The 57,027-nt window shown below is 69.4% G+C and carries 49 protein-coding genes, 1 tRNA gene and 3 pseudogenes (1 of these 53 cut by a window edge); 27 read left to right on the plus strand and 26 right to left on the minus strand.

Annotated features, from left to right (window positions below):
- Together ABZX79_RS19205 and pyk are read left to right on the plus strand one after the other, a co-directional pair.
- On the plus strand, window positions 1-220 hold the 3' portion of the coding sequence (locus ABZX79_RS19205) for an SIMPL domain-containing protein (protein WP_355258571.1). The gene continues 560 nt to the left of window position 1, outside the view; only the last 220 of its 780 coding nucleotides appear in the window; its start codon lies off the left edge, out of view; the stop codon is at window positions 218-220.
- Window positions 221-340: 120 nt separating this feature from the next.
- On the plus strand, window positions 341-1,777 hold the full coding sequence (gene pyk / locus ABZX79_RS19210) for a pyruvate kinase (RefSeq protein ID WP_355258574.1): 1,437 nt from the start codon (window positions 341-343) through the stop codon (window positions 1,775-1,777).
- A gap of 57 nt (window positions 1,778-1,834) precedes the next feature.
- On the opposite strand, the gene ABZX79_RS19215 is transcribed toward pyk, so the two are convergent.
- Window positions 1,835-2,623 carry a helix-turn-helix domain-containing protein gene (locus ABZX79_RS19215; protein WP_355258577.1) on the minus strand — a complete coding sequence of 263 codons (789 nt, stop codon included), beginning with the start codon at window positions 2,621-2,623 and terminating at the stop codon, window positions 1,835-1,837.
- An 86-nt stretch (window positions 2,624-2,709) separates the two neighbouring features.
- Window positions 2,710-2,792, minus strand: a tRNA-Leu gene (locus tag ABZX79_RS19220).
- A 91-nt stretch (window positions 2,793-2,883) separates the two neighbouring features.
- On the opposite strand from ABZX79_RS19220, the gene ABZX79_RS19225 reads away from it, so the two are divergent.
- Window positions 2,884-3,540, plus strand: a complete 657-nt coding sequence (locus ABZX79_RS19225; protein ID WP_355258580.1) for a response regulator — start codon at window positions 2,884-2,886, stop codon at window positions 3,538-3,540.
- 69 nt (window positions 3,541-3,609) lie between these two features.
- On the opposite strand, the gene ABZX79_RS19230 is transcribed toward ABZX79_RS19225, so the two are convergent.
- The 8 genes from ABZX79_RS19230 to ABZX79_RS19265 form a co-directional block, all read right to left on the minus strand.
- Complete coding sequence (locus tag ABZX79_RS19230; protein WP_355258583.1) at window positions 3,610-4,326, minus strand: ABC transporter ATP-binding protein; 717 nt, start codon at window positions 4,324-4,326, stop codon at window positions 3,610-3,612.
- Window positions 4,323-5,288: an ABC transporter ATP-binding protein gene (locus ABZX79_RS19235; protein WP_355258585.1), complete on the minus strand. Its 966-nt coding sequence runs from the start codon at window positions 5,286-5,288 to the stop codon at window positions 4,323-4,325. The genes ABZX79_RS19230 and ABZX79_RS19235 overlap by 4 nt, the downstream gene beginning before the upstream one ends.
- Window positions 5,289-5,293: 5 nt before the next feature.
- Window positions 5,294-7,108: a branched-chain amino acid ABC transporter permease gene (locus ABZX79_RS19240; RefSeq protein WP_355258588.1), complete on the minus strand. Its 1,815-nt coding sequence runs from the start codon at window positions 7,106-7,108 to the stop codon at window positions 5,294-5,296.
- A 5-nt stretch (window positions 7,109-7,113) separates the two neighbouring features.
- Complete coding sequence (locus ABZX79_RS19245) at window positions 7,114-8,043, minus strand: branched-chain amino acid ABC transporter permease (RefSeq protein ID WP_355258591.1); 930 nt, start codon at window positions 8,041-8,043, stop codon at window positions 7,114-7,116.
- Between the two features lie 103 nt (window positions 8,044-8,146).
- Complete coding sequence (locus ABZX79_RS19250; protein WP_355258854.1) at window positions 8,147-9,355, minus strand: branched-chain amino acid ABC transporter substrate-binding protein; 1,209 nt, start codon at window positions 9,353-9,355, stop codon at window positions 8,147-8,149.
- A 495-nt stretch (window positions 9,356-9,850) separates the two neighbouring features.
- The gene (locus ABZX79_RS19255; RefSeq protein WP_355258594.1) at window positions 9,851-10,729 is read right to left on the minus strand and encodes a trypsin-like serine protease; all 879 of its coding nucleotides are present in this window, start codon (window positions 10,727-10,729) and stop codon (window positions 9,851-9,853) included.
- A 725-nt stretch (window positions 10,730-11,454) separates the two neighbouring features.
- The gene (locus ABZX79_RS19260) at window positions 11,455-11,925 is read right to left on the minus strand and encodes a hotdog fold thioesterase (protein ID WP_355258597.1); all 471 of its coding nucleotides are present in this window, start codon (window positions 11,923-11,925) and stop codon (window positions 11,455-11,457) included.
- 50 nt (window positions 11,926-11,975) lie between these two features.
- The gene (locus tag ABZX79_RS19265) at window positions 11,976-14,255 is read right to left on the minus strand and encodes an FdhF/YdeP family oxidoreductase (protein ID WP_355258600.1); all 2,280 of its coding nucleotides are present in this window, start codon (window positions 14,253-14,255) and stop codon (window positions 11,976-11,978) included.
- A gap of 178 nt (window positions 14,256-14,433) precedes the next feature.
- Here ABZX79_RS19265 and polA point away from each other — a divergent pair, with 178 nt between their 5' ends.
- Window positions 14,434-17,094, plus strand: a complete 2,661-nt coding sequence (gene polA, locus ABZX79_RS19270) for a DNA polymerase I (protein ID WP_355258856.1) — start codon at window positions 14,434-14,436, stop codon at window positions 17,092-17,094.
- Between the two features lie 20 nt (window positions 17,095-17,114).
- Here polA and ABZX79_RS19275 read toward each other — a convergent pair whose 3' ends face one another.
- Complete coding sequence (locus ABZX79_RS19275; protein WP_355258603.1) at window positions 17,115-18,020, minus strand: DUF4184 family protein; 906 nt, start codon at window positions 18,018-18,020, stop codon at window positions 17,115-17,117.
- Window positions 18,021-18,208: 188 nt separating this feature from the next.
- On the opposite strand from ABZX79_RS19275, the gene ABZX79_RS19280 reads away from it, so the two are divergent.
- From ABZX79_RS19280 to ABZX79_RS19290, 3 genes are all read left to right on the plus strand, one after another.
- Entirely contained in the window at window positions 18,209-20,029 is a 1,821-nt protein-coding gene (locus ABZX79_RS19280) for a lytic transglycosylase domain-containing protein (RefSeq protein WP_355258606.1), read from the plus strand.
- A gap of 169 nt (window positions 20,030-20,198) precedes the next feature.
- A complete protein-coding gene (locus ABZX79_RS19285) occupies window positions 20,199-20,336 on the plus strand; it encodes an SPW_0924 family protein (RefSeq protein WP_355258609.1) in 138 nt (45 codons plus the stop codon).
- 14 nt (window positions 20,337-20,350) lie between these two features.
- Entirely contained in the window at window positions 20,351-21,355 is a 1,005-nt protein-coding gene (locus tag ABZX79_RS19290; protein WP_355258612.1) for a DUF3068 domain-containing protein, read from the plus strand.
- A 35-nt stretch (window positions 21,356-21,390) separates the two neighbouring features.
- Here ABZX79_RS19290 and hrpB read toward each other — a convergent pair whose 3' ends face one another.
- Both hrpB and ABZX79_RS19300 read right to left on the minus strand, forming a co-directional pair.
- Window positions 21,391-23,904, minus strand: a complete 2,514-nt coding sequence (gene hrpB / locus ABZX79_RS19295; protein ID WP_355258615.1) for an ATP-dependent helicase HrpB — start codon at window positions 23,902-23,904, stop codon at window positions 21,391-21,393.
- 4 nt (window positions 23,905-23,908) lie between these two features.
- The gene (locus ABZX79_RS19300) at window positions 23,909-24,766 is read right to left on the minus strand and encodes a class I SAM-dependent methyltransferase (protein WP_355258618.1); all 858 of its coding nucleotides are present in this window, start codon (window positions 24,764-24,766) and stop codon (window positions 23,909-23,911) included.
- A 361-nt stretch (window positions 24,767-25,127) separates the two neighbouring features.
- Here ABZX79_RS19300 and rpsA point away from each other — a divergent pair, with 361 nt between their 5' ends.
- The 5 genes and pseudogenes from rpsA (at window position 25,128) to ABZX79_RS19325 (ending at window position 29,556) form a co-directional block, all read left to right on the plus strand.
- The gene (gene rpsA / locus ABZX79_RS19305) at window positions 25,128-26,645 is read left to right on the plus strand and encodes a 30S ribosomal protein S1 (RefSeq protein WP_214974538.1); all 1,518 of its coding nucleotides are present in this window, start codon (window positions 25,128-25,130) and stop codon (window positions 26,643-26,645) included.
- Between the two features lie 120 nt (window positions 26,646-26,765).
- Window positions 26,766-27,397, plus strand: a pseudogene (locus tag ABZX79_RS19310) (amino acid oxidase); the annotation flags it as partial.
- Between the two features lie 108 nt (window positions 27,398-27,505).
- A complete protein-coding gene (locus tag ABZX79_RS19315; RefSeq protein WP_355258622.1) occupies window positions 27,506-28,444 on the plus strand; it encodes a PAC2 family protein in 939 nt (312 codons plus the stop codon).
- A gap of 33 nt (window positions 28,445-28,477) precedes the next feature.
- Window positions 28,478-29,086 (plus strand): dephospho-CoA kinase, encoded by a 609-nt coding sequence (gene coaE / locus ABZX79_RS19320; protein WP_355258625.1) that lies wholly within the window; start codon window positions 28,478-28,480, stop codon window positions 29,084-29,086.
- 101 nt (window positions 29,087-29,187) lie between these two features.
- On the plus strand, window positions 29,188-29,556 hold the full coding sequence (locus ABZX79_RS19325) for a tetratricopeptide repeat protein (RefSeq protein WP_355258628.1): 369 nt from the start codon (window positions 29,188-29,190) through the stop codon (window positions 29,554-29,556).
- Window positions 29,557-29,578: 22 nt separating this feature from the next.
- Here ABZX79_RS19325 and ABZX79_RS19330 read toward each other — a convergent pair whose 3' ends face one another.
- Window positions 29,579-29,860 carry a DUF6343 family protein gene (locus tag ABZX79_RS19330; RefSeq protein ID WP_355258859.1) on the minus strand — a complete coding sequence of 94 codons (282 nt, stop codon included), beginning with the start codon at window positions 29,858-29,860 and terminating at the stop codon, window positions 29,579-29,581.
- Between the two features lie 223 nt (window positions 29,861-30,083).
- On the opposite strand from ABZX79_RS19330, the gene ABZX79_RS19335 reads away from it, so the two are divergent.
- A complete protein-coding gene (locus ABZX79_RS19335) occupies window positions 30,084-30,566 on the plus strand; it encodes a DoxX family protein (RefSeq protein WP_355258631.1) in 483 nt (160 codons plus the stop codon).
- 8 nt (window positions 30,567-30,574) lie between these two features.
- On the opposite strand, the gene ABZX79_RS19340 is transcribed toward ABZX79_RS19335, so the two are convergent.
- Entirely contained in the window at window positions 30,575-30,766 is a 192-nt protein-coding gene (locus ABZX79_RS19340) for a hypothetical protein (protein ID WP_355258634.1), read from the minus strand.
- 217 nt (window positions 30,767-30,983) lie between these two features.
- Here ABZX79_RS19340 and ABZX79_RS19345 point away from each other — a divergent pair, with 217 nt between their 5' ends.
- The 3 genes from ABZX79_RS19345 to ABZX79_RS19355 all read left to right on the plus strand — a co-directional run bounded on the left by ABZX79_RS19345 (window position 30,984) and on the right by ABZX79_RS19355 (window position 35,628).
- Window positions 30,984-33,866 carry an SNF2-related protein gene (locus ABZX79_RS19345; protein WP_355258637.1) on the plus strand — a complete coding sequence of 961 codons (2,883 nt, stop codon included), beginning with the start codon at window positions 30,984-30,986 and terminating at the stop codon, window positions 33,864-33,866.
- Entirely contained in the window at window positions 33,863-35,068 is a 1,206-nt protein-coding gene (locus tag ABZX79_RS19350) for an SWIM zinc finger family protein (protein ID WP_355258640.1), read from the plus strand. Before ABZX79_RS19345 ends, ABZX79_RS19350 begins: the two co-directional genes overlap by 4 nt.
- Before the next feature lie 182 nt (window positions 35,069-35,250).
- Entirely contained in the window at window positions 35,251-35,628 is a 378-nt protein-coding gene (locus tag ABZX79_RS19355) for a hypothetical protein (RefSeq protein WP_355258643.1), read from the plus strand.
- A 26-nt stretch (window positions 35,629-35,654) separates the two neighbouring features.
- Here the strand turns inward: ABZX79_RS19355 and ABZX79_RS19360 are convergent.
- The 4 genes and pseudogenes from ABZX79_RS19360 to ABZX79_RS19375 form a co-directional block, all read right to left on the minus strand.
- Window positions 35,655-37,714, minus strand: a pseudogene (locus ABZX79_RS19360) (TerD family protein).
- A 227-nt stretch (window positions 37,715-37,941) separates the two neighbouring features.
- A pseudogene (locus tag ABZX79_RS19365) lies at window positions 37,942-38,058 on the minus strand (DNA/RNA helicase domain-containing protein); the annotation flags it as partial.
- Between the two features lie 115 nt (window positions 38,059-38,173).
- The gene (locus ABZX79_RS19370) at window positions 38,174-38,833 is read right to left on the minus strand and encodes a DUF2293 domain-containing protein (RefSeq protein WP_355258646.1); all 660 of its coding nucleotides are present in this window, start codon (window positions 38,831-38,833) and stop codon (window positions 38,174-38,176) included.
- A 36-nt stretch (window positions 38,834-38,869) separates the two neighbouring features.
- Window positions 38,870-39,328, minus strand: coding sequence for a hypothetical protein (locus tag ABZX79_RS19375; protein WP_355258649.1), 459 nt, complete (start codon window positions 39,326-39,328; stop codon window positions 38,870-38,872).
- A gap of 69 nt (window positions 39,329-39,397) precedes the next feature.
- Here ABZX79_RS19375 and ABZX79_RS19380 point away from each other — a divergent pair, with 69 nt between their 5' ends.
- Both ABZX79_RS19380 and ABZX79_RS19385 read left to right on the plus strand, forming a co-directional pair.
- Entirely contained in the window at window positions 39,398-40,129 is a 732-nt protein-coding gene (locus tag ABZX79_RS19380) for a hypothetical protein (protein ID WP_214974557.1), read from the plus strand.
- A 1,135-nt stretch (window positions 40,130-41,264) separates the two neighbouring features.
- Window positions 41,265-41,756, plus strand: a complete 492-nt coding sequence (locus ABZX79_RS19385; RefSeq protein ID WP_355258652.1) for a cupin domain-containing protein — start codon at window positions 41,265-41,267, stop codon at window positions 41,754-41,756.
- On the opposite strand, the gene ABZX79_RS19390 is transcribed toward ABZX79_RS19385, so the two are convergent.
- Window positions 41,687-42,163 (minus strand): MerR family transcriptional regulator, encoded by a 477-nt coding sequence (locus ABZX79_RS19390; protein WP_355258862.1) that lies wholly within the window; start codon window positions 42,161-42,163, stop codon window positions 41,687-41,689. The two genes, ABZX79_RS19385 and ABZX79_RS19390, sit on opposite strands and share 70 nt — an antisense overlap.
- 48 nt (window positions 42,164-42,211) lie before the next feature.
- Window positions 42,212-42,979, minus strand: coding sequence for an SDR family oxidoreductase (locus ABZX79_RS19395; protein WP_355258655.1), 768 nt, complete (start codon window positions 42,977-42,979; stop codon window positions 42,212-42,214).
- Window positions 42,980-43,066: 87 nt separating this feature from the next.
- On the opposite strand from ABZX79_RS19395, the gene ABZX79_RS19400 reads away from it, so the two are divergent.
- Entirely contained in the window at window positions 43,067-43,279 is a 213-nt protein-coding gene (locus tag ABZX79_RS19400) for a hypothetical protein (protein ID WP_355258658.1), read from the plus strand.
- A 45-nt stretch (window positions 43,280-43,324) separates the two neighbouring features.
- Window positions 43,325-43,969, plus strand: a complete 645-nt coding sequence (locus tag ABZX79_RS19405) for a uridine kinase (RefSeq protein ID WP_355258661.1) — start codon at window positions 43,325-43,327, stop codon at window positions 43,967-43,969.
- A 16-nt stretch (window positions 43,970-43,985) separates the two neighbouring features.
- Here ABZX79_RS19405 and ABZX79_RS19410 read toward each other — a convergent pair whose 3' ends face one another.
- Window positions 43,986-44,879 carry a PfkB family carbohydrate kinase gene (locus ABZX79_RS19410; protein WP_355258865.1) on the minus strand — a complete coding sequence of 298 codons (894 nt, stop codon included), beginning with the start codon at window positions 44,877-44,879 and terminating at the stop codon, window positions 43,986-43,988.
- Window positions 44,880-44,944: 65 nt separating this feature from the next.
- Complete coding sequence (locus tag ABZX79_RS19415; RefSeq protein ID WP_355258664.1) at window positions 44,945-45,862, minus strand: pseudouridine-5'-phosphate glycosidase; 918 nt, start codon at window positions 45,860-45,862, stop codon at window positions 44,945-44,947.
- Between the two features lie 88 nt (window positions 45,863-45,950).
- Between ABZX79_RS19415 and ABZX79_RS19420 the strand changes: the two genes are divergently transcribed.
- Both ABZX79_RS19420 and ABZX79_RS19425 read left to right on the plus strand, forming a co-directional pair.
- A complete protein-coding gene (locus tag ABZX79_RS19420) occupies window positions 45,951-46,376 on the plus strand; it encodes a VOC family protein (protein ID WP_355258667.1) in 426 nt (141 codons plus the stop codon).
- A gap of 91 nt (window positions 46,377-46,467) precedes the next feature.
- Window positions 46,468-46,830, plus strand: a complete 363-nt coding sequence (locus ABZX79_RS19425) for a cupin domain-containing protein (RefSeq protein ID WP_355258670.1) — start codon at window positions 46,468-46,470, stop codon at window positions 46,828-46,830.
- Here ABZX79_RS19425 and ABZX79_RS19430 read toward each other — a convergent pair.
- The 3 genes from ABZX79_RS19430 to ABZX79_RS19440 form a co-directional block, all read right to left on the minus strand.
- On the minus strand, window positions 46,820-48,142 hold the full coding sequence (locus ABZX79_RS19430) for an MFS transporter (RefSeq protein WP_355258868.1): 1,323 nt from the start codon (window positions 48,140-48,142) through the stop codon (window positions 46,820-46,822). The two genes, ABZX79_RS19425 and ABZX79_RS19430, sit on opposite strands and share 11 nt — an antisense overlap.
- 125 nt (window positions 48,143-48,267) lie before the next feature.
- On the minus strand, window positions 48,268-48,822 hold the full coding sequence (locus ABZX79_RS19435; protein ID WP_355258673.1) for a methylated-DNA--[protein]-cysteine S-methyltransferase: 555 nt from the start codon (window positions 48,820-48,822) through the stop codon (window positions 48,268-48,270).
- A gap of 41 nt (window positions 48,823-48,863) precedes the next feature.
- A complete protein-coding gene (locus tag ABZX79_RS19440; RefSeq protein WP_355258676.1) occupies window positions 48,864-49,745 on the minus strand; it encodes a glycerophosphodiester phosphodiesterase family protein in 882 nt (293 codons plus the stop codon).
- 252 nt (window positions 49,746-49,997) lie between these two features.
- Here ABZX79_RS19440 and ABZX79_RS19445 point away from each other — a divergent pair, with 252 nt between their 5' ends.
- From ABZX79_RS19445 to ABZX79_RS19465, 5 genes are all read left to right on the plus strand, one after another.
- The gene (locus tag ABZX79_RS19445) at window positions 49,998-50,798 is read left to right on the plus strand and encodes an MHYT domain-containing protein (protein ID WP_355258679.1); all 801 of its coding nucleotides are present in this window, start codon (window positions 49,998-50,000) and stop codon (window positions 50,796-50,798) included.
- Window positions 50,799-50,848: 50 nt separating this feature from the next.
- Complete coding sequence (gene uvrB, locus ABZX79_RS19450) at window positions 50,849-52,978, plus strand: excinuclease ABC subunit UvrB (protein WP_355258682.1); 2,130 nt, start codon at window positions 50,849-50,851, stop codon at window positions 52,976-52,978.
- Between the two features lie 197 nt (window positions 52,979-53,175).
- Entirely contained in the window at window positions 53,176-53,742 is a 567-nt protein-coding gene (locus ABZX79_RS19455) for a TerD family protein (RefSeq protein WP_355258871.1), read from the plus strand.
- Window positions 53,743-53,834: 92 nt separating this feature from the next.
- Window positions 53,835-55,781 carry a TerD family protein gene (locus ABZX79_RS19460; protein ID WP_355258685.1) on the plus strand — a complete coding sequence of 649 codons (1,947 nt, stop codon included), beginning with the start codon at window positions 53,835-53,837 and terminating at the stop codon, window positions 55,779-55,781.
- Between the two features lie 224 nt (window positions 55,782-56,005).
- The gene (locus ABZX79_RS19465) at window positions 56,006-57,013 is read left to right on the plus strand and encodes a TerC family protein (protein ID WP_355258688.1); all 1,008 of its coding nucleotides are present in this window, start codon (window positions 56,006-56,008) and stop codon (window positions 57,011-57,013) included.
- Window positions 57,014-57,027 lie beyond the last annotated feature (14 nt).

The raw sequence follows: 57,027 nt of genomic DNA on the forward strand, positions 1-57,027 counted from the left end.
CCTCGGCGCCGACCTCGCGGCCCTCGTCGAACTGGCCGACCCCGGAGCGGAAGACGCCCACCCCGTACGCGTCGGCTTCGCAGGCGGCTTCGCCGGCCGCACCCGGGCAGCAACAGCCGAAATGGCGGAAGACGCCCCCGCCCTCGACCTCGAACCCCAACGCCAAACAATCCACGCCCTCGTGAACGCCCGCTTCATCATGACCCCACCCCAACTCTGACTGCTCATCAGAGCGCCCCCGCGCACAATTCAACACTTGTCAATAAGCCTTCATGCAAAGGTTGTTGGACAGTCATGCGGAGCCAATTGTCTACTGGCTGGTAAGGCCTAGGCTCGACGTATGCGCCGAGCAAAAATCGTTTGTACCCTAGGCCCCGCCACCGACACATACGACCAGATCAAGGCACTGGTCGAAGCCGGAATGGACATCGCCCGCTTCAACCTCAGCCACGGCACCTACGCCGAACACGAGGAGCGCTACCAGCGCGTACGCAAAGCCTCCGACGAGACCGGCCGCAGCGTCGGCGTACTCGCCGACCTTCAAGGCCCGAAGATCCGCCTCGGACGCTTCCGCGAAGGACCCGTACTCCTTGAACGAGGCGACGACTTCACCATCACCGTCGAACCCGTCGAAGGCGACCGCCACACCTGCGGCACCACTTACGAAGGCCTCGCCGCCGACGTCACCACAGGTGAACGCATCCTCGTCGACGACGGCAAGGTCACCCTGGAAGTCACCGGCGTCGACGGACCCCGCGTCCAAACCCTCGTCATCGAAGGAGGCATGGTCTCCGACCACAAGGGCCTCAACCTCCCCGGCGTCGCCGTCTCCGTACCCGCACTCTCCGAAAAAGACATCGAAGACCTCCGCTGGGCCCTGCGCACCGGAGCCGACATCATCGCCCTCTCCTTCGTACGCAGCGGACACGACATCGCAGACGTCCACCGCGTCATGAAGGAAGAAGGCCGCCACCTCCCCGTAATCGCAAAGATCGAAAAGCCGCAGGCCGTCGAAAACATCGACGACATCGTCGCCGCCTTCGACGGCATCATGGTCGCCCGCGGCGACCTCGGCGTCGAAATGCCCCTCGAACAAGTCCCGATCGTTCAGAAGCGCGCCATCAAACTCGCCAAGCGCAACGCCAAACCGGTCATCGTCGCCACCCAAATGCTCGACTCGATGATCGAAAACTCCCGCCCCACCCGCGCCGAAGCCTCCGACGTCGCCAACGCCGTCATCGACGGCACCGACGCGGTGATGCTCTCCGGCGAAACCAGCGTAGGCAAATACCCCATTGAGACGGTCAAGACGATGGGCCGCATCGTCGAAGCGGCAGAGGAAGACCTCCTCGCCAAGGGCCTCCCGCCCCTCACCGAACGCAACAAGCCCCGCACGCAGGGCGGAGCCGTCGCCCGAGCCGCCGCAGACATCGGCGACTTCCTCGGCGCCAAATTCCTCGTCGCCTTCACCCAGTCCGGCGACACCGTCAAACGCCTCTCCCGCTACCGCTCACCCATCCCACTGCTCGCCTTCACCCCTGACCCGGCGACCCGCTCCCAGCTCAACCTCACCTGGGGCGTAGAAACCTTCCTCGGCCCCCACGTCGACTCCACCGACGCGATGGTCGCCCAGGTCGACGAACACCTTCTGCGCATCGGCCGCTGCCAGAAGGGCGACGTCGTGATCATCACCGCCGGCTCCCCGCCCGGCATCTCAGGCTCCACGAACCTCCTCCGCGTCCACCACATCGGCGAGGACGACCTGGCCGCCAAGTAACCCTTGCCGGCAGGGGCAACGGGCCCCCACACCCCGGGGGGCCCTACCCGCACGGTGTCAGTGCTTCGGCCCGACGTGCGCGTCCATCAACGCGACGGACGCGCGTTTCGCGACCGAGATGTTGTAGAGCTTCCCCTGGCGAGTGCAGTGCCTCCACTCGACGCCGAGGCTGTCGAGAGTGTCCGTGTAGAGCTGACGGATGTCGTCCGAGACATTGGTGAACCAGTACCGGGGGTATTCGTATCGCTTCCGCTCGCCGCGCACGATGCGGGTGGTCCAGTTCATGTTCCGGCATCCGTCGGAGTGCACGAGTCCCCGGATGAACTGCCAAGGGTGCGCATCGACTATGTCTTGCTGCCAGGGCTCCAGCGCGATCTTACGTGCGTGCTTCTTGCCGGGACCGTGCTGCGGAAACAGGCAGGGAAGGTGCTTCGAGTACACCTTGATGTTGTGGCAGCCGGTTCTGCGGACCCGGCATGTGGCGTTCTCCGGGAACACTGCGCGCATGGCGGCCTCGGCCTCGTCCTGCACGCCAGGCCAGGAGTCATCAAGCGAGATCATGAGGCTTGGGGCTCTGTGCGTCGAGTAGTGACTGATGTGTCCGTCGCCGAGGTAGAGCCCGAGCAGATAGGCGTAGGCCGCATTGTCCAGAGGGCGGCCGTCGCACCGGGGGCATTTCGCGCCTCCGCGGCCTGGGCACTCGCCGCGCTTGGCGCGGTCCATGTGGAGCCAGTAGGCAACAGTGCCCTTGGGCACGTTCAACTGGCGGGCTACGTCGGCATTCTTGGCTCCGCCCCTGAGCAGGCTGAGAGCCTTCTGCCGTACCTCTGTGCCATGGAAGTTCACACCGCCACTCTGCGTGACACGATGTGGCGCTGAGTGGCAAAAAGCGGATGTTCACAAGAACGTGAACATCCGCTTTTCGGCCAATGTGCCGGGTGCGGGATTCGAACCCGCAAGCCCTTTCAGGCAGAGGTGTTTGAGACCTCCGTGTATACCATTCCACCAACCCGGCTCGGTGCTGCACGGAAGTGTACCGGTTCACCGCAGGCAGCCGCAGCTAGGTAGGCTCTGGGGGCAGCACCTGCCCCGGAACGAGGAGCCCCGTGACCACCCCCGAGTCGCCCCAGCCCGTCGCCGACGACGACAACAAGTCGCACGTCCCGCCGCTGACGACCCGTGTCGTCATCGCCGAGGACGAAGCCCTCATCCGCCTCGATCTCAAGGAGATGCTCGAAGAAGAGGGCTACGCGGTCGTAGGCGAGGCCGGTGACGGGCAGCAGGCCATCGAGCTCGCCCGTGAGCACCGGCCCGACCTCGTCATCCTCGACGTGAAGATGCCCGTGCTGGACGGTATCTCCGCCGCTGAGAAGATCACCGAGGAGTCCATCGCCCCTGTCCTCATGCTGACCGCGTTCTCGCAGCGCGATCTGGTGGAGCGGGCGCGGGACGCCGGTGCGATGGCGTACCTCGTGAAGCCGTTCAGCAAGAGTGACGTCGTACCGGCCATCGAGATGGCGGTGTCGCGGTTCACGGAGCTGAAGGCGCTGGAGAACGAGGTCGCGGACCTCACGCAGCGGCTGGAGACGCGGAAGCTGGTGGACCGGGCGAAGTCGGTGCTGCAGACGCAGTACGGGCTGTCCGAGCCGGCCGCGTTCCGGTGGATTCAGAAGACGTCGATGGACCGTCGCCTGTCCATGCAGCAGGTCGCGGAGGCGGTCATCGAGGACGCCGAGGAGAAGAAGGCCGCGAAGGGCGAGTAGCGCGTACGTAAAAGAAGGAGGCCGCCCCCACTCAGCGTGGGGGCGGCCTCCTTCTTTATGTGCGTACGGTCAGTCTTCGCCGAGGTACGCCTTGCGGACCGACTCGTCGTGGAGCAGGCTCTGGCCCGTCCCGGAGAGGACGATCTTGCCGACCTCCATGACGTGGCCGTGGTCGGCCAGGGAGAGCGCGGCTTGCGCGTTCTGCTCGACGAGCAGGATCGTCGTGCCCTGGGACTTGAGCTCGACGATGGTCTCCATGATCTTCTGCATCATGATCGGGGAGAGGCCCATGGACGGCTCGTCCAGCATGAGCAGCTTGGGCTGGCACATGAGGGCGCGCCCCATGGCCAGCATCTGCTGCTCACCGCCCGAGAGGGTGCCGGCTGCCTGCTTCCTTCGTTCCCCGAGGATGGGGAAAAGGTCGTAGGCCTTCTGGATGTCCTTCTCGATGCCCGCTTTGTCGTCGCGGAGGTACGCGCCGAGTTTGAGGTTCTCGGTGATCGTCAGCCGGGGGAAGATGTGGCGTCCCTCGGGGGAGTGGGCGAGGCCCAGGGAGACGATCTTGTGCGCGGGGATTCCGGCCAGTGGCTTGCCCTCGAAGAGGATCTTGCCGGCGAGCGGCTTGAGGAGCCCGGAGAGGGTGCGCAGGGTGGTCGTTTTACCCGCACCGTTGGTGCCGATGAGGGTGACGATCTGGCCCGCTTCGACGCTGAAGGAGATGCCCTTTACGGCTTCGATCTTGCCGTAGGCGACCCGGAGGTCTTCGACCTCGAGGAGTGCGGTCACTTGGTCTCTCCTTCCGTGCTGGTGTCGCTGGTGTCACCGTCGGTGTCACCGTCCGTGTCGGCGTCGCCGTCCGTGCCGGCGTCGGCCTCGGCATTGGCGGCGCTGTGCGCCTCCGCCGCTTCCACCTCGGCGACTTCCTCCGCCCCGGGTGCGCCTTCGAACGGCGTACCGAGGTAGGCGGCGACAACGCGCTCGTCGCCCTGGACGGTGGCCGGGTCGCCTTCGACGAGCTTCTCGCCCTGGACCAGGCAGGCGACGCGGTCGCAGAGGTTGAAGATGAAGCGCATGTCGTGCTCGATGACGAGTACGGCGATGCCCATGTCCCGGATGGCGAAGATGAGTTCTTCGGCGGCGCGGGTTTCCTGCGGGTTCATGCCGGCCGTGGGCTCGTCGAGGAGCAGCAGGCCGGGGTCGCTCGCGAGGGCTCGGGCGATTTCGAGCTTGCGTTGTTCGCCGTAGGGGAGGTTGCGGGAGAGGTGGTCGGCCTTGTGGTCGAGGCCGATGAACTCCAGCAGTTCCATGGCGCGCTTGTTGGAGGCGGCTTCGGCTTTCTTGAAGCCGGGGCCGCGCAGGAGGGCGGACCAGAGGCCTTCCTTGGTCCTGGTGTGGCGTCCGACGAGGACGTTTTCCAGGACGGTCATGTTGGCGAAGAGCCGGATGTTCTGGAAGGTGCGGGCGATGCCCGCGCTGGTGACGAGGTGGGGCTTGGGGGGCAGGACGGTGCCCTTGTAGGAGACCGTGCCTTCGGTGGGGACGTACAGACCGGTGAGGCAGTTGAAGAAGGTGGTCTTTCCGGCGCCGTTGGGGCCGATGAGTCCGACGATCTCGCCCGCACGCACGGTGAGGTCCACGGAGCGTACGGCGGTGAGGCCGCCGAAGCGCATGGTGACGCCGCTGGCGTCGAGGACCGTCTCGGCGGTGGTCTCGCTGGTGTCTGTCTTGGTCGTGGTGGTGGGTGTCATGTTGTTCACGCCCCTGCCTTGGTGACGCCGGTGGCGCCTTCGGGCAAGCCCTCGTCAGGTACGTCGAGTTGGTCGTTCTCGTGGAATTCGAGCTGCTTCCTGCGGTCGGCCACCAGGCCTTCGGGGCGGAAGCGCATCAGGAGGATGAGCGCGAGCCCGAAGAGGAGGAGCTGGAAGTCCTGCATGAACTGCAGCTTGGCCGGGATGAGGTAGAGCAGCGCGGCGCCGATGAGGGGTCCGGCGATGGTTCCCATGCCGCCGAGGATGACGGCGGCGAGGAGGAACGCGGAGTTGGGGGGTACGGAGCCGGCGAACTGGTATTGCTCGGGTGTGACGCTGTAGCCGACGTGTGCCTGGACGGTGCCGGCGAGGCCGGCGAGTGCGGCGCCGAGGGCGAAGGCGAGCAGCTTGAGCCGGAAGGCGTTGATGCCCATGGCGGTGGCTGCGGTTTCGTCTTCGCGGATGGCGACCCAGGCGCGGCCGATGCGGGATTCACCGGAGCGTCGGAAGACGAGGACGACGATTGCGGTGAAGAACAGCATCATCAGGTAGTAGTTGGCCGACCTGCCGAGGGTGAATCCGGCGATCTCGTGGCTGATTCCGAAGTCGAACCCGAAGAAGTTGAGGTCCGGGATGTTCGGGATGCCCTGGGATCCGTTGGTGAGGTCGGGACCGCTGTTCCCGTTGAGGTTGTTCACGGTGAGGCGGAAGATCTCACCGAAGCCGAGGGTGACGATGGCGAGGTAGTCGCCGCGCAGCCGCAGGGTCGGGGCGCCGATGAGGACGCCGAAGAGGAGCGAGGCTGCGGCGCCGGTGAGGACGGCGGCCCAGAAGGGGAACTGGACGCCGATGGACGACTGGGGGGATCCGGAGACCAGGGCGGCGGTGTAGGCGCCGACGCCGAGGAAGGCGACGTATCCGAGGTCGAGGAGGCCGGCGAGTCCGACGACGATGTTGAGGCCCAGTGCCACGGTCGCGAAGATCAGGATGTTCGCGCCGATGAGGGCGAATTCGTCGCTCTGCTGGGTGAAGGGGAAGCAGAACGCGGAGACGAGGGCCGCGCACATGGTGACGTTGCGGTGCTTGACGGTCAGTGCTGTGACGCGGGCGACGAGTCCGGCGCGGGTGAGCGCGGTGAAGACGAAGCCGGTGATGATCAGGAACCCGATGAAAGGTTCCGGGTCGACTATGTCGATGCCGTACGTGAAGACGTAGGTGCCGAGGCCGAAGGCGACGGCGATGATGAGGATTTCGGCCCAGGCGGGGATTTCCTTGGCGCGCCGGGGTGCTGGTGCGGTGATGTTGTGCCGCAGTCGCTGCCAGGCGTTGGGTGCGGGGGTGGTGGTGTCGTCGGCCTCAGGCTGGTCGCCGGGGAGCGCGAGGGCGGCTAGGACCGCGAGGAGGGACGCGATGCCGCTGACCCATGCGCCCGGTTCGAGGTTGACGACCCCGCCGAGGGTGACGGCGATCGCTCCCATGGTGTAGCCGGTGGTGAGGAGCGTGCCGAGGGCGAGCAGGATGACGGGGCTGTTGGTGCCGCCGGGGGTGAGCCAGCCGAGGCCGCGGACGCCGTGTCCTGCGAGTGTGAAGAGCAGGGTGAGTACGGCGCCGAGGAGGGTGAGGATCTGGAGGCCGCCGGGGTAGCCGGTGACGGTGAGGTCACCGGGGAATTCGTCGGTCCAGGTCCACGCGAGGAAGGTGCCCGCGAGGGTGATGGCCGACGCTGCGGCGGTGGCGATGCGGGCGGCGGTGGCGGGGAGGAGCGGGATTACCGCTGTGTGCCGCGGGGCCGGGGCGGTGGTGGTGTCTGTGGTGGTCATGGGTATCACGCCCGATCCGCGACGCGTTCGCCGAGCAGGCCCTGGGGGCGGAGGAGGAGGACGACGATGAGGAGCACGAAGGCCCATACGTCCTTCCAGGCGCCGCCGCCGAAGAGTTCCATGCCGGGAACTTCGGCCATGTAGCCGGTGGCGAGGGACTCGGCGACTCCGAGTACGACGCCGCCGAGCATGGCTCCGTAGATGTTGCCGATGCCGCCGAGCACTGCTGCGGTGAAGGCCTTGAGGCCCATGATGAAGCCCATGCGGAAGCCGACTTGGCCTTGCTTGAGGCCGTAGGCGACTGCGGCGATCGCGGCGAACGCGGCACCGATGGCGAAGGCCATGACGATGATGCGGTCGGTGTTGATGCCCATGAGCTTGGCGGTGTCGGGGTCCTGGGCGGTGGCCTGCATGCCGCGGCCGGAGCGGGTCTTCGAGACGAAGAGGCCGAGGGCGACCATGCACAGGGGTGCGGCGATGAGGACGAAGAGGTCGCCGGGCTGGATGGTGGTGCCGAGGAATTCGAAGGCTTCGCCCTTGAACTGGGGGAAGGAGACGTCCTTCTTGGCGTCGGGGTACCACATCCAGATGGCCTGCTGGAGTACGAGTGACAGGCCGATGGCGGTGATGAGGGGGGCGAGGCGGGGTGCGCCGCGCAGTGGCCGGTAGGCGAAGCGTTCCGCTGCGGTGCCGACGGCGACGGAGCAGACGACGCCGCCGATGATCATGAGGGGGATTGCGGCGAGGAGCGAGAAACCGTCGGGCATCCAGAAGTAGACGGTGAGGGCTCCGAAGCCCCCGATCATGAAGATCTCGCCATGGGCAAAGTTGATGAGCTGGACAATTCCGTAGACCATCGTGTAGCCGATCGCGATGAGACCGTACATCGCGCCGAGGATGAGTCCATTGGCCAGCTGTTGCGGCAGTTCGTGCACCGCAGGGCCTCCGTGGGGTGGTTCGGATATGGCGCCGCGCGGGAGCGCTCGTAGCGCTCCCGCGCGGTCTGGTGTGTCAGATCAGAGGGCCGGGAGGGCTGTGTCAGTCCTTGTAGGCCTCGCTGAGCTTGGACTTCCACGCTCCATCGGTGACCTGGTAGGCGGTCATCATGGTGTTGGTGGTGTCGCCGTACTCGTCGAAGGAGACCGGGCCGGTGACGCCGTCGAACTTGACCTTGCTCATGGCCTTGAGGACCTGGGCGCGGGCGTCGTCGGGGAGCTTGCCGTCGTTCTCGGCGACGACGATCTTGATGGCCTCGATGATCGACCAGGTGGCGTCGTAGGTGCCGCCGCCGTAGGCCTCGTAGGCGTCCTTGTAGCCGGCCGTCTTGTAGTCGGCGATGAACTTCTTCGCCGAGTCGAGCTCCTCGACAGGCTTGCCGACCGAGGTGGCGATGTCGCCTTCGGCCTTCTTGTTGAGCTTGATGAACTCGGCGCTGTACATGCCGTCGCCGCCCATGAGCGGGATCTTCACGCTGTCCTTGAGCTGCTGGCTCAGGGGGCCTGCGGCGGGGTACTCGCCACCGTAGTAGACGGCCTTGGCGCCGGTCTTCTTGACCTTGGAGACGACGGAGTTGAAGTCACGGTCGTCGGGGTTGACGTGGTCCGAGCCGACGATCTTGCCGCCGAGCTTGGTGTACGTCGCCTTGAAGGAGGCCGCGAGGCCGGCGCCGTAGGTCTTCTGGTCGTCGATCAGGTAGACCTTTTTGATCTTCGCGTTGTTGTACATGTACTTGGCCGCGAAGGCGCCCTGGATCTGGTCGGTGGTGGCCGTACGGAAGAAGCTCGCGAAGGGGCGCTTCTTGTCGCCGGTCTTCCAGCCGTCGCCCTGGGTCAGCTCGGTGCCCGTGTTGGCCGGAGAGACCTGGGTGAGCTTCGCGTCGTTGAGGGGCTTCTGCATCGACTGCGAGACGCTGGAGTTCAGCGGGCCGACGACGCCGAGAACGTCCTTGTTATTGATGAACTTGACGGCGTTCTGCTGTCCGACGGACGGCTGGGCCTGGTCGTCGAGCGGCATGGTCTTGAACTCGATGCCGGGGACGAGCTTGGCCTTGTTCGCCGTCTTGGCGGCGAGGTCGGCGGAATTCTTGATGCCGAGGCCGAGGGCGGAGAGGTCTCCGGTGAGGGGCGCGTCGACTCCGATGACGACCGTGGTGGTGTCGCCGCTGCTCTTCTTACCGTCGTCGTTTCGCGACCCACAGGCAGTGAGAGTCAGTGCTCCGGTGGTGAGCACTGTGGTGAGTATGAGCAAAGAACGGTGTCGCACGAAAAGTCCTTTCCCTGGCGCGGCCTCCTCTGCTGAGGTGCCGTGACGTTCGCCGGGCCGTACTGGGTTGGTACAGAGGCCGTGCAGCAGACGCGCCCGGCGGCGCGGTGACTGGCCGTGACTCTAGGCGCAGGTGAAGGACTCGGGGAGCATGCGGCCTTATGTGTGACTGTCTTGTTATGCCATGGGGAATGGTTGGTGGAGAAGTCCGGACAGAACGGCGCTTCTTGCCGGGTCCAGCGGTTTCTCACATGCTGAGAATTGCCAGTTCCGCTAAGGGGCTTGAGGTAATCATGGTGCTGACATAGGTGGTGGTGGGGGCGCCGTGCGGGTTGCGGGGGTTGTGTGGTGGCCCGCACGGCGCTGGGGGTGGCGTGTGTCCTGTTGATTGCTCCTTCGTTACGTTGCGTAACCTTCGGTGGGGTCGGCCTGGTGGCTCCTGGCAGTCGGCCCCGGGCGCCCGCGGCGGTCGGCCCCGGGTCAGGGCAGCCGCGTGAAGGGCGCCAGGAAGGCGCGCGCTCCGGGGGTGTCCAGGCGGTACGTGACGTTGGTGGCGTAGCAGGGGGTGTCGCCGGTGATGGTGGTGGCGACGAGGGTGCGCTTGCCGGCGAGGGTGGCGAAGTTGGGGCCGCCCGAATCGCCGTAGCAGGCACCGCCGTTGCCCTGGGGGGCGGTCATGGACAGCCGCAGCCAGGCGTCGTTGAGCGCGTTGTAGGTGACGGGGGCCTGCATGCGTACGCCGCCGCCGGGGTGTGTGTGGCCGCCGGGTCCGCGCCGGGCTTCCTGGGTGCCGTACCCGGCGACGGTGAAGGAGGTGTCGTTGAGCCCCTGAGGGCCGAGGGTGTTCAGGGCTCCGGCTTTGGGGAGCGTGGCGGGGGTGAAGTTCCAGCGGGCCTTGACCTTGGCGGCGGGTACTTCGACGACGGAGATGTCGTGGGTGTCGGAGGCGGGGTCCGGGTAGGCGGGGTGGTTGTGGGCGGCGCCCTGGACGGCGACGGCCTCCGCGACGGCTGCCGGGTTGCCGGGGTGTTGGGCCGCGGCCTTGTCGAGGCCGGCCTGCACGTCCTGGTCGAGGGAGACGTAGAACTCCACGTTGTCGGGCCAGTCGGTGGTGCAGTGCGCGGCGGTCAGGAACGTATCCGCGTCGATCATGGTGCCGGAGCAGACCCAGTCGACGCGGTCGGGTGTTGCGGGGTTCGCGTCGTTGTCCCACGTTGCGACGAGGGCTCCGACTTCGGTGCGCTCGGGTGCGGGCGTGGCGTTGTACGAGTTGATCGCGGAGGACGGCAGAGCCGCCGCCAGCACGAGTGCGCAGGCTCCGGCGGTGACTGCGGTCAGGCGTACGCGTACTGCGGTCAAGAGAACCCCTTGGGTGTGACGGGATGGGCGCTCCTGTGGGGGTGGGGTCAGTGAACCCGTTGTGGCGGTGGTGGGGCAAGAGGCTTGGGAGACAAGGGTGTTGGGGGCTGGCGCCAACGGGGTGGTCGCGGTGGAATGTGTGCGCGCTCACCGCGCGGCTACGCGGTGGCGCAGGATCGCCAGTGCGGGGACGGGCGGCGCGACTGGTTGCCCGACGTCCGGCGGAGCAACGAGACGCTCGGCGCGAAGGCTGATTTCAGCTGGCAGCGGCAGCGGCAGCGGCTGTCGCAGTGGCCGACGCCCGGCAAGCGTGAGGTGAAGCCGCGGCTGAGCGCGGGCGGCGGGCTGTCACCGAGCCGGGGCCGCCGGCGTGGCAGGGGGCGTCACCGTAGGTGACGGCGCAGCTGGTCGATTACGGCTCGGGCGGCGGGGCGTCAGCGGGGACGATAACGGACACCTCGCGGCAGGTCTGTTACGGCGAGGGCGTCCCGGGCTCAGCGGACACGGGGTGCGGATACCGGACGAGGCGCTGTACGGAGACGGCAGACTTCGAGATCGTCTCGCGGGGCCGGCTGAACGCCCGTAACCGGACATCCGAGGCGCGCCAGGACCGGGTCGTGAAGGGGCTGCGACCACTCGCTGCGGTACCCGGCCGGGACGCGGATGACGGTCCGGGCCGGGGTCAGCGGTGTGACGCTGCCGGTCGCTCCTTGATCAGCCGCTGATCAGCCCTTGATGCCGTTCGCATCGCGGAGCAGGCAGGTCAGGCGGGCCGTGCAGACCCGCTTGTCGTGCTCGTCGGTGATGACGATTTCGTACGTCGCGGTGGAGCGTCCGCGGTGGACCGGCGTGGCCACGCCGGTCACCAGGCCACTGCGGGCGCCGCGGTGGTGCGTGCAGTTGAGGTCCACGCCGACGGCAAGCTTTGAGGCGCCGCCGTGCAGCATGGAGCCGATGGAGCCGAGGGTCTCGGCGAGCACGGCGGAGGCCCCGCCGTGCAGCAGGCCGTAGGGCTGGGTGTTGCCTTCGACGGGCATGGTGCCGACGACGCGCTCCGCGGAGGCCTCGACGATCTGTACGCCCATGCGGGTGCCGAGGTCTCCGGCGGAGAACAGCGCGGGCAGGTCGACGCCCAGCTCGGCGTACTCATCGATGACCTCTTGCGGGAACTTCACACCTGCGGTCTGCTCGCCCATGGGGCCCTGCTCCGATCGTCGTACGGCATCCATCGTCCTTAAGCGAACGCTTAGGCGGTGGGTGATTGTTCCAGACGTACGATGACGGACTTGCTCGCGGGGGTGTTGCTGGTGTCCGCAGTGGCGTCGAGGGGCACGAGCACATTGGTCTCGGGGTAGTAGGCGGCCGCGCAGCCGCGTGCGGTCGGGTAGTGCACCACGCGGAAGCCGGGGGCGCGCCGCTCGACGCCGTCCTTCCACTCGCTGACCAGATCGGTGTACGCCCCGTCGGCGAGGCCCAGCTCGCGGGCGTCGTCCGGATTGACGAGGACGACGCGGCGGCCGCCCTTGATGCCCCGGTAGCGGTCGTCGAGACCGTAGATCGTGGTGTTGTACTGGTCGTGCGAGCGCAGCGTCTGGAGCAGCAGCCGGCCTGCGGGCAGCTCGGGGTACTCGACGGGTGCGGCGGTGAAGTTGGCCTTGCCGGTGGCGGTGGTGAAGCGGCGTTCGTCGCGCGGGCCGTGCGGCAGGGTGAAGCCGCCGGGGCGGGCGACGCGAGCGTTGAAGTCCTCGAAGCCGGGAACGACGCGGGAGATCCGGTCGCGGATGCTGCCGTAGTCCTTCTCGAAGTCTTCCCAGGGGGTGGTTGATGCGGGCCCGAGGACGGCCCGCGCCAGCCGGGCGACGATGGCCGGCTCGGACAGCAGGTGCGGGCTCGCCGGGGTGAGGTTGCCGCGCGAGGCGTGCACCATGCCCATGGAGTCCTCGACGGTGACGAACTGCTTGCCACCCGCCTGTACGTCCTTGTCGGTACGCCCAAGGGTGGGCAGGATCAGCGCGCGGGCGCCGGTGACGGCGTGCGAGCGGTTGAGCTTTGTCGACACGTGGACGGTCAGGCGGGCCTTGCGCATCGCGGCTTCGGTGACGTCGGTGTCGGGGGTGGCGCCGACGAAGTTGCCGCCCATGGCGAAGAAGACCTTGGCTTCGCCGTCGCGCAGCGCCTGGATGGACCGTACGACATCGAATCCGTGGTGGCGCGGTGAGGTGATCCCGAATTCCTTGTCGAGGGCGTCGAGGAACGCGGGGGCGGGGCGCTCGAAGATGCCCATGGTGCGGTCGCCCTGCACGTTGGAGTGACCGCGCACGGGGCACACTCCGGCGCCGGGGCGGCCGATGTTGCCGCGCAGCAGCAGGAAGTTGACGACTTCGCGGATGGTCGGCACGGCGTGCTTGTGCTGGGTCAGGCCCATGGCCCAGCACACGATGGTGCGCTTGGATGCGAGGACCATGGCGAGGGCCTGCTCGATCTTCGTACGCTCCAGGCCGGTCGCGGCGAGGGTCTCGTCCCAGTCGGCGTCGCGGGCGGCGGCCGCGAACTCTTCGTAACCGTGAGTGTGTTCGCGTACGAACTCTTCGTCGACGGCGCCGTCAGCTTCGAGGATGAGCTTGTTGAGCAGGCGGAAGAGGGCCTGGTCGCCGCCGAGGCGGATCTGGAGGAAGAGGTCGGTGAGGGCGGCGCCCTTGATCATGCCCTGGGGGGTCTGCGGGTTCTTGAAGCGCTCCAGTCCGGCTTCGGGCAGCGGGTTCACCGAGATGATCTTCGCGCCGGCGGCCTTGGCCTTCTCCAGGGCGGTGAGCATCCGCGGGTGGTTGGTGCCCGGGTTCTGCCCGGCGACGATGATCAGGTCGGCCTGGTGCAGGTCTTCGAGGGAGACGCTGCCCTTGCCGATGCCGATGGTCTGTGTCAGGGCCGAGCCCGACGACTCGTGGCACATGTTGGAGCAGTCCGGCAGGTTGTTGGTGCCGAATTCGCGGGCGAAGAGCTGGAGCAGGAACGCCGCTTCGTTGCTGGTACGGCCCGAGGTGTAGAAGACGGCTTCGTCGGGGGAGTCGAGCGCCTTGAGCTCCTCGGCCATGATCTCGAAGGCCCGCTCCCAGGTCACCGCGTCGTACCGCTCCGCGCCCTCGGCCAAGTACATGGGCTGCGTGATGCGGCCCTGCTGACCCAGCCAGTACCCGCTGCGCGTAGCGAGGTCCGCGACAGGGTGCGCCGCGAAGAAGTCGGGGGTGACGCGGCGCAGTGTCGCCTCCTCGGCGACGGCCTTCGCGCCGTTCTCGCAGAACTCCGCCGTGTGCCGCTTGTCCTCCTCGGGCCAGGCGCAGCCGGGGCAGTCGAAGCCGTCCTTCTGGTTGACCTTGAGGAGGGTCTGCGCGGTGCGGCGCACGCCCATCTGCTGCTGGGCCATCTTCAGCGTGTGCCCGATGGCGGGGAGTCCTGCCGCGGCGTGCTGGGGCGCCGCGACCTGCGGCGCGTCCTGGACCGGGTCACCTGCGGGCGGCTTGGCAGCCATGGCGCTCCCCTTTGAGCGTGCGGTTCTGTTACGTACGTCTCCGATCCTGTCACGCGGCACTGACAGTGTGACCACTGCGACCGTGCGGGCGGGATTGTCAGTGGTGCGGCCTAGGATCGGAGGCGTGTCAGAGACAGCATCGAAGAAGACCGCAGAAAACCGTCCCCGCCTGCTCCTCATGGACGGGCACTCCCTGGCGTACCGAGCGTTCTTCGCGCTGCCCGCGGAGAATTTCACCACCGCGAGCGGCCAGCCGACGAATGCCATCTACGGCTTCGCGTCGATGCTGGCGAACACGCTGCGCGACGAGACGCCCACGCACTTCGCGGTGGCCTTCGACGTGTCGCGCAAGACGTGGCGCTCGGCGGACTTCCCCGAGTACAAGGCGAACCGGTCGAAGGCTCCCGACGAGTTCAAGGGGCAGGTCGAGCTGATCGGCGAGCTGCTCGACACCATGAACGCGGAGCGGTTCGCGGTGGACGGCTTCGAGGCCGACGACATCATCGCCACCCTCGCCACCCAGGCCGAGGCCGCCGGCTTCGACGTGCTGATCGTCACGGGCGACCGGGACTCCTTCCAGCTGGTCTCCGACCACGTGACCGTGCTGTACCCGACCAAGGGCGTCTCCGAGCTGACCCGGTTCACCCCGGCGAAGGTCGAGGAGAAGTACGGACTGACCCCGTCGCAGTACCCGGACTTCGCCGCCCTGCGCGGCGACCCGTCGGACAACCTGCCGGGCATCCCCGGCGTCGGTGAGAAGACCGCCACGAAGTGGATCAACCAGTTCGGTTCGTTCGCGGAGCTGGTCGAGCGCGCCGACGAGGTCAAGGGCAAGGTCGGGCAGGCCCTGCGCGACCACCTGGAGTCGGTCAAGCTCAACCGCCACCTCACCGAGCTGGTGCGTGACGTGGAGCTGCCGAAGGCCGTGGCGGACCTGGAGCGCGCTCCGTACGACAGGACCGCGCTGAAGGGGTTCCTGGAGGTCCTGGAGATCCGCAACCCGAGCCTGCGGGAGCGGCTGCTCGCCGTGGACCCTGGCGCGGAGGAGGAAGAGGCCCCGGCCCCGGAGGCCGGTGTGCAGCTGGACGGCACGGTGCTGGGCGCCGGTGAGCTGGCGTTCTGGCTGGAGCAGCACGGGGGGCAGCCGCTCGGCGTGTCCACCGTCGCCACCTGGGCCCTGGGCGTCGGCAATGTCAGCGAGGTCGCGCTGGCGGCCGCCGACGGCAAGGCGGCCTGGTTCGACACGACCGAGCTGGACGAGTCGGACGAGCGGGCCTTCGCCGCCTGGCTCGCCGACCCGGACCGGCCGAAGGTCATGCACAACGCCAAGGACGCGCTGCGGGTCTTCCCGGAGCACGGCTGGCACATCGAGGGCATCACGATGGACACCGCGCTGGCCGCCTATCTGGTCAAGCCCGGCCGCCGGTCCTTCGCGCTGGACACGCTGTCCATGGAGTACCTCCACCGTGAGCTGGCTCCGGCCGCCGCCGACGGTCAGCTGTCCTTCGGCTCCGAAGAGGACGAGCAGGCCGAGGCCGATGCTCTGATGGCGCAGGCCCGCGCGGTCCTCGATCTGGGCGAGGCGTTCGGCGTGAAGCTGAAGGAGGTGGGCGCGACCGAGCTGCTGCACGATGTGGAACTGCCCACGTCCGTGCTGCTCGCCCGGCTGGAGCGGTACGGAATCTCGGCCGACCGTGCCCATCTGGAGGCGATGGAGCTGCAGTTCGCCGGCGCGGTGCAGCAGGCGGTGAAGGAGGCGCACGCGTCAGTGGGCCACGAGTTCAACCTCGGCTCGCCCAAGCAGCTCCAGGAGGTCTTCTTCGGTGAGCTGAATCTCCCCAAGACGAAGAAGACCAAGACCGGTTACACCACGGACGCGGACGCACTGGCCTGGCTGGCCGCCCAGACCGAGCACGAACTGCCGGTGATCATGCTGCGTCACCGTGAGCAGGCCCGGCTGCGGTCCACGGTCGAGGGTCTGATTAAGACGATCGCCGCCGACGGCCGGATCCACACCACGTTCAGTCAGACGGTCGCGGCGACCGGCCGCCTCTCCTCCACCGACCCGAACCTGCAGAACGTGCCGGTGCGCACGGACGAGGGCCGTGCCATCCGCCGCGGTTTCGTCGTCGGCGAGGGCTTCGAATCGCTGATGACCGCGGACTACAGCCAGATCGAGCTGCGCGTGATGGCGCACCTGTCGGAGGACGAGGGCCTGATCGAGGCGTTCACCTCCGGCGAGGACCTGCACACCACCGTCGCCTCCCAGGTGTTCGGCGTGGAGCGGTCCGCGGTCGACGCGGAGATGCGGCGCAAGATCAAGGCCATGTCGTACGGCCTTGCCTACGGCCTGTCCGCTTTCGGCCTGGCGCAGCAGCTGAACATCGAGGCGGGCGAGGCCCGGGTCCTGATGGACACGTACTTCGAGCGGTTCGGCGGGGTGCGCGACTACCTGCGGCGTGCCGTCGACGAGGCGCGCGCCACCGGATACACGGCGACGATGCTCGGCCGCCGCCGCTACCTGCCGGACCTGAACAGCGACAACCGCCAGCGCCGTGAGGCGGCCGAGCGGATGGCGCTGAACGCTCCGATCCAGGGCACGGCCGCCGACATCGTGAAGGTCGCCATGCTGAACGTCGACCGGGCGCTGACGGAGGCCGGGCTGAAGACCCGGATGCTGCTTCAGGTCCACGACGAAATCGTCCTGGAACTGGCACCGGGGGAGCGCGAGCAGGTGGAGGAGATCGTCCGCCGCGAGATGGCCGGTGCCGTCAGCCTGCGCGCCCCGCTCGATGTGTCGGTGGGCGTGGGCCCGGACTGGGAGTCCGCCGCGCACTGATTCGAGTCCGACGCGCCCGCTCACCCGTTCCGCGCATCGAAAGGAACGGGTGAGCGTGGCGCGACGGGAGGAGCAGTCGGCGTACGGTCCGCAGTCTGCGTACGGTCCCGGTCAGGTTCCGGCGAACGCCCGCGCAGCCACAGCCGCACCCAAACGGCGTACAGCACAAGCCCCACAGCAAGCCCCGCGCCGGCGCCGAAGCATGCGGTCGGGACGAAGTCGAGCGGCTGCAACTGCACGGTCTGAGCGGCGTACCAGCGCACGCACCGGTGTACGGCGCCGGTCAGCACGCACAGCGCGAGCAGCCCCCCGGCCGCCCACCTCCCGCGCGCGTCCAGCAGCGGTACGCAGGCGGGCGCGGGCCCGTCCGTCCCGCGCCGCAGCGCCGAGACCGCGAACCACGCGATCACCCCGAGGGCGACCGCCGAGCCGCCGTACTGCGCGTACAGGTACATCGGGAAGCCGGCGACGATCTCGCCGAGCACCGGCAGGACCTTCATGCCCCAGCGGTCGAGATGCGTGAAGCTGTCCCAGGCGACGTGCGTGGACGCGCCGATGACAGCCGACAGGAAGAACCGCCAAGCCAGCAAGGGCCGTTGGATCCCGCTCCAGTCCTGACCACGTACGAAGCCGTAGAAGCGGGCCTGCCGCCGACGCGGCACCAGCGCCAACAGGGGCTCCCGCAGCAGCAGCCACAGGCCGACAAGCGCCGCCGTGATCAGTACGTCGACGGTGACGAGGCCCGGCAGGGCGTGCGTGACGTCCCCGAAGGCCATCGCGGCCGGTACGGCGGTGGCGGCGAAGTAGGTCATGTCGGGCGCGAACGACCCGGCGACAAGCGCCGATGCGAGCAGCGGTCCGCGCGCGGTACCGTCGCGTCGAATGCCCGGCAGCACCGCCGCCGCATGGCTGAGTGTGAACGGCAAAAGTCCCCCTTGGACCGCTTCCGGTCAATGACGTTGAGTATGCCGTCCTTGGTTCCGGGTTGAATTTCTGTGAACAACCGGCAATAAGAGGACAGCGGCCGGTGTCCCGGCACCGGGAGTTGTCGTAGTGTCGCCTGAGTCCTTGCGCTGGGGAGCGCGGACAGCCGTTGACGGGAGGGGCCAGACGTATGGCAGCACAATTCGGTCGCAGGCTGCGCAAAGGGGCGACAGCCACCACGGTGGCAGCGCTCGTAGTGGCAGCGCTCTCCGCCTCGCAGGCGCCGGGCAGCACTTCGGCGCCCGCCGACGAGAGAGCCGCGAACGCGACCGAGCCGCCCGGCACCCCGGTGACGGGCAACTCGCCGTACTTCACCGACCTTCCGCCCCTGAACACCCCCAACAAACCCAACAAACCGGGCACTTCGATCGACCTTCCCGCAGTGACCGGCCCGGCCGAGTCAGGCATACCCGCCACGGTCCTCGCCGCGTACAAGCGGGCGGAACAGACCGTGAGGGACACCGCGCCCGGCTGCCGGCTCCCCTGGCAGCTGCTCGCCGCCATCGGCAAGGTCGAGTCCGGCCAGGCGCGCGGCGGCCGTGTCGACGCCAACGGCACGACGCTGACGCCGATCCTCGGCCCGCAGCTCAACGGCGTCGGCTTCGCCAACATCTCCGACACCGACAACGGTGCGTACGACGGCGATTCGACGCACGACCGCGCTGTCGGCCCGATGCAGTTCATCCCGTCCACCTGGGCGACCTGGGGGCAGGACGGTAACAGCGACGGCCGGAAGGACCCGAACAACATCTACGACGCGGCCCTCGCCGCCGGCCGCTACCTCTGCGCCCACAATCGCGACCTGTCGGTCCAGGACGATCTCGACCAGGCGATTCTCGGCTACAACCGCTCGCGGGAGTACCTGCGTACGGTCATGTCCTGGTTCGACTACTACCGGCGCGACAGCCACGAGGTGCCGGACGGCTCCGGCGTCCTGCCGGACAGCGGCGAACCCGACAGCCACGGCAGCGGCACCAGGAACGGGAATGGCGACGGGAACGGCAATGGGAGCCCCGGGGCCCCCGTTTCGCCGACTCCGCCGTCGAGCCCGGACCCCCGGGACACCGTCAAGCCCCACGTCCCCGAGGAGCCGGACGGCAACGGCGACGGCAGCGGCACCCCCACCCCGACCCCGCCCTCGCCTCCGAAAACACCGCCGCCGCCCACTCAGCCCCCGGCCCAGGCGCCCGTCACCACTCTGGAGCGTCTCGGCAGCGCGAGCGTGACCGCCACCGAGGGGGAGAGGTTCACCGACCGGCTGCGGGTACGGGCCAAGACCTCCGCGGGCAAGGTTGTCGGGGGCTCCAGGGTCCAGTTCCAGATCATCGGCGACACGGCGGCGCGTTTCGCGGGCGCCGAGACCCGCATCGTCGTGAGCACCGGTACCGACGGCATCGCCACCGCTCCCACGCTCAGCGCGGGTGACCGGACCGGCAGGTTCATCGTCCGCGCCAAGGCGCTCGGCACCACTGCCCCCGCCGCGGACTTCGCCGCGAACGTCAAGGCCAAGCCGGCGCCCGCGCCGCAGTCCGACGCGCTGGCCCGTACCTCGGACGAGGAGCTTACGGCCGAGACCGGCGGCTCCTTCGCCGACGCGGTCGAGGTCAAGGCGACGTACAAGGGCAAGGCCGCGGCAGGCGTCGGTGTGAGCGCGACGATGGTCACGGGTGACGCCGACGCGTCCCCGGAGAACTGGGCAGAGAACGACAAGGGTCCGTACTTCAAGGACGCCGACGGCAAGGCGGTCCGTACCCTGACCGCTCTCAAGACCGACGCCAACGGCCTGTTGAAGCTTCCGGAGATCTACACCGACGGCAACGCGGGAACGTACACGCTGCGTCTCACGACCGCCGACGGCGTGGTCCTCACTGTCGAACTGACCGTCACCGCGGCCACAACCGCACCGACGACCGAGCCGTCGACGACGCCCTCCGCCACACCCACCGCGTAAACGCGGCTACTTCAGCGCTGCTGCCGCTGTCCCGTCCGGACCCTGTTCCGGACGGGACAGCGGCATGTCAGTGCGACGTTGTGCGAGACCTGTTCTCATCTCGCGGCTCCGTTGCTACGGTGCCACCTCCCCATCGCCCTGACGATGCATCAGATCCGGGAGGTCGAGCATGCGTGCTCTCGTCGCCGCCGCCCTCGGGCTGGCCGCCGCCCTCGCGCTCGTCCTCACCATCACGGCCGTCGGCGCTCCGCCGGGCGAGACCTCGCCCAAGCCGCTGCTGACGACCGTTCCCGGGCCGAAGAAGTAGAGGGGCCGCAAGCCGTGCGCCGTAAAGCCAGCCTCGTCCTGCTCGCCTTCGCGGTCTTCTTCGCCGCCCTGTCACCGCTGCTGCGCTGGTACGCCTTCCCGCGCCTCGCCAAGATCCCGGCCGGCCAGTACCAGGAGATGGTGCTGGAGGCGAAGCCCGCGACGCTTCTCGAGTACAGCTCGATGAAGGCGAAGAAGGTCGAGAAGGTCACCATCGTCCAGACCCTCAAGGGCAACGTCGAGGAGTCCGAGAAGATCGAGCGGAGTGCGGGCCGTGACGTGGTCGTCTGGGACTCGCTCTCGTACGTCCAGGGTCCCGACGGCAAGATGGTTTCGGCCATTCCCGAGCGCTACATCTTCGATGCCCACAGCCAGGCCCCCGTGCACGCCACAGGCGAGATGGTCGACGGCGACCGGGTCAGGCGCGAGGGCATCGAATTCAAGTGGCCCTTCCTCACCGAGAAGCGCGACTACGAGTACTTCGACGCGCAGACGCGCACGTCCGCCCCGATCCACTACAAGGGCGAGCGGACGTTCCGCGGAATGGACGTTTTCTACTTCGAACAGACCATCCCCTGGACGAAGGTCAAGTACCCGAAGAAGATGCCCATGCCGGGGATCGACGCGACGAAGCTGGAGGAACAGACCGGCACGACACGCTGGTACACCACCAAGAGGATGTTCTGGGTGGACCCCGTTACGGGCGCTCCCGTGAACGGCGAGGAGATCCACCGGGAGGAGCTGCGCGGCGGCAGTCTGCTGGGCGGCCGCGACAAGGTCACCGCTTTCGCCGGTCACGTGAAGATGCGTGAGGACTACGTCGACTCCACCGTCGAGCTCGTCAAGACCAACCGCGTCGCCGTACTGATGCTTACGTCGTACCTCCCCTGGGGCTTCGTTTTCCTGGCAGGCGCCCTGTTCGCCCTCGCCCTGTACCTGGAGGCGCGGGGCCGGAGGCCGGCGGACCCGGCCGAAGGGGAGCCCCTTGGTCTGGACAGTCCGAAGCCGGTCGGCGCCTGACCACTCCCGGCCCGCCCGACTCAGCCCCGCCCGGCTCAGCCTCGCCCAAGACGTGCCGTCGTGTACTTCGTCGGCACAGCCGCCGCCGGGTCCTCCGGCCACGGGTGCTTCGGGTAGCGGCCGCGCAGCTCCGCCCGCACCGCGCGGTAACCGCCCTGCCAGAAGGACGCCAGATCGGCGGTGACGGCCGCTGGGCGCCCCGCCGGCGACAGCAGGTGCACCAGCACCGGCACACCGGCCACGCGCGGCGTCTCGGCCCGCCCGAACATCTCCTGAAGCTTCACCGCCAGTACGGGCTGCTCCCCGCCGTACTCCACCCGCACCCGCGACCCGCTCGGCACCTCGATCCGCTCCGGCGCCAGCTCGTCCAGTCGCGCCGCGTCGCCGGTCGCCCACGGCAGAAGCCGGTTCAGTGCCTGCCCCGCCTCGATCCGGCCCAAGTCGGCCCGTCGGCGTGCCCGTGACAGCTCGGGCTCCAGCCATTCGTCGGTACGTTCCGTGAGCGCCGCGTCGGACACGTCCGGCCAGGGCGCACCCAGGACCCTGTGCAGGAAGGCCAGGCGCTCCCGCAGCGCCTGCGCGTCGCGCGTCCAGCGCAGCAACCCGAGGCCCTCGCGCCGCAGTCCGTCCAGCAGTGCTTCCCGTACGCGTTCCGTATCCGGTTTCTTGAGCGTCCGTACGGTCAGCTCGACCGCACCGAGGCGCCGCACGTGCCGCGCGACGACGTCCCCGTCCTCCCAGTGCACCTCTTCGCCGGAGACGAGCAGGTGCTCGGCGGCCAGCTGGGCGGTGTCCTCGTCGATCACGGCGGCCAGGCGCACGCGCGCGGAGGCGGCATGGACCGGACGGTCGGCGACGGCGACCGCCAGCCACGGCGCGCTGCGCAGCCGGGACCCGTCGGTGAGTTCCGCCCCCGTCCCGGAGGCCATGAGGAAGGCCCCTTCGCCCCGGGCCCTGGCGACGCGCTCGGGAAACGCGAAGGCCGCCACAAGTCCGGCAGCCGCATCGTCACCCGCCCCACCCGCAGGGGCCTCACCGCCGGAACCACCCGCCGCCGAAGCCAGCCGCCTCGCCTCCTGGCGCCAGCGTGCCCCGTACGCGTCGTTGCCGCGACGGGCCGCGCGCCAGGCCGCGGCCAGGTCGTCGCCGTACTCCCTCGGAGGTTCCTCGCTCAGCAGGGCGACCACTTCCGCCGCCCGGCGCGTACCGACCTCCCGCGCGCCGTCGATGAGCGCCCGCGCGAGCCGGGGGTGCAGGCCGAGGCGTGCCATCCGTACACCCCTTTCGGTGGCACGGCCGGCGTCGTCCACCGCCCCGATCGCGGCCAGCACCGTACGGGCCGCCGCCATCGCTCCGCCCGGCGGCGGATCCAGCAGGGCGAGACCGCTCGCGTCAGGGTCGCCCCAGCAAGCCACCTGGAGGGCGAACGCCGTCAGGTCCGCGACCTTGATCTCCGGGGACGGGAAGCGCGGCAGCCGTACGTCGTCGGCCTGGTCCCAGCACCGGTAGACGGCGCCGGGAGCCTCCCGCCCCGCGCGCCCCGCACGCTGCCGGGAGGCGGCCTGTGAGGCCCGTACGGTCGTCAGGGCGCTCAGTCCCCGCGCATGGTCGGTGCGGGGCTCACGGGCGAGCCCGGCGTCCACGACGACCCGTACACCCGGCACGGTCAGGCTCGACTCGGCCACCGAGGTCGCCAGCACCACCCTGCGCGTACCTGAGGAACCGGCCAGTACCGCGTCCTGCACCGCGGCCGGCGCCCGTCCGTGCACCTGCAGCACCTCGGCGCCCACCCCGGACAGCTGTCCGGCCACCCGCGCGATCTCTCCGACGCCGGGCAGGAAGCACAGCACGTCGCCCTCCCGCTCGGCGAGCGCCCTGCGCACCACGGCGACGACATGCGTGAGCAGCGCCGGATCGACCCGCATGCCGTGCGGCGGCCGCACCGGACGGGCGGGCGGCGCCCAGACCGTCTCCACGGGGTGCGAGACGCCCTGTGCCTCGACCACCGGCGCGTCGCCCAGCAGCCGGGCCCAGCCCTGCGCGTCCGTCGTCGCCGAGGCGGCGAGGAGTCGCAGTTCGGGCCGCAGAGTGTCCCGGACGTCGAGCAGGAACGCGGCGACGGTGTCCGCGTCCAGGTGCCGCTCATGACACTCGTCGAGGATGACGACATCGACGCCGGCGAGCTCCTGGTCGCGCTGGAGGCGCTGCAGCAGTACGCCGGTGGTCACGACCTCCACCACCGTGTCGCGCCCCACCACGCGCTCCCCGCGCACGGTGAAGCCCACGCGCCCCCCGACGCTCTCGCCGAGCAGCCACGCCATGCGCCGGGCAGCGGCCCGTGCCGCGATCCGCCGGGGCTCCGCGACGACGACCTTCCGCACGGGCCGCCCGTCGTCGAGCTGCCCGGCCAGCACCAGTGGCACCAGGGTCGTCTTGCCCGTCCCCGGCGGCGCGCACAGCACCGCCGTCCCGTGCGCGTCCAGGGCGCGCTCCAGTGCGGGCACAGCGGTGCGTACGGGAAGCTGCCCAAGGGCGTCGGTGCGGATCACGCCCCTAGTCTCGTACGCACACGAAAATCGCCGTTCCCGGGATCAGATTCCCGCGCAACGGAGACCAGCCGCCCCACTCCTGCGTGTTCCAGGAGGGCCATTCCGGCTCGACGAGGTCGACCAGCCGGAAGCCGCCCGCCACCACGTCCCGTACACGGTCGCCGATCGTTCTGTGGTGCTCCACGTAGACGGCGCGCCCCTGGTCGTCCTGCTCGACGTACGGTGTGCGGTCGAAGTAGGAGGCGGAAACAGAAAGCCCCTCGGGACCGGGCTCGTCGGGGAACGCCCAGCGGACGGGATGCGTGACGGAGAAGACCCACCGCCCGCCGGGCCGCAGGACACGCCGTACCTCCCGGAAAACCTCCACCGGGTCGGCGACGAAGGGCACCGCGCCGTACGCCGAGCACGCCAGGTCGAAGGACGCGTCCCTGAAGGGGAGCCTTCCCGCGTCCGCCTGCACCAGGGGGACGTCACCGCCGATCCGCAGTGCGTGCTGGAGCTGCCGGTGGGAGAGGTCCATGGCCACGGGGCGCGCGCCCTGCGCGGCGAGCCAGCGCGAGCACTGCGCGGCGCCGGCGCCGATCTCCAGAACGTCGAGTCCCTTCAGGGACGCCGCAGGCCCCAGGAGACCCGCCTCCGCCTCGTCCAGCCCTTCCGGGCCCCACACGAATCGGTCGTCACCGAGGAACGCTCCGTGGTCGCTCTGGTACTCGTCCGCGTTCCGGTCCCACCAGCCCCGGCTCGCCCGGCTGCTCTCCGCCTCGTCTGCCTCGCGCCGGGTCGCCTCTCCCTCATCCGCGTCGTCCGGGACGTAGGTATCGAGGGTCTCGAAAGCCTCTGTGGCGTCTTTACTCTGGCTCATTGCGCCCGTCTGTCTCGTCTGCGTAGGCTCCGCTCGAACCTGTAGCTGCAGAGTGCGGTGCGGCCGTTGTGGCCTCGCCAAACATTGGTTGTGCCGGGTATGGGGCGTTCCGCCCCGGGTGTGCGCCTTCGCGCATTGACCCTGCCCGGCTGCCCCCGTATGCTACAAGTTGCGCTGCGAGCCTGCGCACCTCAGACAGAGCAGGCTGCGCTTGCACCGGTTGTATGTCCCCTCGGTTGTCGAGGCGTTTCCGTTGTCCGGAATCGCGCCTCCTAGGCTGCCCGGCTTCAGCAGGTGCCGATACGGGCTCCCGGCGTAGCAGTACCTACGACTTACTGTCCGTACCGGAGCCCTTACCCACATGACGAGCAGCACCGAGACCACCGCTTCCACCACCCCGCAGGTAGCGGTCAACGACATCGGTAACGAGGAAGCTTTCCTCGCCGCGATCGACGAGACGATCAAGTACTTCAACGACGGCGACATCGTCGACGGCGTCATCGTGAAGGTCGACCGGGACGAGGTCCTGCTCGACATCGGTTACAAGACCGAAGGCGTTATCCCCTCCCGCGAGCTCTCGATCAAGCACGACGTCGACCCCAATGAGGTCGTCAAGGTCGGCGACGAGATCGAAGCCCTTGTTCTCCAGAAGGAGGACAAGGAAGGTCGCCTCATCCTGTCCAAGAAGCGCGCACAGTACGAGCGCGCCTGGGGCACGATCGAGAAGATCAAGGAAGAGGACGGCATCGTCACCGGCACCGTCATCGAGGTGGTCAAGGGTGGTCTCATCCTCGACATCGGCCTCCGTGGCTTCCTGCCGGCTTCCCTCGTCGAGATGCGCCGTGTCCGCGACCTCCAGCCCTACGTGGGCAAGGAGCTCGAGGCCAAGATCATCGAGCTGGACAAGAACCGCAACAACGTGGTCCTGTCCCGCCGTGCCTGGCTCGAGCAGACCCAGAGCGAGGTCCGTCAGACCTTCCTCACGACCCTGCAGAAGGGCCAGGTCCGCTCCGGCGTCGTTTCCTCGATCGTCAACTTCGGTGCGTTCGTGGACCTCGGTGGCGTCGACGGTCTCGTGCACGTCTCCGAGCTCTCCTGGAAGCACATCGACCACCCCTCCGAGGTTGTCGAGGTCGGCCAGGAAGTCACCGTCGAGGTTCTCGACGTCGACATGGACCGCGAGCGCGTCTCGCTGTCGCTCAAGGCGACGCAGGAAGACCCGTGGCAGCAGTTCGCCCGTACGCACCAGATCGGGCAGGTTGTTCCCGGTAAGGTCACGAAGCTCGTTCCGTTCGGTGCGTTCGTGCGCGTCGACGAGGGCATCGAGGGTCTGGTCCACATCTCCGAGCTGGCCGAGCGCCACGTGGAGATCCCGGAGCAGGTCGTCCAGGTCAACGACGAGATCTTCGTCAAGGTCATCGACATCGACCTCGAGCGTCGTCGCATCAGCCTCTCGCTGAAGCAGGCCAACGAGGCCTTCGGTGCCGACCCGGCCTCGGTCGAGTTCGACCCGACGCTGTACGGCATGGCCGCGTCGTACGACGACCAGGGGAACTACATCTACCCCGAGGGCTTCGACCCCGAGACCAACGACTGGCTCGAGGGCTTCGAGACCCAGCGCGAGGCGTGGGAGGGCCAGTACGCCGAGGCGCAGCAGCGCTTCGAGCAGCACCAGGCCCAGGTCATCAAGTCCCGCGAGGCCGACGAGGCCGCCGCTGCCGAGGGTGCTGCTGCCCCGGCCGCCGGTGCCCCGGCTGCCTCCGGCGGCGCTGGTGGCGGCGGTTCGTACTCCTCGGAGTCGGCGGACAACTCCGGCGCCCTGGCGTCGGACGAGGCCCTGGCCGCGCTCCGCGAGAAGCTGGCGGGCGGCCAGAGCTGACGCTCTGACCTCCAGCTGGTAACTGGCTGAATGTAAGGCCCGCTCCCCATTGGGGGGCGGGCCTTACTCATGCCCGTAAGGCGTGAGCGGAGAACTGGGGAAGGCGGGCTACGACTGCACGGTCCCGGTCGCATCCCGCAGTGGATGCTCACCATGGACTACTGCCGCGAACTGGGCGTCCCTCTTGAGGTGTTCACCAACACCGACGCCAACGCGTACATCTGCAACGAGAAGACCGGAATGAAGGCTCCCGTGCGCTACCGCACCGCCAAAGCGACCAGGAGCGACTGCTCGAGTTCCTCAAGGACTTCGGCGCGGCGTACGAGGGCACCGAGCGCCGCGGCTACTTCTCCTTTGAGTTCGGCTACGACCAGGCGACGCTGATGTTCCAGCCGGTCGGCGGAATGGACCGGATTCCGGCCGCTCGTAAGCCGTCCTCCGCAGGCAAGATCGGTCTTGAGTACCGCAACCGGTGGTGGGAGATGGACCACCGCATCTACGGCGGCATCACCGAGACGGATCTGGACCTCGCGCACATGCGCGCACGCCGACGCCTACGCGGCGCTCACGCCACGCGAACGGGAGGCCCGGGCCGTGGCACAGGGCGTAAAGATCCACGGCGAGAAGTACCGCTCCGAACTGGCCTCGTCGTTCTCGCACCACTGGCGGCAGACCCGCAGCACGGCTCGTTCACCTCCGCGCGCAAGGTGGTCACGGTGGTCACGGAGCTGCACGCGCGCGTGCTCGCTTAAAAACGCTTCCCGGGAACGGGCAGAAACCCTGCCGGGGAAGGGGCGGGCCGGGAATGCCGGCGCCGCACGGCACGTTCTTCCGTAGGAACACGAGGAGGAGCGGTAATCGTGCTGGATCCGCAGGATTTGTATGAGTGGGAGCCGAAGGGCCTCGCCGTCGTCGACATGGCGCTCGCGCAGGAATCGGCCGGACTGGTCATGCTCTACCACTTCGACGGCTACATCGACGCGGGTGAGACCGGCGAGCAGATCGTCTCAAAGCTGCTGGACACGCTGCCGAACCAGGTCGTGGCCCGTTTCGACCACGACAGGCTGGTGGATTACCGCGCCCGCCGTCCGCTCCTGACGTTCCGGCGCGACAAGTGGGCCGAGTACGAGGCGCCCGAGATCGACGTCCGGCTCGTCCAGGACGCCACCGGAGCGCCCTTCCTGCTGCTGTCGGGCCCCGAGCCGGATGTGGAGTGGGAGCGGTTCGCTCTCGCCGTACGGCAGATCGTCGAGCGGCTCGGTGTGCGCCTTTCGGTGAACTTCCACGGCATTCCGATGGGTGTCCCGCACACCCGCCCGGTCGGCATCACCCCGCACGGCAACCGCACCGACCTCATGCCGGGTCACCGCAGTCCGTTCGACGAGGCGCAGGTTCCGGGCAGTGCGGAGTCCCTGATCGAGTTCCGGCTCGAGGAATCGGGGCACGACGTGCTCGGCGTCGCGGCGCACGTGCCGCACTACGTCGCGCGTTCCTCGTACCCCGACGCGGCGCTGACCGTCCTGGAGGCGATCACGGCGGCGACCGGACTGGTGCTGCCGGCCGTCGCGCATTCGCTGCGTACGGAGGCCAGGCGTACGCAGGACGAGATCGACCGGCAGGTCGGTGAGGGCGACGAGGAGCTTGTCTCGCTCGTGCAGGGCCTTGAGCACCAGTACGACGCGGTGGCGGGTGCTGCGACGCGGGGCAATTTGGTCGCCGAGCCCGTCGATCTGCCCTCGGCCGACGAGATCGGCCTCGAATTCGAACGCTTTCTCGCGGAGCGGGAGGGCGACGTCTAGGCTCCCCCAGGCTGCTCGTCTAGGCTTCCGCGCATGCTGAAAGTGGGCCTGACCGGCGGAATCGGTGCCGGCAAGAGCGAAGTGTCGCGGCTGTTTGTGTCGTACGGCGCCGTGCTGATCGACGCCGACAAGATCGCGAGGGAGGTCGTCGAGCCCGGAACGCCGGGGCTCGCGGCCGTCGTCGAGGCATTCGGGGAGGACGTCCTCGCCGCGGACGGCACTCTGGACCGTCCGAAACTCGGCGCGATCGTCTTCGCGGACGCCGCCCGCCTGGCGACGCTGAACGCGATCGTCCACCCGCTGGTGGGCGCCCGGTCGGCCGAGCTGGAGCGCGGGGCGGGAGCGGACGCCGTCGTCATCCACGACGTACCGCTGCTGACGGAGAACGGTCTCGCGCCCCTGTACGACCTGGTGGTCGTCGTGGACGCGTCCCCGCAGACCCAGCTGGACCGGCTCGTACGGCTGCGCGGCATGACCGAGGACGAGGCGCGCGCCAGGATGGCCGCCCAGGCGAGCCGGGAACAGCGGCTGGCGATCGCGGATCTGGTGATCGACAACGACGGACCGCTGGCGGCGCTTGAGCCGCAGGTACGCAAGGTCTGGGCGGAACTGACCGAGAGGGCCGCGGCGGCGGCCTCCTGACGGCGGCGTCCTGACAGTGGCCCCTGGCAGCGGCTTCGTGGCGGAATACGGCATGCTGCCGGGGCCGTTGGACAGAATGAGGCGAGCGGAAGGATGCCAGCGTGCCCGAAAGCAGCCCGGAGACCCACATCATCGACTACCGCGCGGCGGAGCACCTGCTGGCCGCGCGCGATCCGCGCGGAGCCGTGAAGCTCCTGGACTCTGTCATCGCGGCCCATCCGGAGAACACGGCGGCCCGGCTCCTGCGGGCCCGTGCCTTCTTCGCGTCCGCCCAATTGCGCTCGGCGGAGCTCGAATTCCAGCTCGTGCTGGAACGCGAGCCCGACAACGCCTTCGCTCATTTCGCCCTTGCGCGTACGTACGAGCGTGCCCTGCGCGCGGACCAGGCGAAACGGCACTTCCGGCTGGCCGCGGCGCTCGATCCGAAGCCGGAGTACCTGGCGGCGGCGAAGTTCGACGCGGACGAGTGACCGCGAGAGTGGCTGCGCACTCTTAGGGGCGCGGCCGGCCGTACGGCGGCTCGTGGGGTGGATCGTACGGCGGGACGTCGCGGCCGGGCTGGTAGTGCGGGCCCTGACGGAGGTGGCGTACGACCATCACCAGGTCGGCGGTGACGACGACGGCGAGGCAGCCGCAGGCGATGGCCCAGCCGGAGCGGCCGGTGGCCGCGAACGCGAGCGTTCCGCCGACGGCCCAGAGCAGGCCCCACAGGCTCAGCCAGAGCCGGAGCCGGAGGGCACTGCGTGCGGTTTTCGGTTCACTCCCAGTACGCATGATCATGACGAATCGCCTCTTCCAGTAGGACACGTACCCGGCTCGGGCACTCGTAGCCCGCCCAGCGCGTTGGCGTTTGCGGGCAGCCACTGGTGCGGCGGAAATGGCTGGCTCACGCCGTGAGTTGGAGGTGACTTGGTGATGAGCCGGCGATGAGTTCCGCGGCGCGGCGCGGTCTATCTCTGTGAAAGCACAAGGCGCACCGCTTCCCAGGGAGACCACGATGTCCGAGGCAACGACCACCACCGCCACCGCCGTCACCACCACAGCCACCCCCACCCCCGCCGTCACACCCGTCACTGAGACCTCTCGGGCGGTACGGATCACGGTGCGCGTCCTGCAGATCCTGCTGGCCGTGTTCTTCGCCGTAGCCAGTGCGTCGCCCAAGCTGATCGGCCACTCGTCGGCGGCGGAGGGCTTCGACAAGATCGGCTTCGGCGACTGGTTCATGTACCTCGTCGGTGGCCTGGAGCTGGCGGGCGCGATCGCGCTGCTGATCCCGGTTCTGTCCGGGGTGGCGGCGCTCGCTCTCGGTGCGCTGATGGTCGGAGCGTTCGTCACCCAGCTCATGGTCTTCGACGGCCAGAACGCCGCGACGCCGCTGATCCTGCTGGTTCCGCTCATGGTGATCGCCTGGAACCGCCGCCAGCACCTTGCGCCTGTCCTGCGACGGACGGCACGCCCGCAGGACCGTCCGGCGTCCTAGCCCCTCGTCTAGCCCTCGTCGTCGCGGTGAGCGGACTCCTGGGCTCCCACGTTGGGTGATATGGCGTCGCCGGCCTCACCGTCGTCCTCTCCGCGTGCGGGGTCACGGTTCGCGGTGTGCGGCCCCGCCTGCTTGACCTCTTCGGCGAGCTCTTCGGCGGCGGTGGCGGGCTCGGCGGGCTTGTCCCGGTGTTCGCCCATGGGGCTGCTCCTCTTCCTCGCAGGACCGTGTCCGGGCCGGGTGCCTCATGCCGCGACGTTCATGCGTACGCCGCCGCCCGCACCTGCGGCGGAGCCATCCAGGACCAGTGTCAGACCCCGCCCGTAGACTCGCACGTGGACAGGGACACAAGCGCCACAAGGGCCACGAGCGCACGTGCGTGGCCAACACGCGACCAGCGGGGACGGGGGAGAAGCCATGACGACCACGGGACGTCGCGCCGCGGTCTTCCTCCCCGCAGACCTGCCGCGCGAAGGCAGGATCGCCCTCTGGGACCCAGAGGGCGGCGCACTCCCAGACGGCTCCGGCACCTCCGAGACCTCCGGCGCCTCCGCGGAGATCACGGTCGTACGCCGTCACGGCGCCAGCGGCACCTCCGTACGCCCCCACACCGTGCCCGCCGTCCTCCTCTCCCTCGCGGAGGCCCTGCCACTGCTGGCCCGGGCACGCCACGATCCCGCCGCCCACCCCGCCACCCGATGCTGGGGCGCGGCGGCGCTGCATGCCCTGCACCTCGCCGCGCGGGGCCGGCTGCTGCCCGGGCTGACCGCCGGGGACCACGACGCCTGGCGGGCCGGGCCGCTCGACGCCGACGACATCGCGCAGGTACGGGCAATCGCCGCGGCCATGCCCCCCGAGGCACACGCCGTGCCGCTCCCTGGACGTACGCCCCTAGAGGTGCCCGCCCCGGAGGCGCTGGTGAAGGCGTTCCTGGACGCGGTCGTGGACAACCTGCCCCGGACACCCTCGGCGGCGTACGCGGTGGGGGCGCCGTTCGCGGCACGCGCCGCGCAGCACCTTCCGGGTTTGCGGGAGTGGGCTGCGGAGATCGCGGCCGGGATGGACGCGGGGGTGCGCGTGTCGCTGCGCCTCGACCTGTCCCAGTTCGAACTCTTCGACAGCGCGGCGAACGAGACGCGGGACGGGGAGACATCCGAGAACGGAGACGGCCCAGCGGAGCGCCGGGCCGGCACAGCCCTGGTCCAGGTGCACAGCCTGGCCGACCCCACGCACGTCATCGACGCGGGCGCCCTGTGGTCCGGCGGCGGCAGCGAAGGCTTCGGCCCGCGCGCCCGCATCGACGCTGTGCTGGCGCTGCGCCGCGCGGCGCGCGTCTGGCCGCCGCTCGGCCGTCTCCTCGAGCGCCCGGTTCCCGACGTACTGCCGCTGTCGGAGGACGAGTTGTACGAGCTGCTCGGCCCGGCGGCGGCCAGGCTCGGCGCGGCGGGCGTCATGGTCCACTGGCCCAGAGAGCTGGCCCGTACGCTCACCGCGACCGCGGTCGTACGCTCCGCACCCGGGTCGGCGACCGACGGCACGCCATTCTTCGACGCCCAGGAGCTCTTCGCCTTCAGCTGGCAGCTCGCGGTCGGCGGCGAGCCGCTCAGCGAGGCGGACATGGACGCACTCGCCGAGGCGCACCGCCCGATCGTCCGGCTCCGGGACCAGTGGGTGGTGGTGGACCCGGCGCTCGTACGCAAGGCACGCAAGCGTGAACTGGGACTGCTGCAGCCGGTGGACGCACTGGCGGCGGCTCTCACGGGCAGCGCGGAAGTCGACGGCGAGCAGGTTGAAGCAGTGCCGGTGGGTGCCTTGGCCGCACTCAGGGACCGCCTCACGGCCGGTACCGGTACCGGCCCCGGCACGGGCGCGCTCATCGCCCAGCCGCCCGGCCTCGACGCCACCCTGCGCGACTACCAGCTGCGCGGACTCGCCTGGCTGGACCAGATGACCTCCCTCGGCCTCGGCGGCTGCCTCGCCGACGACATGGGGCTCGGCAAGACGATCACGGTCATCGCCCTCCACCTGCGCCGTGCCCGCAGCGCCCCCACGCTCGTCGTCTGCCCGGCGTCCCTCCTCGGCAACTGGCAGCGCGAGATCACGCGCTTCGCACCCGGCGTCCCCGTCCGCCGCTTCCACGGCGCGGCCCGCACTCTGGACGACGCCAACGAACCCGACGGTGGGTTCGTCCTCACGACGTACGGCACCATGCGCACCAGCGCGCCCGAACTGGCCGCCCACACCTGGGGGATGGTCGTCGCCGACGAGGCGCAGCACGTCAAGAACCCGTACTCCTCCACGGCGAAGGCGCTGCGCACCATCCCGGCCCCCGCGCGCATCGCCCTGACCGGCACGCCCGTGGAGAACAACCTCTCCGAGCTGTGGGCGCTCCTCGACTGGACGACCCCGGGCCTGCTCGGCCCGCTCAAGTCCTTCCGAGCCCGCCACGCACGCCTGGTCGAGAGCGGCGAGGACGAAGAGGCGTCCGAGCGCCTGGCTCGTCTGGTCCGCCCCTTCCTCCTCCGCCGCAAGAAGTCCGACCCGGGCATCGTGCCGGAGCTGCCGCCCAAGACGGAGACCGACCACCCCGTCTCGCTCACCCGCGAACAGGCCTCCCTCTACGAAGCGTCCGTCCGGGAATCGATGGCGGCCATCGAGGTGTCGGAGGGCATCGCGCGCCGAGGCCTGGTCATGAAGCTTCTCTCCTCTCTCAAGCAGATCTGCAACCACCCCGCGCAGTATCTGAAGGAGGACACGCGGCGGCTCACCGGCCGTTCCGGCAAGCTCGAACTCCTCGACGAGTTGCTCGACACGATCCTGTCGGAGGGCGGTTCGGTCCTGATCTTCACGCAGTACGTGACGATGGCCCGGCTGCTCGCCGACCACCTGACGGCCCGCGCGGTCCCGTCGCAGCTCCTGCACGGGGGAACGCCCATCGCGCAGCGCGAGGAGATGGTGGACCGTTTCCAGTCCGCCCAGGTCCCCGTTTTCCTGCTCTCCCTCAAGGCGGCCGGCACCGGCCTGAACCTCACCCGGGCGGCCCACGTCATCCACTACGACCGCTGGTGGAACCCGGCGGTCGAGGACCAGGCGACCGACCGCGCGTACCGCATCGGCCAGACCCAGCCGGTGCAGGTGCACCGACTGATCGCGGAGGGCACGGTGGAGGACCGTATCGCCGAACTGATCGCGTCCAAGCGGGCGTTGGCGGACGCGATTCTCGGCGGCGGAGAAGCAGCCCTGACAGAACTCACCGACCGCGAACTGGCCGACCTGGTCTCACTGCGGAGGCCGGCATGAGCACACGCGGTAGCAGTAGTGGCAGCACCTGGTGGGGCAACGCGTGGGTCGAGGCCCTGGAAGCACTCTCACTCGACCCGGCCCGCCTGGCCCGTGGCCATACGTACGCCGGCGAGGGCAACGTCGGCGCGATCAGTGTGACGCCGGGCCGGATCATCACGTACGTACGAGGCAGCCGCCCCCGCCCGTACCGTACGGAGATCCGCCTGCGCACGCTCTCCGACGACGACTGGGACCGTTTCCTGGCCGTGGCGGCGGCCGACCCGTCCCACATGGCGGCCCTGCTCGACAAGGACATGCCGCACTCCCTGGTGGACTCGGCGGCCGAGGTGGGCGTGGACCTGCTACCGGCGCCCGGCGACCTGGTCCCGTCCTGCTCGTGTCCGGACCGCGGCCACCCCTGCAAGCACGCGGCGGCCCTCTGCTACGAAACGGCCCGCCTGCTCGACGCCGACCCCTTTGTCCTGCTCCTGATGCGCGGCCGCGCCGAACGCGACCTCTTGGACGACCTCGCCCGCCGCAACGCCGCCCACTCAGCCCGCGAGAAGCCCGCACCGCCGCCCTTCCCCGGCGTACCGGCAACCACCGCCCTGGCGCCGCGTACGCTCCCACCGCTCCCGGGCCCGCTGCCCGTACCCCCGCACCCCGGCCACGCCTCGGGCGCGTACCCGGGCACACGCGGCGCGCCCGACCCCCTGTCCCTGGACCTCCTCGTCACGGACGCGGCGGCCCGAGCCCACACGCTCCTCACCACCGGCACGGACCCCATCGCGACGCTCACCCCCTGGCAGGACGCGGTGCGCCTGGCCGCCGCCCAGCCCGGCTCCGGCCTGACGGCCGCCACCCGCAAGCTGTACGCCGCCCTGGCTTCGGCGAACGACCGCAGCCCCACCGACCTGGCCCGCGCGGTGGCCGCCTGGCAACAGGGCGGCCTGACCGGCCTGTCCGTACTCGAAACTCCCTGGGACCCCCCGGCAGGCCCCTTCGACCGGGCCCGCCCTGCCCTGGCCGCCGCCGACCTCCCCCGCCTGCGCCCCCACCGCAACCGCCTCACCGACGCGGAACGAGGCATCCAGCTCCGCCTGGGCCACGACGACCGCTGGTACCCCTACGAATCAGACCCGGGCACAGACGACTGGTGGCCGACGGGCCCCCCGGACGAAGACCCGGTGGGCGCACTGACGTCACTACTGGACGCCTGATGCTGGACGGCAGCCCACTTGGCATCACGAGCCGCTGCTGCGAGCGGAGAAAGCGCTCGACAACAACAGGCGGCACGAGTCAGGCTGCGCACATGCGAACCAAACGATACGGCCGCTTTACCGCTGCCGACTTCTAGCACGGCCACGCCGGAACGACCGGCGGCCCGTCGCCAGAGGCCCCCATGTCCCGTACCGCCCACCACACTCCACTGAAGCACCGCGACACGAGCTGGTGGTCCACCGGATCCGCCCCCGCCACTTCGTGGACGGCCCACGCGCTGACGGACCTCCGCTACTCCAACGCGGAACTCCGCGCCGCCCGCCGGGCAGCCCGCCGCCCGGCCCCGGACCGCCTGATCCACACCTTTGTTTCCTACACCTTCCCCCGCGCCTCGGGCGCCCCGATCACCGGCCGCTCCGAACAAGAAACCCAGGCCCGCGCCGCCCTCCACCAGTTCACCACCCGAGCCCGCAAACAACTCCGCGCTGGCCCCACCACCGCGGAGGACCTCGACCACCCGCCGGCCCGCCACCGTCATGCTTGCATCTGGCACGGGTGATTGAGGCATCCCTGCTGCCCGGCGGCTCAGGCCAGGGCGACCTCCGGTGACCGGCGACCGGCCAGAGACTCCAAGTGCACGATCACGTTCGAGTGAAAGCGGTCCACCGCGTCGTCCACGCTGCGGATGAATCCGGTCTCGGCGTTGCCGCGCGTGCTGCCCACGCTCTTGGAGAGGGACAACCGGAAACCAGAAATCTGTCCGGCATTCCTCGGGACGAGATCTCCAGGTTCGGGCCGGAGTTTCTCCAGCGTGCCGCGCGGGCCCGCTCCCTCACCGTCAAGAAGGGTCTGCACGTGCAGGTCGGCCGGCGCTTCCACGAGCTGTTTCAGCAGACGCTTGACCCTGCTGAGGGGGTACACCTGATCGGGAGCCACGACGTCTATAGAAGTACGCAGCTTGCCCAGCCGGAGGTCGGCGGTGACAGCCAGAACTCCGGCCGCGCCATCGATCCGAATTTCGGCGTGCAGCCGCCCGTCCTCACAGAAACGTTCCGCGAGGGCGGTGCGCCGGGACTGCGGGTCGGTGCCGCGCTTGACGCGCTGGACCGGCATGACCTTCTCGCCGAGTTCACCGCCGAGCCTCAGGCACACCTGCCGGATGAGCCGTTCCCAGCTCTCGACGACGAGCACGGCGCGCTGGTCGCCCGGGCAGAGGGTCTCCTGGTCGATGCCGTTGCGTACCGGCACCCAGGCCGGTCCCATGTTCTGGAAGCCGTGGCAACCGGAGTTCTCGTGCTGGAGGTACTGGAGGAGTTCCTGAAGCATCCAGGCGCGGATCTCGTTTCGTACCCTTCATGTCGGATCAACATCTGGGCCTGGTGGGTGACTTCGGCCCAGGAGAGATGCCACAGGGCGACTTTGTGTTTCCGGCGGCCGTCGATCTTGACGTCGACGAGGGGACTGCCTTCGAGCGCCACATCGTTGGAGAGCGTGATGACGGCTTCGTAGCCGCGCCGGGCAGCGATGTCCATGTAGTCCTGGACCTGCTGTGCCTTGAGCGGATTGCCGTTGGTCTTGGTCTCCACCAGTGCAGTCCAGAGCTTGCCCGCGCGCTCGATCCGGATGACGCCGTCCGGACGTCTCGGGCTGTCCCCGTTCGGCAGCGTAACTTCCGTGAACGTTTCGATGTGGCCGGACGGCGCACCGAAGCCGGCGGTGAGCCTGCGGCCGAACTCCGGTACGTGGGCCATCACGGACAGCAGGATCGAGGTCGCCCGGACCTCGCGTTCCCTGTCGCTCTTGAGGGACGAGGCGGGGAACAGCCGGGCGGCCCGCCAGGAGTCGTTCTCCGCCAGCGATTTCCTGGGGACCTTGGGGAGCGTGACCTTCTTCCTGGCGGTACGCAGTCGGCGCGCGGGAGCAGCGGGAGCAGGAGCTACCTGAGCCGGGACGACCACCGGCACCTCAACCACCGGAACATCCACGACGGGCACGGCCGCCGACCTCGGCGCCGGAACAACCGCCGAGGCCGGCGCCGAGCCGGAGACATCGTCCGCCTCCTCTTCTGCGGCCCCAGCGGCCCCAGCGGCCCCGGCGTCCTGTTCCTCGTCATCGTCGATCTCGATGCCGTAGTCGGTGGCCAGCCCGGCCAGCCCGGTCTCGTAACCTTGCCCGACCGCCCGGAACTTCCACTCGTCGTTGCGCCGGTACATCTCGCCGAACACGAAGGCGCTCTCCACACTCGCCCCGGAGATCGAGAAGCCGAGGAGCCGCTCGCCGCCCGCGTCGGTCAGTGTGATCCGGAGGTTCTCCAACTGCCCGAATGCGGCACGTTGATGACGGCTGGCTGCGACCACGGCCCGCTCGACGTCGGAGGGTAAGGCGGTGAGGTCCAGCTGGATGCGGTCCTCATTGCCGTTGCTGGTCGGCGTCTGGCCGAGGAGCTGCACGCTGCCGTTGGCCGCGGCAGGGTTGTTGTAGAAGAAGAAGTCGGCGTTACTGCGCACCTTCCCGTCCGCACCCAGCAGCAGTACGGAAACGTCGGCGTCCCCATCCCCGTCGGGGCTGCTCCATCCCAGGCTGACGGTGACGGATCCGGTGTTCTCGCTGAGCGCTGCCAGACCGACATTGGCGCCCTTGATCATCTCGTGCACGTGAAGCCCCCCAGGCAGTGCAAGGGCCGCACGGCGGAGCCTGGACAGCCCTCCCTGAACGCTTCCGGGGATGCCCACGGAAGCGGAATGAGAGCGTATCGGCCAACCATGCTCCTATGGCATATGTCTGCATGAACTGTCTCGACCCGGTACGAGGGGCGCAGACATTCCGGAGCGTCAGCCGTGCCGGTCCAGACGGGAAGCGCCGCTGAATCCCTGGGCTGTACGAGCGCCCGCAGCTTGGCTCGGGTCTCGCCGTCGGTGGAATAGATGACGGTCCCGACCATCCCGCGGGTCAGCAGCACTTTGTATGTGTTCCGGATCAACCGGGGGATAGAGCATCTCCGTGCCACAGACGGTGCGGGGCATCACGATCGGGTTGAGCCTGGCTGCCGGACTCTCCGTCTCGGTCGAAATCCGTTCGTGGACGCGGCGGCGTGTGCAGGGGATCTACGGCTCTAGTTGCCAGGTGGTCAGGATCGTCTCGATGGCCCGTGCCACTCTCGCCCGCGCTTTCCATCGTGGTACCCCGCTCATCAGCAGTGCGTCGTACGGCGTGTCCTCGTGGCGAATTGCGGCTCGGACCGCTGCCGTTATTGCCGCCTCGTCCAGGGCACGGGCCGCCGCGCTGCGGCCCACCCGGCCGCTGCCGCGTTGGGAGGTGTGGGTGGCGATGGCCTGGGCTCGGTGGGGCGGGCAGGAGGGAAAGAGGTGGAGGATTTTGGTGGTCAGGGTGGCCGTGAAGCGTACGTCCTCGGCCGCGCGGCGGGTTGCGTCGCGGGTGCGGCGGCGGGCGCGGGCGTCCGCGTCCGCCAGGCAGGACGACTCGGCGTGGGCGAGGGCGGTTTCCTCGACCAGGAGGCCCTGGCGTTCGTAGCGCTTGCGGCGTTTGTTGTGGCGGATGACCACTGCCCAGAGCGAGCTCGCCTCGCGGGCCCGGCGCGTCAGGGCCGCGTTGCCACGCGGGAGGTAGACCAGGTGGGCCAGGTCCGCGCAGTCGAGGCAGATTACGGCGTTGAACTCCAGGATGTGGAAGCGGAGAGGGCCCTGTCGGCACTCCGCGCAGTGCCTCCGCTTGTGTGGTTCTGGTTCGATCACCACCAGGTCCATGCAGGGAGCGTACCCAAGCGAGCCTGCGACCAGGTGTCAGCGCACGCTCGGCGCCGCCGCCTCGATGAACCTGGCCAAGGCATCGTCCGCCTCCGCGGAGCGGCGGGCGCGCTCGGACGCGTCCGTTGCCTCGTGCATGCAGTGCACGAAATCGAAGGCGGTCAGGGCTAGTTGTACGACCTGGCTGTCCGCGCAGATCAGCTGCACCCGGATCAGCGCCTGCCGGGCCGCCGAGCGTTGTGCGTACGAGTCCAGGCGCGAGTTTCTGGCGTCGGCACTGTCCGGCGCCTCGGCCCTGCGGTGCCACCGGTCGTTCTGGGCGCGGCGGTAGTCCACCAGGGCGCCGGCGAAGGCGCTGTACGTCGAGATCCGCTCCTGGCGGAGCTGTTCGGCGCGGGTGAGGGCGGCTGCGCGTTCTGCCGTCTGGCGTTGGAAGAAGTGGGTGGCTACCGAGCCGAGCAGGGTGCCGATTACAGCTATGAGGGCTGTGCCCATGGTGCGTACTCCCCCGAGGCTTGGATAATCGTTCGAGAGTGGGCGGTTGATGTTGCTAGCGTCATGGACGTGGCGAAACTCAATCAGATCATCGCAGTCGAGAAGGGCGTCAAGTCCAAGGCGCAGCAGGACCTTACGGTGGCTCAGCATGCACTGCAGAAGCCTGCCTTGCTCGCGGGCATTTCGCGTACGTACCAGGCCAAGGACGAGGAGGGCGAGCAGCTTCCGCCCGAGTCCACGCGCGTTCAGGTCAAGGCCGAGGACGTACTGCGCGACACCGCGAAGACGCTGACCCGGCTGTTCGACGTGACCGCCACCAAGGACTGGGCCAACTGCACCGCCCGCGCCGACGTGACCGTCGACGGCCGCGTGCTGGTGAGCGAGGCACCTGTGTCCTATCTCCTCTTCCTGGAGAAGCAGTTGGCGGACATCAATGCCTTTGTGCGGAAGCTGCCGGTGCTCGACGCCTCTGAGGCATGGACGCTGGACCCGTCGACCGACGACTGGAAGACGGAAGCGGTACGGACACTTCGTACGAAGAAGGTGCCGCGCAACCATGTGAAGGCGGAGGCGACCGACAAGCACCCGGCCCAGGTCGAGGTGTACTACGAGGACATTCCGGTCGGGTACTGGACGACCGTGAAGTTCTCCGGCGCGCTGACGGCCCGCCGCGTGAACGAGCTGCTCGAGCGGGTGGAAAAGCTCCAGCAGGCTGTGAAGTTCGCGCGGGAAGAGGCGAACGGCGCCGAGGTCACGGACCAGCGGGTGGGTGACGCCGTCTTCGGCTACCTGTTCGGGTAGCCTCCCCAAAAGACTCCCCGGGCGCCATCGTGCGGTCGGGGTGCGCGAAGAGCGCAAGCTGAAACTGAAGTTCGTCGTGACTGCCGCGGTACCGGATACGGACCGCGATCAATCTCAGACTCTTGCTCCAGACTCAGCATTCGCCGCCGATCGCCGTTTCCAACCGGGCCCAGGCCCATGCACGTCGAGATGCCGGTTCAATTCCGGCCCGCGGAGCTCGGTCTGCGGTGGTCTAAAGGCATGACGCGGCGACATAACGACTGACCTGGTCCCATTACTGGACGGCGTGCCAGATGGGCGGCATTGAACAGGGCTCGGGGGCCGGCTACGCCCCCGGGCCCGCTTCCATGCCTCGCCGTCGGGCGTACGGGCCGTGATCAGGACCAAGTGGCCGCCCTTGCCCGGAGCCTCGCGGTCCGGGTCGCGGATCTCGTAGTGGACCGATGCCATGACGGTCCGGCCCCGGTCCAGGAGTTCGAGGATTTCGAACGTGGTGAGGTGGCGGTGGACCGTGGTGGGGAGGGTGTGTGCCTCTTCGGCGTACGTCGCCATCGGGGCGTAGATCAGGCTGCGGATCGTCCCCTGCGCGTCCTGCGTGTACGCCCCGTACTCCAGCGCCCCGTCGCGGAGCGCGAAGAGGGAGGGGGCGCCGGGGCCGAGAGCCATGCGCAGGCATGTCATGCCGCACAGGTGGCCGCACCACTGGGCGTACTCCTCCACCGTGGCCGCGCCAGGACTCCCACGCCGGATCTGTCGCCGGATCCCGGCCGCCGTACACGATCTGTTCGATCAGGTCCGGGGACGCGAACAGGGTGTGGTGGGGGACGTGGCAGGTGGAGCAGATGGCTGGTGCTGGGCTGGTCACTGGCGGTATCCACTCGGGAAGCGGCCGATACGGCCGATCGCCGCATCCAGGTCATCAGCGTACGGGGAGGGGGTTTGAAACCCGTTCTCGATCTCCCGGAGAACCGTCGTGCGCAACCCCTGGGGCGCGGAGTTGATCTCGGATACGGTGAGGCGATTTCGGCGATTGAGGCGGCGGGGACTCCGATCGAATCCCCGGTCAGCGCCCGGGAGTTGGAGGGTTCCGATGGGGTTCACGGGGTTCACAGGATTCACGGGGTTCACAGGGTTCATGGGCTTGTTGGGTTTCGTGCGGAACGGCAATCAGGGGTGGGGGCGCAAGGGCATGGTCCTCGGCGGGTGTGTGGCGGCGCTCGGCATGGTGCCGTCCGCCGCGCTCGCGACGCCCGGCAGCGGAGTGAGCGGCACGGTGCTCGCCACCGGAACCTCCGCCGGGACCATGAAGGTGAAGGCCAAGGGCGTCACGGATGTGGTCGTACGCACCATCACCATCGCCCCGGGCGGATCGACCGGCTGGCACCACCACCCCGGGCAGCTCATAGCCGTCGTACAGAAGGGAACCCTGTCCCGGACGCTCGACGACTGCTCCGTCGAGACGACGACCGCGGGCCAGTCCTTCATCGAGCCCTCCGGAGCCAAGCACCGGCACATAGGGCGCAACCTCGGGAGTGAGCCGGTCGTCCTGTACGTCACCTACATGCTGCCCGCAGGCAGCCCGCTCTCCGTCGACGCCGACGCGCCCGCGTGCGCGGCAGGGGAGTAGGAAAGGGAGTACGAGGGCGAGTCGGCGGCGGTTGCGTCGTGGGGTGGCGGGCCGCCGCCGGTCGCCCTGTACAGCGCCGCCGCCAGCCTGTCCCGGGCCTCCGTCTGGGCCGCGATCCGCGCGTCGAGTACGGCCAGGCGGTCCAGCGCGATCCGCAGGCCGCCGTCCGACGGCGGCGCGGCGGCCACATCGCCGTCCAGGCACGGCCGGAAGGCACGGACGTCCTCCAGCGTGAGGCCGGCTTCGAGGAGGTGGCGGATGTTGCGGACGCGTACGACCGTCAGCTCTTCGTCGTACTCGCGGTAGCCGTTCGCGGCCCGGCGGGAGGAGATCAGGCCCTCCTGCTCGTAGTGGCGCAGGGCGCGGGCCGTTGTGCCCGTCGCCCGTGCCAGTTCGCCGATACGCAGTAACCTCACTGATCCCACACCTCCCGCTGGCCTCGCCGACCAGTCGTATCACGCCACCACCGCGCCACCATCCACCGGCAGCACGACCCCCGTCACGAACGACGCGCCCGGCGACGCCAGTTGCGTAATCGCCCATGCCACCTCCTCCGGGCGGCCGATCCGGCCGAGCGGGGTGTGCGCCACCTGCCATTCCCGTACGGCGGCCTGGCGCGCCGGGGTCAGGCCCTGGTGTTCGCCGATCGGGGTGTCGACCGCTCCCGGCGCCACCGCTACGACCCGGATGCCGCGCGGTGCCAGCTCCACCGCCCAGCTGCGGGTGAGGAGTTCGAGTGCGGCCTTCGATGCGGCGTACAGGGAATTGCCGGGCCAGGCGCGCTGACCGACCGATGTGCTGACGTTTACGATCACGCCGCCCGCCGAAGCTTCCAGCGCGGGCAGCGCTGCCTGAGCCAGCAGCGCGGGGGCGACGAGGTTCGTCGCGAGCTGTGCCTGCGCGCCGTCGCGCGAGAGCGCGCCGAGCGGTCCGGCGCTCACGATGCCGGCGTTGTTGACGAGTACGTCGAGCCGCCCGCACTCCTCGACGGCCGTGCGCACGATCTCCTCGGCGGCGCCGTCGGCCGTGATGTCCGCGACCAGCGGGCGGATCCGCGGGTGTGCCTCCGCGGTCTCGGCGAGCGGCGCCGGCCTGCGGCCCACCGCGACGACGTGGGCACCTGCGGAGGCGAACATCCGGGCCGTGGCGCGGCCGATGCCCGTACCGGCGCCGGTGACGATGACGGCGTACTGCTGGTTCCTCTGCTGCTTCGAGGTGTTCATGCGGCCATGGTTCAACCCTGACGTCAATGGCAAGGTCAAGCGGAAGGTCAAGCGGACCGTTGAACGGGTGCGGCTAGGGTCGGACCCATGACTTCGGATCTCTGGGACGCGCTGCCCGCCGCCGTACGCGACAAAGTGGACGAACTGGTCGTCCAGGGGCGGTCGGTCCAGGCCGTCTTCGCCATCCGCTCCTCAGGCGTCATGCCAAGGCCCGGGCTGCGTGCTTGCCAGGACCTGATCGCCGAGCGCGGTGTCGCGCTCGCCGACCGGATCGAGCCCCCGCCGCCGCACGACGTCTAGACGCTCGCCGAATACTGCGGGGTGCCGTTCCGCTTTGATGTGGGGGTGCAGTTCGAAGCGATCACCTGGGAACGGCTCACCGACGCCCTCGCCGACCATCTCGGCGGCCTGAGCCCGGCCGACGGCGGGCCGTGGCTCAAGGCCGCCGTCGACGGTGCGCCCGCCGCCCGTACCGGCGAGGTCGCCGGGCGGCTCGCCGATGCGTTGCGACTGCGCGGCCGTACGGTCGTGGTGGTCGGTACGCAGGGGTTTCTGCGGCCGGCGTCGCTGCGGTACGAGTTCGGCAAGGAGGATCCCGACTCGTACTACGACGGCTGGTTCGACATCCGCGCCCTGTGGCGCGAGGTCTTCGGACCACTGGAGCCCGGCGGCTCCGGGCGCGTTCTGCCCGACCTGTGGAACCCGGCCACCGACCGGGCGACGCGCAGTCCGTACGTACAGCTTCCTGCTGGTGGTGTGCTGCTGCTGCACGGGCCGATGCTCCTGCGGCACTGGTTTCCGTTCGACCTCACGGTGCATGTGCGGCTGTCCGCGGGGGCGTTGGAGCGCGGGACGGACGCGGGGGCGAAGTGGACGCTGCCTGCCTTTGCCCGGTACGAGCGGGAGGCGCGGCCGGGGGAGGCCGCGGATGTGCTCGTACGGGCCGATGATCCGCGGCATCCGGCGTGGACGGGGCTCCCGGGGCAGTGACATCAGGGCGCGACCGTCACCCCAGAGGTGGTCGCCCGCCCACCAGCGCCACTGCCCGCGCCCCGGCGTCGCACCCCTCCACCGCGGCCCGCGCGGCATCCGCACCGGCGATGCGTGCCGCGAGGAACGCGCCCGCGAAGGCGTCACCCGCGCCCGTCGAGTCCACCGCCTTCGCCGGGGCGGCCGGAACCCGGTGCTGCACGCCGCCGGCCGCGGCGACCAGTGCGCCCCCGGCGCCCAGGGTGGCGGCGACCAGCGGAAAGTGGCGGCTCAACTTGGCCGCGGCGTCCGCCGTTTCCGGCAACCCGGTGAGCAGCCGGGCCTCGTCCGCGTTGGGCAGCAGCACATCCGCCCCCGCCACGGCCTCCAGGAACCGGTCCACGCCCAGCTCGGCGATGAAGCCCGCCGACGCCGGATCCACGCTCACCGTCACCCCCCGCTCCTGGGCCGCCCGCAGCGCCAAGCGGGCCGTCTCGCGGCTCGTACCGGCGAAGAAGAGGTAGCCGGAGAGATGGAGATGGGCGACGCCGTTCAGGAGGGACGCGGACCAGTCGGCGGGGGAGAGGCGCAGCGCGGCGCCGCTGTCGGTGAGGAACGTGCGCTCGGCGGCCGCGTCGACGAGGGAGATCACGGTGGCGGTTGGCGCCTCCCCGTCGAGCACCACCTGCGGACGCACACCCGCACTCCGCAGCTGCTCCTCGTGCCACGCACCCGCGTCCGTACCGACCCGCGCCAGAAGCCGAACGTCTGCCAGCCCCGAGTACGCCGCCCAGCAGGCCACGTTGGCCCCCGCCCCGCCCGGCAGCGTCCGGATCTGCGCCGCGGTGTCTGTCGCCGGTGCCAGCGGTGTGCGATGGCGGGCCACGACATCGGTGACCACATCGCCGACCACCAGCAACGCACCGCCCACGCCGCCCGAGCCGTCGGTCTCATCCTCACCAGCGCCCCCTGTCCCACCCCTTCCCGGGTCCTCGCTCATGCCTGCGCCCACGCGGTCGCGATCTGCGCCGCCAGTCGTACGTTGCCGCGCACCGCCGCCAAGTTGGCCTCCAGCGAGGCGCCTTGCGTGCCCCGCGCCAGGTAGTCCAGCAGGAACGGGGTGACGCCCTGGCCGGAGATCCCGCGCGTCCTGCACTCCCGCAGGGCCTCGGCCAGCACCCGGTCGTGCAGCGCCGGGTCGAGCTGCTCGGCCTCGGGTACGGGATTGGCGACGAGCAGCGCCGCTTCCGGGCCGCCGAGCACGTCCTGGGCGCGCATCACCGCCGCCACTTCACCGGGCGTCCGCACCGTCCAGTCGACCGGCTCGCCCGAACTGCTCAGGTAGAACCCCGGGAAGTACCCGGTGCCGTACCCGAGAACCCCGACCCCGAGCGTCTCCAGCCGCTGCAACGTCGCCGGAACGTCGAGGATCGACTTGACCCCCGCGCACACCACCGTGATCCGCGTCCGCGCCAGCAGCCCCAGGTCCGCCGACTCGTCCTGCGTCTCGGTCCACTCGCGGTGTACGCCGCCGAGCCCACCGGTGGCGAAGACGCGCAGGCCGGCCCGGGCGGCCAGGAACGCCGTCGCCGACACGGTCGTCGCCCCGCTCGCGCCCGCCGCCAGCGCCGGGGCGAGATCGCGATGACCCAGCTTGCGCACCGAGTCGTCGTTCGCGACCCGCTCCAACTGTGCCTTGTCCAGGCCGACATGGGCCCTGCCGTCGAGGACGGCGATGGTGGCGGGAACAGCTCCGACGGTACGTACCACCTCCTCCAGCTCCTGCGCGACCCGCAGATTGCGCGGGCGCGGCAGACCGTGCGCGATGATCGTCGACTCGAGGGCTACGACGGGACGGCGCCGCTCCAGCGCCTCCCGCACCTCCCCGGACATGAGCAGTGCGGTGTCAGGCATGCCCCATTCCTGGCGCGTCGGCAGGGCCCTCAAACGTCGCGCAGCGCGCCCCTTGTGCCCGGCGACGATCACACCGCAGCCTGGGCGGATGACAGAAACACATCTCGATCACGTCGTCCTGTGGGTGAGCGACCCGCTGGCCTCGGTGGAGTTCTACGAGAAGACCGTCGGTCTGACCGGCGTACGTGCCGCCGAGTTCGCCGACGGCAAAGCGCCCTTCCCCTCCGTGCGTGTCTCCGCCGGATCGCTGCTCGACCTCGCCCCCCTCACGATGGCCGGGTCCATGAACGCCATCCCTGGCGCCGAGGGCACGGCCGGTCACCCGGTCAACCATGTCTGCCTCGCCCTGGGCAAGCAGGCCTTCGAGGCCCTGCACGCCCGGCTGGAAGACAGTGGCGTTGTCGTCTCGCCGTACTCGCACAACAGCTTCGGGGCCCGCGGCGCCGCTCCTCGTTCCTTCTACTTCCGCGATCCCGACGGGAACATCATCGAGGCCCGCCACTACGACGAGTGACCTTCACCTGTTCCAAGACCCAAGGTAGAGGCCACCACTGACAACGCCCCTCGGTGAGGCTCTTCGCACGCCCCCGCTAGGGTGACGCGCCATGACGACAATTGATCAAGTTCCTGCCTCCTTCGCCGTGCACATCCCGGATGCTGATCTTGAGCCGGAGCCGCTCGACCCGGACCAGATCGTGTCCGGTGAGCCGGTGGTGACGGGCAAGGTGCTGTGGGAGTCCCCCGACGGCAAGCAGCTGCGCGGGATCTGGCAGATCACGCCTGGTGTGGTCACCGACACCGAGGCCAACGAACTTTTCGTGGTGGTCAGTGGGCGCGCCACGGTCGAGGTGGAGGGCGGCGACACCCTGGAGATCGGTCCCGGTGACGCGTGTGTGCTGCGCGAGGGGGACCGTACGACCTGGACCGTGCACGAGACGCTGCGGAAGGCGTACCACATCAGCCTTTAGCGGCCGGTTCAGCCGGTTCAGCCGGGTCCTCCGGGGCGGCCGGGTCTTCCGCTGAGGCCGGTTCAGGCGAGTCGTCGCCAGGGCGGTTGCGGGTGGCCATCAGTGCGAGCGCGGCCATCGGCAGCAGCAGGCAGGCGCCGATGGCGTTGAGCCAGCCGTAGCCCGCCTGCGCGACGATCAGGCCGGCCGCCGCGCCGCCGATCCCCGCCGCCGAGTTCATGGTCAGGTCCGACAGGCCCTGGACCGCGGCGCGGGCGGGCTGTGGCACCGAGTCGGTGAGCAGGGCGGAGCCCGAGACCAGGCCCGCGGACCAGCCGAGGCCGAGTACGAAGAGGCCGGCGGCGGTCTGGGCGTGGCTGGGACCCGCCGTGCCGGCCAGCAGGGCGGCGAGGCAGAGCAGACCGGCCGCCAGGCCGATGACCGCGAGACGGCCGACGCGGTCGGACAGCCAGCCCATGACCGGTGAGAACGCGTACATGCCCGCGATGTGACCGCTGATGACAAGACCGACGAGTTCCAGATCGGCGCCGTGGTGGCCCAGGTCGACGGGGGTCATCACCATGATCGAGACCATGACGGTGTGACTGACGGCCACCGTTACCAGGGCGAGCCTGGCCCGCGACGACGCGGCCACCGCCGCGACTCCCGCGCGCAGCGAGCGGCTCTGGGTGGACTGCGATTCCGCCGGGGCCATGGCCCGGGCGGTGAGGAGCGGATCGGGGCGCAGCAGTACGGCGACAATCAGACCCGTGACGAGAAAAATCCCGGCGGCCCACAGGAACGGGCCCGCGGTCTCCGGTATGGAGGTGCCGGTGAAGGCGCGGCCCGCCGGGGCCGCGATGTTCGGGCCGAACACCGCGCCGATGGTCGTGGCCCAGACGACCGTCGAGATCGCCCGGGCGCGCCGGTCCGGCTCGGCCAGGTCGGCCGCGGCGAAACGCGCCTGGAGGTTGGCGGAGGACGCGGCGCCGAATCCGGCCATGCCGAGCAGCAGCAGCGGGAAGTTCTCGATGACGGCGGCGACCACCACGAGCGCCGCGCCCAGGGCCCCGATCAGGTAGGCGAGGACGAGTCCCGGGCGCCGGCCGCGCGAGGTCATCAGGGAGGCCAGCGGGATCGACAGCAGGGCTGTGCCCGCGACGGAGGCCGTCGGCGCGAGTCCCGACAGGGCCTCGGTGCCGCTGACTTCGACCGCGAGGACGGGCGCGAGGGCGATACCGATGGGTACTCCGAGCCCGCCCAGGATCTGGCTCACGACGAGTACGACGGAGGTACGCCGCTGGAGGGCGCGCAGCGCGTCGGGCCCGGGTATCGCCGCTGTCGCGGTTGCCTTGCCGGCCGGTGTACCGGCCGGTTCACGAGCCGGTGTACCGGCCGTCTTGTCGGTCGTAGTCACCGCCGCAGTGTGCCAGTCCTTACCGATGTACGGAACTGAGTTCAGAACAACGGCTGGGGCAGCACTCCTTCGAGCGCCAGCAGGGCACGCTTGGTCTCCAGGCCGCCGCCGAACCCGCCCAGCCCGCCGTCGCTCTCCACCACCCGGTGGCAGGGCACCACCACGGGCAGCGGATTCGACCCCATCGCCGCTCCGACCGCCTGCGCCGCGCCGGGCTGCCCGACCCGCCCCGCCAGATCGCCGTACCCGACGACCGCGCCGTACGGAACGCCGGTCGCCAGCTCGCGCAGCACCTGCCGGTTGAACCCGGAGGTGAGCGACCAGTCCAGCGGCAGGGTGAAGTCGCGCAGCTCGCCCGCGAAGTACGCCCCGAGCTGCCGTATGGGCTCGGCCAGCCGCGCGGAGCCGGGCGCCTCCGTCAGCTCGGCGCCGAGCCGCGTCCGCAGCTGGGCGAGCGCCTTCTCCCGTACCGCGGGACCGGCGTGGAAGACCACGCACACCAGGCCTGCATCGGTGGCGGCCACCAGCAGCGGCCCGATGCCGCTGTCGCCGCTGCCGATGACCGCCCACTCCACGAACTGCCCGTCGCTGTCCATGCGCACCACGGTACGACCGGGCACTGACAATGCTCCGGCCGTTACTCGCTGACGGCGTCCCGGACGACGTCGGGGTTGTTGGTGATGATCCCGTCCACGCCGAAGTCGTTCACCCGCGTCGCGGCCGCCGCCGTGTTCACCGTCCAGGTGTTGACCTGGAGCTGCTTGCCGTGCGCGCCCTTCAGCCGGTGGACCGCCGCGACGTAGTCGGCCGTCAGCGACGTGTGCGTCGGATTGATCTGGTCCGTGAACCGGGCGTACTTCGGCAGGTCGGTCACCGGGGGCGTCCCGAGGAAGCCGGTCGTGAGGTCGGGCCGCTGCTCGTGCACGGCCTTCACACTGTCCGCGCCGAAGCTCTGGATGACGAGCTTGTGCTTGACGTGGTGGCGGTTCAGCCAGCCCTCCTCGCGCAGCACGCGCAGGGTGTCCCTCTCGATGCCCGGGTAGAGCTCGGGCTTCTTGATCTCCAGGAGCAGCTTCTGGTGGTTGCGGTCGACCCGGTTCACGTACTGCTTGAGGGTCGGCACCCGCGCGCCCGTGAACTGGGGGCCGAACCAGCTGCCGGCGTCCAGCGTGGCGATCTCCGCCGCGGTGAAGTCCTTGATCTTCCACGGTGACCGGCCGGGAAAGACCTGCTCCACGTTCGTGGTCCTGGCGAGGCTGTCGTCGTGGACGACCACCAGTTTGCCGTCCTTGGTGCGCTGTACGTCGTTCTCCACCCAGGCGAAGCCCATCCGGTCGGCCAGGTCGATCGCCGCCAGTGTGTTCTCGGGTGCGTACGCGGACGCGCCCCTGTGGGCGATGACGGCGGGCTCGTCGTCGGTGCCGCTGGGACTGGCTGCCTGGGTGGCCGAGGCGGGCAGCAGCAGTGCGGTGGCGCCCAGGAGCGCTGCGGCCGTGGCCGAGACGGTGCGTGCGTACACAAGGACTCCTCGCCTGGAGTGATCACGGACGGTCCGAGAGTGGCAGCAAATAGTCAACGATGGACAGGTGAAGGATGGCCACGAAGTGAACGAAACCGCCCGCGGCGCGTCACGTGTCACTGCCTCTGCCGATGAATTGCCGAGAAAACGTGTGCGGATCACCCGGCTCGGCCTACTGTCGCCCGAAACGGGCCTCTGTATCACGAGTGGGCCCTCGTCACCCGGCGACGGAAGCTGAAGGGCTCAAAGGGAATGCAGGGCACTGTCGACGGATTTACCTACGGCCTCGTCACCCCGGTCGCGGCGTACCTCATGGCGTGTCTCGGCGGCGCGCTCGGGCTGCGCTGCACCGCGAGGTCACTCAGGAACGAGCACGGCTGGAAGACCGGCTGGCTCGCGCTCGGTGCGACCGCCATCGCCTCGGGAATCTGGACCATGCACTTCATCGCGATGATGGGTTTCACGGTGAAGGAGACGCCCATCAGTTACGACGCGACCCTGACCTACGCCAGTCTCGGCGTCGCCGTCGTCATGGTCGGCATCGGCGTCTTCATCGTCGGATACCGGGGAGTCACGCCGATGGCCCTGGTCACGGGCGGCACGATAACCGGCCTGGGGGTCGCCTCCATGCACTACCTCGGTATGGCCGGAATGCGACTGCGCGGCCAGCTCCAGTACGACACCCTCACCGTCGCGCTCTCCGTGGTGATCGCGGTGGTCGCCGCGACCGTCGCGCTCTGGGCGGCCGTGTCGATACGTGGATTCCTGCCGAGCCTGGGCGCCAGCCTCGTCATGGGCGTCGCGGTGAGCGGCATGCACTACACCGGCATGGCGGCGCTCAGAGTCCACCTCCACGGCCCGGCGACCACCACCGGCGGCGAGACGTCCACCCTGCTTCTCGCCCCGATGCTGATCGGCCCGGTGATCTTCCTGTTCCTGGCGGGCGTGGTCGTGATGTTCGATCCCAAGCTGGTCATGGGCCGCACCGACTGGCAGCGGCCGGCCGGCCCCGGCGTCCCGCACCCGGCCCCGGGAACCTCGTGGCGCCGGTGACCCGGGGCGATCACCGCGTGTGTGTCAGTGCCGGGTCGTACGGTTGATGCATGCGGCCCGTTTCAAGCATCGAACGTACGGTGGCGCCCTTCGAGGTCGTCAGTTCCTACCAGCCCAGCGGTGACCAGCCGGCGGCCATCGCCGAGCTGGAGCGGCGCATTCGCGCAGGTGAGAAGGATGTCGTCCTGCTCGGCGCGACCGGCACCGGCAAGTCGGCGACCACCGCCTGGATGATCGAGAAGCTCCAGCGCCCCACGCTCGTCATGGCGCCGAACAAAACCCTCGCCGCCCAGCTGGCGAACGAGTTCCGCGAGCTCCTGCCCAACAACGCCGTCGAGTACTTCGTCTCGTACTACGACTACTACCAGCCCGAGGCGTACGTCCCGCAGTCGGACACGTACATCGAAAAGGACTCCTCGATCAACGAGGAGGTCGAGCGGCTGCGCCACTCCGCGACGAACTCGCTGCTCACCCGCCGCGACGTCGTCGTGGTCGCCTCCGTCTCCTGCATCTACGGCCTCGGTACGCCGCAGGAGTACGTGGACCGCATGGTGCCGCTGAAGGTCGGCGAGGAGATCGACCGCGACCAGCTGCTGCGCCGCTTCGTCGAGATCCAGTACACGCGCAACGACGTGGCCTTCTCGCGCGGTACGTTCCGGGTCCGCGGCGACACCATCGAGATCTTCCCCGTCTACGAGGAGCTCGCCGTACGCATCGAGATGTTCGGCGACGAGATCGAGGCGCTGTCGACCCTCCACCCCCTCACCGGCGAGATCATCAGCGAGGACGACCAGCTGTATGTCTTCCCCGCGAGCCACTACGTCGCCGGACCCGAGCGCATGGAGAAGGCGATCAGGGGCATCGAGAAGGAGCTGGAGGGCCGGCTCGCCGAGATGGAGAAGCAGGGCAAGATGCTGGAGGCCCAGCGTCTGCGCATGCGCACCACCTACGACCTCGAGATGATGCGCCAGATCGGCAGCTGCTCCGGCATCGAGAACTACTCGATGCACATGGACGACCGCGCCCCCGGCACCGCGCCGCACACCCTCCTCGACTACTTCCCCGAAGACTTCCTGCTGGTCATCGACGAGTCACACGTCACCGTGCCGCAGATCGGCGCGATGTACGAGGGCGACGCGTCCCGCAAGCGGACCCTTGTCGACCACGGCTTCCGGCTGCCTTCCGCCCTGGACAACCGCCCCCTGAAGTGGGAGGAGTTCCAGCAGCGCGTGGGCCAGGCGGTCTACCTCTCGGCCACCCCCGGTGCGTACGAACTCTCGCGCTCCGACGGCTTCGTGGAGCAGATCATCCGCCCCACCGGCCTCATCGACCCCGAGGTCGTCGTCAAGCCCACCGAGGGCCAGATCGATGACCTGGTGCACGAGATCAGGTTGCGCACGGAGCGGGACGAGCGGGTCCTGGTCACCACCCTCACCAAGAAGATGTCCGAGGACCTCACCGAATACTTCCTCGAACTGGGCATCCAGGTCCGCTATCTGCACAGCGACGTCGACACGCTGCGCCGCGTCGAGCTGCTGCGCGAGCTGCGGTCCGGTGAGTACGACGTCCTGGTCGGCATCAACCTGCTGCGAGAGGGCCTCGACCTGCCCGAGGTGTCGCTCGTAGCCATCCTCGACGCCGACAAGCAGGGCTTCCTGCGCTCGGGAACCTCCCTGATCCAGACCATCGGCCGCGCGGCGCGCAACGTCTCCGGCCAGGTCCACATGTACGCCGACAAGATCACCCCGGCGATGGAGAAGGCTATCGACGAGACCAACCGGCGCCGGGAGAAGCAGGTCGCGTACAACACGGCGCACGGGGTCGATCCGCAGCCGCTGCGCAAGAAGATCAACGACATCGTCGCCTCCATCGCGCGCGAGCAGGTCGACACCGAACAGCTACTCGGCTCCGGCTTCCGGCAGGCGAAGGAGGGCAAGGGCGCCAAGGCCCCGGTGCCCGTGCTCGGCGGCAAGGCCGGCAAGGCGGCCAGGGCGGGCAAGAAGGGCGATGTGCTCACCGACCGCCCCGCCGCCGAACTGGCAGCGCTCATCGAGGAGATGACGGAGCAGATGCGCGGCGCGGCCGCCGAGCTGCAGTTCGAAGTGGCCGCACGGCTGCGCGACGAGGTGGGCGAGCTGAAGAAGGAACTGAGGCAGATGAGGGAGGCGGGGCAGGTCTGACGGCCCGGCACCCGCCCGGCACCTGGTGTGTTGCAACACCGACACAAAGTGCGACGCGACTGTGGCGGCCCGGGCGTGACTGCGTAGGGTTCTCGTCAGCCGCACGCACACGGGCGGGCCGCGGCGTAAGCAATGAGAGGGGACAGCGCGTGGTGGATGTATCCAAGGGCAGCGCGCCCGGGGGACCTGGCGTCAACCTGACCAAGGGTCAGGCCATCAGCCTGGAGAAGAAGGGCGGCGGCACGCTGACCGCCGTCCGGATGGGGCTGGGCTGGCAGGCGGCGCCGCGTCGCGGTCTCTTCGGCTCGCGCACCCGGGAGGTCGACCTCGACGCCTCGGCGGTCCTGTTCGCGGACAAGCAGCCGGTCGACGTCGTCTTCTTCCGTCACCTCGTCAGCGACGACGGCTCCGTGAAGCACACCGGTGACAACCTGGTCGGCGGCGCGGGCCAGGGCGGGGACGACGAGGCGATCCTCGTCGACCTCCAGCGCGTGCCGGTGCACATCGACCAGATCGTCTTCACGGTGAACTCCTTCACCGGCCAGACGTTCCAGGAAGTGCAGAACGCGTTCTGCCGCATTGTCGACGAGACCAACGGCGAGGAGATGGCCCGCTACACGCTCGACGGCGGCGGACAGTACACCGCGCAGATCATGGCCAAGGTGCACCGCGCCGGCGCCGGCTGGAAGATGACGGCCATCGGCACCCCTGCCAACGGCCGGACCTTCCAGGACCTGATGCCGTCGATCCTGCCGCACCTGTAGCAGACGACTGACGAAGTACGCGCAGCTCCCGGAGGCATCGTGCCGCCGGGAGCTGCACCACATCCACGAATGCGACGCGGGGGAGACAGGCGATGACGGCCGAGCTGGTCCGGGGGCAGAACCACCCCTTGCCCCAGGCCCGTTTGGAGATCCGAGTGTCGGCCGGCAAGCCGGTCGTGGCCGGTGCCACCCTCGGCGACGAGCAGGGCACCGTGCGCGGTACGGAGTGGGTCGCCCACCCCGGCTCGCCGAACCTCCCCGGGCTCGAAGTGTCCAAGCAGGCCGCCGCCGACCACCGGCTCGCCGTGGACCTCGAGGCGCTGCCCGAGACGGTGCACCGGGTGAACGTCCTGCTCGCTCTCCCGCTGGGCGCAGGCGGCCCGACCCGCTTCGGCGCCGTCGCGGCACCCTTCGTGTCCGTCACCGGGCTCGACGGCTCGGAGGTCGCCAACTACACCGTGACCGGGCTGGACAGCGAGTCCGCCGTGGTCGCCCTGGAGCTCTACCGCCGGCAGGGCATCTGGAAGGTGCGCGCCGTCGGGCAGGGTTACGCCGGTGGCCTCGCCGAGATGCTCGGCGACCAGGGCCTTCCGCAGGCCCGCGAACTCGCCGCCGCCATCCAGGACGCGGTGAGCAGCGGCATGGCCCGCTCCGTCGCCGCGCCCCCGCCCCGCAGCGAGGACGGCGACCGGTCACGGCGTACGACGTCCCACGCGACGAACGGCGGACGCGACGCGCAGACCCACGTCGTGCCGCCCACACCAACACCCACAGCACCTGGTCCGGACAGCGGCGCTCGACAGGCCGCCCCGGGCGGCCCCGTCGACTACGCGCACCCGCGCCGCCAGAGCACCGCGCCCGCGTCCCCGCCGCCCACCGCGCCGCCCGCCCCGCCCGGACAGTACCCACAGCCCGTCGCCGGTGACGCGACCGGCTGGTCCATGGAGGAGCGGCTGTACAACCAGGTGTGGGGCATGTTCGAAGACCTGGCCCGCACCGTCGCGGCGTACCGCAGCGCGGTCGACTTCGCCGAGTCCCGGATGGAGCAGGAGCTCGACAAGGCCCTCTCCGACCCGCGCAGCCGGATCGGCGCCGCGGGCGACACCGCCCGCGCGAACGCCCGGGCCAAGCACGACCAGCTCGTCGGCCAGGCCCGCGACGTACTGGAGCGTGACCTGGCGCAGCTCGTCGCCGAGACCGGCGTCGTCGAGCCGGCACTGCCTCCCGCCTTCGCCTCCTGGGACAACCCGGCCTGGCACGGTTACCGGGTTCCCATGGAGATCCCGATGGCCCTGCGCGTCGGTGACCTGCACCTGCCGGAGCGCCCGGATCTGCGCATCCCCATGCTGGTGCGCCTGCCGCTGGAGCGTGGCCTGTGGATCGACAGCGGCCGTTCCGGCTCCGAGGCCGCACTGATGATGGAGTCCGACCAGCTGCGCAGGGCGGCCATGGAAACCGCCGCAGCGCACGCCGCGCGCCTGCTGGCGGTCTATCCGGCCGGTGAGTTCACCGTCCATGTCATCGACCCGGCGGGCACGGGCGTGCCCGCGCTCGCCCCGCTGACCGAGTCCGGCGTGCTCGACGCGCCGCCCGCGGCCGGAGCCCAGGGCGTCGCGGCCGTGCTGGCCAAGCTCACCCAGCGGGTGGAGCTGGTACAGATGGCGGTCCGTGGCGGGGTCGTCGACTCGCTCCCGCCGGACCTGGACACGGCCGAGCAGCTCCTGATCGTCAACGACTTCCCGCACGGCTTCGACGACCGCGCCGTCACCCAGCTCCGCTACCTCGCAGACGAGGGCCCGTCGGTCGGCGTGCACCTGATGATGGTCGCGGACCGCGAGGACGCAAGCGCGTACGGCCCGGTGCTCGACCCACTGTGGCGGTCGCTGCTGCGGGTCACTCCCGTGCCCGACGACCACCTCATCGACTCGTGGGTCGGTCATACCTGGACATACGAGCCGCTGCTGCCGCCGCCGGGCAGCCAGGTCGTCCGGCAGGTGCTCGCGCAGGTGGCCGCAGCGAGGCGGCAACTGCCTCGCTGACCAGCGCTTTTGGGGCAGCTTTACCCATCCCTTTACCTTTTCTTGGGTGTTCCTGTACCCTTCGAGCAGCGGAGGGGAGTACTCCCGGCTGCGACGTACCCGTCAATACGGACCGCCATCGGTCCCGGGGCGTCGGCCCGAGGTGCGCGGAGACGCACTCGGGTGGAAGAGACCTCCGGCAGCGACGACGCTGAGAGTTGCCGTAGCTATCTGCCGGAGGCGCAGTGGACGTTTCAATGACCCTTTGGGTGCTGACCATTCTTGGTCTGATCGCCCTGATCGCTGTCGACTTCCTCATCGGGCGCAAGCCGCATGACGTGTCGATCAAGGAAGCCGGGACCTGGACGGTCGTCTGGATCGTCCTGGCCGTGCTGTTCGGCCTGGGACTGCTGATCTTCGGCACCGCACAGGCATCGGGCGAGTTCTTCGCCGGCTTCATCACCGAGAAATCGCTCAGCGTGGACAACCTCTTTGTCTTCGTCCTGATCATGGCGAAGTTCTCGGTGCCGTCCCACCTCCAGCAGCGTGTGCTGCTCATCGGTGTGCTGATAGCGCTGGTGCTGCGTGCGATCTTCATCGCGGCCGGCGCCGCGGTCATCGCCAACTTCTCGTGGGTCTTCTACATCTTCGGCGCGTTCCTGATCTACACCGCCTGGAAGCTCATCCAGGAGGCGCGGGCCGAGGAGGAGGAAGAGGCGTTCGAGGAGAACCGTCTCCTCAAGTCGATCGAGAACCGCTTCGGCGTCGCGGACAAGTACCACGGCACCAAGCTCTTCATCCAGAACAACGGCAAGCGCGTCCTGACGCCGCTGATGGTCGTCATGCTCGCCATCGGCACCACCGATGTGCTGTTCGCGCTGGACTCGATCCCGGCGATCTTCGGCCTCACCCAGGACCCGTACATCGTCTTCACCGCCAACGCCTTCGCCCTCATGGGTCTGCGGCAGCTGTACTTCCTCATCGGCGGACTGCTCAAGAAGCTGGTTCACCTGAGTTACGGCCTGTCGGTCATCCTGGGCTTCATCGGCGTCAAGCTGGTGCTCCACGCTCTGCACGAGTCCGGGGTGCACGTCCCCGAGATCTCCATCCCCTTCTCGCTGACTGTCATCTGCGGCGTGCTGGTCATCACCACGATCACCAGCCTCATCGCCAACAAGAAGACGGAACAGCGCGCGGCGGCCGAGGCGGCCGAGGTCGCCGAGGCCGGCGACAAGGAGAGCGTCGAGTCCTGATCGCGTTACGGATT

Source organism: Streptomyces sp. NPDC002994 (genome assembly GCF_040611155.1).
In the GTDB taxonomy this organism is placed as follows: domain Bacteria; phylum Actinomycetota; class Actinomycetes; order Streptomycetales; family Streptomycetaceae; genus Streptomyces.

Excerpts from the sequence above, each read along its gene's own strand:
- ABZX79_RS19280 (WP_355258606.1), top strand. The coding sequence starts at position 18,209 with ATGGCAGCACAATTCGGTCGCAGGCTGCGCAAAGGGGCGACAGCCACC.
- ABZX79_RS19335 (WP_355258631.1), top strand. The coding sequence starts at position 30,084 with ATGTCCGAGGCAACGACCACCACCGCCACCGCCGTCACCACCACAGCC.
- ABZX79_RS19265 (WP_355258600.1), bottom strand. The coding sequence starts at position 14,255 with ATGGCTGCCAAGCCGCCCGCAGGTGACCCGGTCCAGGACGCGCCGCAG.
- uvrB (WP_355258682.1), top strand. The coding sequence starts at position 50,849 with ATGCGGCCCGTTTCAAGCATCGAACGTACGGTGGCGCCCTTCGAGGTC.
- coaE (WP_355258625.1), top strand. The coding sequence starts at position 28,478 with ATGCTGAAAGTGGGCCTGACCGGCGGAATCGGTGCCGGCAAGAGCGAA.
- polA (WP_355258856.1), top strand. The coding sequence starts at position 14,434 with ATGGACGGGCACTCCCTGGCGTACCGAGCGTTCTTCGCGCTGCCCGCG.
- ABZX79_RS19330 (WP_355258859.1), bottom strand. The coding sequence starts at position 29,860 with ATGCGTACTGGGAGTGAACCGAAAACCGCACGCAGTGCCCTCCGGCTC.
- ABZX79_RS19345 (WP_355258637.1), top strand. The coding sequence starts at position 30,984 with ATGACGACCACGGGACGTCGCGCCGCGGTCTTCCTCCCCGCAGACCTG.
- ABZX79_RS19350 (WP_355258640.1), top strand. The coding sequence starts at position 33,863 with ATGAGCACACGCGGTAGCAGTAGTGGCAGCACCTGGTGGGGCAACGCG.
- ABZX79_RS19415 (WP_355258664.1), bottom strand. The coding sequence starts at position 45,862 with ATGCCTGACACCGCACTGCTCATGTCCGGGGAGGTGCGGGAGGCGCTG.
- ABZX79_RS19400 (WP_355258658.1), top strand. The coding sequence starts at position 43,067 with ATGACTTCGGATCTCTGGGACGCGCTGCCCGCCGCCGTACGCGACAAA.
- rpsA (WP_214974538.1), top strand. The coding sequence starts at position 25,128 with ATGACGAGCAGCACCGAGACCACCGCTTCCACCACCCCGCAGGTAGCG.
- ABZX79_RS19460 (WP_355258685.1), top strand. The coding sequence starts at position 53,835 with ATGACGGCCGAGCTGGTCCGGGGGCAGAACCACCCCTTGCCCCAGGCC.
- ABZX79_RS19370 (WP_355258646.1), bottom strand. The coding sequence starts at position 38,833 with ATGGACCTGGTGGTGATCGAACCAGAACCACACAAGCGGAGGCACTGC.
- ABZX79_RS19285 (WP_355258609.1), top strand. The coding sequence starts at position 20,199 with ATGCGTGCTCTCGTCGCCGCCGCCCTCGGGCTGGCCGCCGCCCTCGCG.
- ABZX79_RS19235 (WP_355258585.1), bottom strand. The coding sequence starts at position 5,288 with ATGACACCCACCACCACGACCAAGACAGACACCAGCGAGACCACCGCC.
- ABZX79_RS19395 (WP_355258655.1), bottom strand. The coding sequence starts at position 42,979 with ATGAACACCTCGAAGCAGCAGAGGAACCAGCAGTACGCCGTCATCGTC.
- ABZX79_RS19340 (WP_355258634.1), bottom strand. The coding sequence starts at position 30,766 with ATGGGCGAACACCGGGACAAGCCCGCCGAGCCCGCCACCGCCGCCGAA.
- ABZX79_RS19240 (WP_355258588.1), bottom strand. The coding sequence starts at position 7,108 with ATGACCACCACAGACACCACCACCGCCCCGGCCCCGCGGCACACAGCG.
- ABZX79_RS19355 (WP_355258643.1), top strand. The coding sequence starts at position 35,251 with ATGTCCCGTACCGCCCACCACACTCCACTGAAGCACCGCGACACGAGC.
- ABZX79_RS19385 (WP_355258652.1), top strand. The coding sequence starts at position 41,265 with ATGGGCTTGTTGGGTTTCGTGCGGAACGGCAATCAGGGGTGGGGGCGC.
- ABZX79_RS19445 (WP_355258679.1), top strand. The coding sequence starts at position 49,998 with ATGCAGGGCACTGTCGACGGATTTACCTACGGCCTCGTCACCCCGGTC.
- pyk (WP_355258574.1), top strand. The coding sequence starts at position 341 with ATGCGCCGAGCAAAAATCGTTTGTACCCTAGGCCCCGCCACCGACACA.
- ABZX79_RS19420 (WP_355258667.1), top strand. The coding sequence starts at position 45,951 with ATGACAGAAACACATCTCGATCACGTCGTCCTGTGGGTGAGCGACCCG.
- ABZX79_RS19435 (WP_355258673.1), bottom strand. The coding sequence starts at position 48,822 with ATGGACAGCGACGGGCAGTTCGTGGAGTGGGCGGTCATCGGCAGCGGC.
- ABZX79_RS19300 (WP_355258618.1), bottom strand. The coding sequence starts at position 24,766 with ATGAGCCAGAGTAAAGACGCCACAGAGGCTTTCGAGACCCTCGATACC.
- ABZX79_RS19260 (WP_355258597.1), bottom strand. The coding sequence starts at position 11,925 with ATGGGCGAGCAGACCGCAGGTGTGAAGTTCCCGCAAGAGGTCATCGAT.
- ABZX79_RS19425 (WP_355258670.1), top strand. The coding sequence starts at position 46,468 with ATGACGACAATTGATCAAGTTCCTGCCTCCTTCGCCGTGCACATCCCG.
- ABZX79_RS19375 (WP_355258649.1), bottom strand. The coding sequence starts at position 39,328 with ATGGGCACAGCCCTCATAGCTGTAATCGGCACCCTGCTCGGCTCGGTA.